Source organism: Acinetobacter lwoffii, from assembly GCF_029024105.1.
GTDB lineage: Bacteria > Pseudomonadota > Gammaproteobacteria > Pseudomonadales > Moraxellaceae > Acinetobacter > Acinetobacter lwoffii.
In genome coordinates this window covers 57,672-115,342 of the sequence record NZ_CP118963.1, presented here as the reverse complement: position 1 = coordinate 115,342, position 57,671 = coordinate 57,672, and the positions used below count along the sequence as shown (strand labels likewise).

The 57,671-nt window shown below is 39.4% G+C and carries 53 protein-coding genes and 2 pseudogenes (1 of these 55 only partly in view); 18 read left to right on the top strand and 37 right to left on the bottom strand.

Going from position 1 to position 57,671, the window contains the following annotated elements; all coding sequences use genetic code 11:
* The first annotated feature begins 85 nt into the window (after positions 1-85).
* Entirely contained in the window at positions 86-1,684 is a 1,599-nt protein-coding gene (locus tag PYW33_RS00500; RefSeq protein WP_004647626.1) for a Tn7-like element transposition protein TnsE, read from the top strand.
* A 361-nt stretch (positions 1,685-2,045) separates the two neighbouring features.
* Positions 2,046-3,416, top strand: coding sequence for a phosphohexomutase domain-containing protein (locus PYW33_RS00495; RefSeq protein ID WP_004647627.1), 1,371 nt, complete (start codon positions 2,046-2,048; stop codon positions 3,414-3,416).
* A 79-nt stretch (positions 3,417-3,495) separates the two neighbouring features.
* On the opposite strand, the gene PYW33_RS00490 is transcribed toward PYW33_RS00495, so the two are convergent.
* The 8 genes from PYW33_RS00490 to PYW33_RS00455 all read right to left on the bottom strand — a co-directional run bounded on the left by PYW33_RS00490 (position 3,496) and on the right by PYW33_RS00455 (position 12,525).
* A complete protein-coding gene (locus tag PYW33_RS00490) occupies positions 3,496-4,941 on the bottom strand; it encodes a capsule assembly Wzi family protein (protein ID WP_004647628.1) in 1,446 nt (481 codons plus the stop codon).
* 182 nt (positions 4,942-5,123) lie between these two features.
* Complete coding sequence (gene galE / locus PYW33_RS00485) at positions 5,124-6,146, bottom strand: UDP-glucose 4-epimerase GalE (RefSeq protein WP_004647630.1); 1,023 nt, start codon at positions 6,144-6,146, stop codon at positions 5,124-5,126.
* Positions 6,139-7,812 (bottom strand): glucose-6-phosphate isomerase, encoded by a 1,674-nt coding sequence (gene pgi, locus PYW33_RS00480; protein WP_004647631.1) that lies wholly within the window; start codon positions 7,810-7,812, stop codon positions 6,139-6,141. Before pgi ends, galE begins: the two co-directional genes overlap by 8 nt.
* Positions 7,812-9,065 carry a nucleotide sugar dehydrogenase gene (locus PYW33_RS00475; protein ID WP_004647632.1) on the bottom strand — a complete coding sequence of 418 codons (1,254 nt, stop codon included), beginning with the start codon at positions 9,063-9,065 and terminating at the stop codon, positions 7,812-7,814. The genes pgi and PYW33_RS00475 overlap by 1 nt, the downstream gene beginning before the upstream one ends.
* Positions 9,066-9,077: 12 nt before the next feature.
* Positions 9,078-9,953 carry a UTP--glucose-1-phosphate uridylyltransferase GalU gene (gene galU / locus PYW33_RS00470; protein WP_004647633.1) on the bottom strand — a complete coding sequence of 292 codons (876 nt, stop codon included), beginning with the start codon at positions 9,951-9,953 and terminating at the stop codon, positions 9,078-9,080.
* A gap of 24 nt (positions 9,954-9,977) precedes the next feature.
* The gene (locus PYW33_RS00465) at positions 9,978-10,598 is read right to left on the bottom strand and encodes a sugar transferase (protein WP_004647634.1); all 621 of its coding nucleotides are present in this window, start codon (positions 10,596-10,598) and stop codon (positions 9,978-9,980) included.
* A gap of 17 nt (positions 10,599-10,615) precedes the next feature.
* Positions 10,616-11,449 carry a glycosyltransferase gene (locus PYW33_RS00460; protein WP_115736962.1) on the bottom strand — a complete coding sequence of 278 codons (834 nt, stop codon included), beginning with the start codon at positions 11,447-11,449 and terminating at the stop codon, positions 10,616-10,618.
* Positions 11,446-12,525, bottom strand: coding sequence for a glycosyltransferase family 4 protein (locus tag PYW33_RS00455; RefSeq protein ID WP_004647636.1), 1,080 nt, complete (start codon positions 12,523-12,525; stop codon positions 11,446-11,448). The genes PYW33_RS00460 and PYW33_RS00455 overlap by 4 nt, the downstream gene beginning before the upstream one ends.
* 162 nt (positions 12,526-12,687) lie before the next feature.
* Between PYW33_RS00455 and PYW33_RS00450 the strand changes: the two genes are divergently transcribed.
* A complete protein-coding gene (locus PYW33_RS00450; RefSeq protein ID WP_130908669.1) occupies positions 12,688-13,515 on the top strand; it encodes a hypothetical protein in 828 nt (275 codons plus the stop codon).
* Positions 13,516-13,580: 65 nt separating this feature from the next.
* Here the strand turns inward: PYW33_RS00450 and PYW33_RS00445 are convergent, their stop codons facing one another.
* The 20 genes from PYW33_RS00445 to tviB all read right to left on the bottom strand — a co-directional run bounded on the left by PYW33_RS00445 (position 13,581) and on the right by tviB (position 33,857).
* Positions 13,581-15,149 (bottom strand): hypothetical protein, encoded by a 1,569-nt coding sequence (locus tag PYW33_RS00445; protein ID WP_004647639.1) that lies wholly within the window; start codon positions 15,147-15,149, stop codon positions 13,581-13,583.
* Positions 15,150-15,151: 2 nt separating this feature from the next.
* A complete protein-coding gene (locus tag PYW33_RS00440; RefSeq protein ID WP_228127485.1) occupies positions 15,152-15,520 on the bottom strand; it encodes an HAD family hydrolase in 369 nt (122 codons plus the stop codon).
* The gene (locus PYW33_RS00435) at positions 15,517-16,233 is read right to left on the bottom strand and encodes a glycosyltransferase family 2 protein (RefSeq protein WP_004647641.1); all 717 of its coding nucleotides are present in this window, start codon (positions 16,231-16,233) and stop codon (positions 15,517-15,519) included. Before PYW33_RS00435 ends, PYW33_RS00440 begins: the two co-directional genes overlap by 4 nt.
* A 14-nt stretch (positions 16,234-16,247) precedes the next feature.
* Entirely contained in the window at positions 16,248-17,297 is a 1,050-nt protein-coding gene (locus tag PYW33_RS00430) for an EpsG family protein (RefSeq protein WP_004647642.1), read from the bottom strand.
* On the bottom strand, positions 17,294-18,376 hold the full coding sequence (locus PYW33_RS00425; protein ID WP_004647643.1) for a glycosyltransferase family 4 protein: 1,083 nt from the start codon (positions 18,374-18,376) through the stop codon (positions 17,294-17,296). The genes PYW33_RS00430 and PYW33_RS00425 overlap by 4 nt, the downstream gene beginning before the upstream one ends.
* The gene (locus PYW33_RS00420) at positions 18,373-19,329 is read right to left on the bottom strand and encodes a glycosyltransferase (protein ID WP_004647644.1); all 957 of its coding nucleotides are present in this window, start codon (positions 19,327-19,329) and stop codon (positions 18,373-18,375) included. The genes PYW33_RS00425 and PYW33_RS00420 overlap by 4 nt, the downstream gene beginning before the upstream one ends.
* Positions 19,330-19,331: 2 nt before the next feature.
* Positions 19,332-20,600, bottom strand: a complete 1,269-nt coding sequence (locus tag PYW33_RS00415) for an oligosaccharide flippase family protein (protein ID WP_016806766.1) — start codon at positions 20,598-20,600, stop codon at positions 19,332-19,334.
* A gap of 49 nt (positions 20,601-20,649) precedes the next feature.
* Positions 20,650-22,494, bottom strand: coding sequence for a polysaccharide biosynthesis protein (locus tag PYW33_RS00410; RefSeq protein WP_004647646.1), 1,845 nt, complete (start codon positions 22,492-22,494; stop codon positions 20,650-20,652).
* Between the two features lie 62 nt (positions 22,495-22,556).
* Complete coding sequence (locus PYW33_RS00405) at positions 22,557-23,726, bottom strand: DegT/DnrJ/EryC1/StrS family aminotransferase (RefSeq protein WP_004647647.1); 1,170 nt, start codon at positions 23,724-23,726, stop codon at positions 22,557-22,559.
* 35 nt (positions 23,727-23,761) lie between these two features.
* Positions 23,762-24,418 (bottom strand): acetyltransferase, encoded by a 657-nt coding sequence (locus PYW33_RS00400; RefSeq protein WP_004647648.1) that lies wholly within the window; start codon positions 24,416-24,418, stop codon positions 23,762-23,764.
* Positions 24,411-25,019 carry a sugar transferase gene (locus PYW33_RS00395; protein ID WP_004647649.1) on the bottom strand — a complete coding sequence of 203 codons (609 nt, stop codon included), beginning with the start codon at positions 25,017-25,019 and terminating at the stop codon, positions 24,411-24,413. Before PYW33_RS00395 ends, PYW33_RS00400 begins: the two co-directional genes overlap by 8 nt.
* Before the next feature lie 154 nt (positions 25,020-25,173).
* Positions 25,174-25,713 carry a serine O-acetyltransferase gene (locus PYW33_RS00390; protein ID WP_004647650.1) on the bottom strand — a complete coding sequence of 180 codons (540 nt, stop codon included), beginning with the start codon at positions 25,711-25,713 and terminating at the stop codon, positions 25,174-25,176.
* A 32-nt stretch (positions 25,714-25,745) separates the two neighbouring features.
* Complete coding sequence (locus PYW33_RS00385) at positions 25,746-26,885, bottom strand: glycosyltransferase family 4 protein (protein WP_004647651.1); 1,140 nt, start codon at positions 26,883-26,885, stop codon at positions 25,746-25,748.
* Positions 26,882-27,976, bottom strand: a complete 1,095-nt coding sequence (locus PYW33_RS00380) for a glycosyltransferase (protein WP_004647652.1) — start codon at positions 27,974-27,976, stop codon at positions 26,882-26,884. The genes PYW33_RS00385 and PYW33_RS00380 overlap by 4 nt, the downstream gene beginning before the upstream one ends.
* Complete coding sequence (locus PYW33_RS00375; protein ID WP_004647653.1) at positions 27,973-29,091, bottom strand: glycosyltransferase; 1,119 nt, start codon at positions 29,089-29,091, stop codon at positions 27,973-27,975. Before PYW33_RS00375 ends, PYW33_RS00380 begins: the two co-directional genes overlap by 4 nt.
* A gap of 33 nt (positions 29,092-29,124) precedes the next feature.
* Entirely contained in the window at positions 29,125-29,673 is a 549-nt protein-coding gene (locus tag PYW33_RS00370; RefSeq protein ID WP_004647654.1) for an acyltransferase, read from the bottom strand.
* 94 nt (positions 29,674-29,767) lie between these two features.
* Entirely contained in the window at positions 29,768-30,337 is a 570-nt protein-coding gene (locus PYW33_RS00365; RefSeq protein WP_227554990.1) for an acyltransferase, read from the bottom strand.
* 23 nt (positions 30,338-30,360) lie between these two features.
* On the bottom strand, positions 30,361-31,461 hold the full coding sequence (locus PYW33_RS00360) for a lipopolysaccharide biosynthesis protein (protein ID WP_228127486.1): 1,101 nt from the start codon (positions 31,459-31,461) through the stop codon (positions 30,361-30,363).
* An 82-nt stretch (positions 31,462-31,543) separates the two neighbouring features.
* Positions 31,544-32,566, bottom strand: a complete 1,023-nt coding sequence (locus tag PYW33_RS00355) for an NAD-dependent epimerase/dehydratase family protein (RefSeq protein ID WP_004647657.1) — start codon at positions 32,564-32,566, stop codon at positions 31,544-31,546.
* Positions 32,567-32,579: 13 nt separating this feature from the next.
* On the bottom strand, positions 32,580-33,857 hold the full coding sequence (tviB, locus tag PYW33_RS00350; RefSeq protein ID WP_004647658.1) for a Vi polysaccharide biosynthesis UDP-N-acetylglucosamine C-6 dehydrogenase TviB: 1,278 nt from the start codon (positions 33,855-33,857) through the stop codon (positions 32,580-32,582).
* 200 nt (positions 33,858-34,057) lie between these two features.
* Between tviB and PYW33_RS00345 the strand changes: the two are divergent.
* The 14 genes and pseudogenes from PYW33_RS00345 to ahr all read left to right on the top strand — a co-directional run bounded on the left by PYW33_RS00345 (position 34,058) and on the right by ahr (position 47,635).
* A pseudogene (locus tag PYW33_RS00345) lies at positions 34,058-35,292 on the top strand (IS3 family transposase).
* 297 nt (positions 35,293-35,589) lie between these two features.
* Positions 35,590-36,669, top strand: a complete 1,080-nt coding sequence (locus PYW33_RS00340; protein WP_016806765.1) for a polysaccharide biosynthesis/export family protein — start codon at positions 35,590-35,592, stop codon at positions 36,667-36,669.
* Between the two features lie 3 nt (positions 36,670-36,672).
* Positions 36,673-37,101, top strand: a complete 429-nt coding sequence (locus PYW33_RS00335; RefSeq protein ID WP_004647663.1) for a low molecular weight protein-tyrosine-phosphatase — start codon at positions 36,673-36,675, stop codon at positions 37,099-37,101.
* Positions 37,102-37,121: 20 nt separating this feature from the next.
* The gene (locus PYW33_RS00330) at positions 37,122-39,320 is read left to right on the top strand and encodes a polysaccharide biosynthesis tyrosine autokinase (RefSeq protein WP_004647664.1); all 2,199 of its coding nucleotides are present in this window, start codon (positions 37,122-37,124) and stop codon (positions 39,318-39,320) included.
* 146 nt (positions 39,321-39,466) lie between these two features.
* Positions 39,467-40,905, top strand: a pseudogene (locus PYW33_RS00325) (capsule assembly Wzi family protein).
* 232 nt (positions 40,906-41,137) lie between these two features.
* Positions 41,138-41,842: a BamJ family beta-barrel-assembly machinery protein gene (locus PYW33_RS00320; RefSeq protein WP_004647668.1), complete on the top strand. Its 705-nt coding sequence runs from the start codon at positions 41,138-41,140 to the stop codon at positions 41,840-41,842.
* 48 nt (positions 41,843-41,890) lie between these two features.
* Complete coding sequence (locus PYW33_RS00315; protein WP_004647669.1) at positions 41,891-42,580, top strand: BamJ family beta-barrel-assembly machinery protein; 690 nt, start codon at positions 41,891-41,893, stop codon at positions 42,578-42,580.
* 163 nt (positions 42,581-42,743) lie between these two features.
* A complete protein-coding gene (locus PYW33_RS00310; RefSeq protein WP_004647670.1) occupies positions 42,744-43,478 on the top strand; it encodes a dienelactone hydrolase family protein in 735 nt (244 codons plus the stop codon).
* A gap of 94 nt (positions 43,479-43,572) precedes the next feature.
* The gene (locus tag PYW33_RS00305; protein WP_026055739.1) at positions 43,573-43,932 is read left to right on the top strand and encodes an HIT family protein; all 360 of its coding nucleotides are present in this window, start codon (positions 43,573-43,575) and stop codon (positions 43,930-43,932) included.
* A gap of 162 nt (positions 43,933-44,094) precedes the next feature.
* Complete coding sequence (gene mutY / locus PYW33_RS00300; RefSeq protein ID WP_004647672.1) at positions 44,095-45,123, top strand: A/G-specific adenine glycosylase; 1,029 nt, start codon at positions 44,095-44,097, stop codon at positions 45,121-45,123.
* A 69-nt stretch (positions 45,124-45,192) separates the two neighbouring features.
* The gene (locus tag PYW33_RS00295; protein ID WP_004647673.1) at positions 45,193-45,735 is read left to right on the top strand and encodes a M23 family metallopeptidase; all 543 of its coding nucleotides are present in this window, start codon (positions 45,193-45,195) and stop codon (positions 45,733-45,735) included.
* Between the two features lie 15 nt (positions 45,736-45,750).
* Positions 45,751-45,996, top strand: coding sequence for a hypothetical protein (locus tag PYW33_RS00290; RefSeq protein WP_004647674.1), 246 nt, complete (start codon positions 45,751-45,753; stop codon positions 45,994-45,996).
* A 24-nt stretch (positions 45,997-46,020) separates the two neighbouring features.
* A complete protein-coding gene (locus PYW33_RS00285) occupies positions 46,021-46,602 on the top strand; it encodes a DNA-3-methyladenine glycosylase I (RefSeq protein ID WP_004647675.1) in 582 nt (193 codons plus the stop codon).
* Between the two features lie 4 nt (positions 46,603-46,606).
* Positions 46,607-47,635: an NADPH-dependent aldehyde reductase Ahr gene (gene ahr / locus PYW33_RS00280; RefSeq protein WP_004647676.1), complete on the top strand. Its 1,029-nt coding sequence runs from the start codon at positions 46,607-46,609 to the stop codon at positions 47,633-47,635.
* Positions 47,636-47,683: 48 nt separating this feature from the next.
* Here the strand turns inward: ahr and PYW33_RS00275 are convergent, their stop codons facing one another.
* The 9 genes from PYW33_RS00275 to PYW33_RS00235 form a co-directional block, all read right to left on the bottom strand.
* Positions 47,684-48,328 carry an START domain-containing protein gene (locus PYW33_RS00275; RefSeq protein ID WP_004647677.1) on the bottom strand — a complete coding sequence of 215 codons (645 nt, stop codon included), beginning with the start codon at positions 48,326-48,328 and terminating at the stop codon, positions 47,684-47,686.
* Between the two features lie 57 nt (positions 48,329-48,385).
* A complete protein-coding gene (dapB, locus tag PYW33_RS00270) occupies positions 48,386-49,207 on the bottom strand; it encodes a 4-hydroxy-tetrahydrodipicolinate reductase (protein WP_004647678.1) in 822 nt (273 codons plus the stop codon).
* A 602-nt stretch (positions 49,208-49,809) separates the two neighbouring features.
* Positions 49,810-50,007, bottom strand: a complete 198-nt coding sequence (locus PYW33_RS00265) for a hypothetical protein (protein ID WP_004280859.1) — start codon at positions 50,005-50,007, stop codon at positions 49,810-49,812.
* A gap of 69 nt (positions 50,008-50,076) precedes the next feature.
* Positions 50,077-50,304, bottom strand: coding sequence for a hypothetical protein (locus PYW33_RS00260; protein WP_004647679.1), 228 nt, complete (start codon positions 50,302-50,304; stop codon positions 50,077-50,079).
* Positions 50,305-50,415: 111 nt separating this feature from the next.
* On the bottom strand, positions 50,416-50,631 hold the full coding sequence (locus PYW33_RS00255; RefSeq protein WP_004280856.1) for a cold-shock protein: 216 nt from the start codon (positions 50,629-50,631) through the stop codon (positions 50,416-50,418).
* A gap of 607 nt (positions 50,632-51,238) precedes the next feature.
* Positions 51,239-52,357 carry a molecular chaperone DnaJ gene (gene dnaJ / locus PYW33_RS00250; protein ID WP_004280855.1) on the bottom strand — a complete coding sequence of 373 codons (1,119 nt, stop codon included), beginning with the start codon at positions 52,355-52,357 and terminating at the stop codon, positions 51,239-51,241.
* 104 nt (positions 52,358-52,461) lie between these two features.
* Positions 52,462-52,839: a hypothetical protein gene (locus tag PYW33_RS00245; RefSeq protein ID WP_004280853.1), complete on the bottom strand. Its 378-nt coding sequence runs from the start codon at positions 52,837-52,839 to the stop codon at positions 52,462-52,464.
* A gap of 130 nt (positions 52,840-52,969) precedes the next feature.
* Positions 52,970-56,107: an efflux RND transporter permease subunit gene (locus tag PYW33_RS00240; RefSeq protein WP_004280852.1), complete on the bottom strand. Its 3,138-nt coding sequence runs from the start codon at positions 56,105-56,107 to the stop codon at positions 52,970-52,972.
* 2 nt (positions 56,108-56,109) lie between these two features.
* Positions 56,110-57,213: an efflux RND transporter periplasmic adaptor subunit gene (locus PYW33_RS00235; RefSeq protein ID WP_004280850.1), complete on the bottom strand. Its 1,104-nt coding sequence runs from the start codon at positions 57,211-57,213 to the stop codon at positions 56,110-56,112.
* Between the two features lie 148 nt (positions 57,214-57,361).
* Here PYW33_RS00235 and PYW33_RS00230 point away from each other — a divergent pair, with 148 nt between their 5' ends.
* A protein-coding gene (locus PYW33_RS00230; protein WP_004647680.1) for a TetR/AcrR family transcriptional regulator crosses the window boundary here: on the top strand, positions 57,362-57,671 show its beginning. It continues 314 nt past the right edge of the window; 310 of the gene's 624 nt are visible here — the first part of the coding sequence; it begins with the start codon at positions 57,362-57,364; its stop codon lies off the right edge, out of view.

Genomic DNA, 57,671 nt, shown 5'->3' with positions numbered 1-57,671 from the left:
AATTAAACTTTGAAATTTCAATAAAATAAGCTTTAATATATGCAGTATTTTTCAATCAACTAAAGATTCAAATGGTAAAGAATAGATGACAAAAATTAAAAATTTTCCTGAAAATGCTAGAATTACTTTTTTAGGTTCTATTTTTAAAGAAAGAAAAAATCCTGAATGCTATATAAATATTGGATTAGAAAATTATAAATATTCAATAGAAAATCAGAGATATATACTGAAATATGCTCGTTTTTCTAATATGCCATTATTAGCGCGCAACCGACGTTTCAATCAGACTGAAACCTTTACTCCTTTTAATGAATCTACTATCACCATTCAAATTGATAACTTTCAAAAATGGAATATTTTAATTAATGAGTCAGGACAATATAATTTCAGCAATATTGTTAGCGATATTAATGAAAAATATAAAGATATTGAAATTATTTTACCCCAGATAGAACTCGCTAGAGTATTATTCTTGCATAATGCCTATCTATCTCGTAGTGCACTGGATCAAACACGTCTTTCTGGTGAATTTGATATCATAAAGGGAGAGAATCAAACTGTGGTCAATATTCCTACATTCTGTAACTTCCCACCATCCCAATATGATAATGTCGGAATGCGCCGCTTGCTCGCATGGATATTACTCGATACAGAAGCACGAACATCTTTCGAAAGCATCTCCAAAAAATTTTTAAGTGAGAAGTTTCAGACCAAAGTCCGAGAATACTGGAACTTTAATTTTGTCCCACCCTCATTAAAAGGTGCTGAAATCACATTAAAAGTATATTTTAGTCCGAAGAAAAACAAATATTATGTAAATGAAATTCTAGCAATATCAAACTTACCCAGTGAAATTAATCATACTGTCATTTTCTGCAGTCCTAAATTTACGGTAAAAAATACTCAGGAAAGCTCTCAGGGCTCTTCCAGAGGTAGTAAGCATCTCCAAGATGAAGATCCTATAATTGATGATAAAAAAGAAGCAAATAGTGATAAAAAAATAGCAATTATTGATTCACCTAAAATCACACTAGCACTCTCATCTCCTTTTGAAACGAAAAAAGCAGTAATTAAACGTTCTGGTAAAAAGGGCAGCTTTAATAACGATGATATAACTACCTTACCTGAACCTGACGTCGGTACAGGGGAATCCACTATTTTTGGAGAAATTGGCCGGGGGGAATTTGAAAATTGTCAAGATGAGAGTGATGACCTTAAACTATTTATGAAAAGATTTGAATCATTTCAAGCTATGATTGAGGAATTCAGATCACAGAATAATATTCTATCAAAATTTAGATTTACCATTTCTAAGCTTCCCGCTGTCAATCGATCCAAGCTACATAAGACCGATGATGGCAACTTTCGAAGTATTGCGGAAGTACAGCTAGAATTTCAAGGTAAAAAATTTTCCATTCTAGAAATTGATACTAGCGACAATTACAAACCACTTTCAACATTAATTGTTAAAGTCGAAGATTTTGAAGCCTGGGATCAAAATTTTCCAATTTTTAAACAACAGATTATTAGACGTTCTTTGCGTTGGCCCACGGCAAAATCCTTAAAAGATATTGGCATTCCCAAAGGCATTAACCATCCAAAAAACAAATTTGAGATAAGTGAGTCTGATAAAGAGTTTGCAGATTGGTTAAAGCGGTTTACAGAAGCCTTAAAATCTGCTTAATAGTTTTCTCTATGCTCTATGGCATAAATATTTGGATCTTTGAATTTAACTCACCCACCTTTAAGATGATACTTTATTACTAGACATCCTATAAAATTAAGAATATATGATTATGTACGATGATACTTTATTTTTAATAAGTTATGATCATAAGTTATTAAAATCAAGCACTTAATAAAACTTAGGATGAAGCTTTATTACTAGCTTACAAGACGATGTAAATTATTACGCTGACTGGGCTCAACGGATCTTAGTAAAGATAAAATCGATATAAAATTAAACGGCAACTTGGATAATAGGACCTATTTTCCTTCTATAATCATACTTTCCTTACTTCGCAGGAATTATTTCGAGAATTTAGATGACACAACTTACTTGTTTTAAAGCATATGACATCCGCGGCAAACTCGGTACAGAACTCAATGAAGAAATTGCTTATAAAATCGGTCGTGCTTATGGGCAAATTTATCAACCAAAGAAGATTGTGGTGGGCAGCGACATCCGTCTCAGCAGTGAAGATTTAAAACAAGCCACTATCAAAGGTCTCAATGATGCGGGTGTTGATGTATTAGATTTAGGTATAACGGGGACTGAAGAAGTCTATTTCGGTGCCTTTCATCTAGATGTTCAAGGTGGGATCGAAATCACGGCAAGCCACAACCCGATAGACTATAACGGCATGAAATTGGTCCGCGAAAATGCACGTCCGATTGGAGCGGATTCAGGTTTAAAAGAAATTCGTTTATTGGCTGAATCAGGCAACTTTAATGAAGTTATCGCTAAAGGCAAAACTGAAAAATACAATATTCTGCCTGAATATATTGATCATTTAATGTCGTATATTGATCCTGCAAAAATTCGCCCACTCAAATTAGTCATGAATGCGGGCAATGGCGCTGCTGGTCATGTGGTTGATGCCATTGAAGCAAAGTTCAAACAACTTAACCTTCCAGTAGAATTGATTAAAATTCACAATGAAGCGGATGGTAACTTCCCAAATGGTATTCCGAATCCAATTCTGGTTGAGAACCGTAATAGCACCCGTGAGGCGGTCATTCAGCATGGTGCGGATATGGGTATCGCTTGGGATGGTGACTTTGACCGCTGCTTCTTATTTGATGAAAAAGGCCAATTTATTGAAGGTTATTACATCGTCGGTCTATTGGCGCAAGCATTCTTACTGAAACAATCTGGTGAGAAAATTGTGCATGACCCTCGTCTTGTTTGGAACACCTTTGATGTCATTGAACAGTACCAAGGTGAAGCTATTCAATCAAAATCAGGACATTCATACATCAAAGAAAAAATGCGTGAGCATAATGCTGTCTATGGTGGCGAGATGAGTGCGCATCATTATTTCCGTGATTTTGCTTACTGTGATAGCGGTATGATTCCATGGTTATTGGCAATTTCCGTGCTCTCAGAAACCCAGCAAACCCTGTCTTCACTGGTTGAAGGCATGATTGAAAAGTTCCCTTGCTCGGGTGAGATCAATTTTAAAGTTGCAGATACTCAAGCCACCATTCAAAAGATTTTTGCTCACTTTTCCGATCAAAATCCTGCGATTGATGAAAAAGATGGTATCAGCCTAAATTTTGGTGCATGGCGCTTCAATGTTCGAGCATCGAATACAGAGCCATTATTGCGCTTAAATATTGAGAGTCGAAAAGATCAAAATCCAAAAACAATGCAAGACTATGTGGATGAATTGACTCGACTGATTCAAGGTTAAATAATATTCATCCTAAAATAAAAAGCCATTCAATTGATTGAATGGCTTTTTAACAGATTTTTAAGACAGCTTTCTCAATTTAGTAAAATAATGAACGATCTAAAGGTATATCAATACCTAAAGACACTCCACTATCACCACCATGTACATCAGAATCACTGACCCATCCACTCAATTTAAGGGGTATATTTGGGCGGATATAATGTGTCCATGTTAAATCTAAAGCTTTCACTTCATCTTTTTGTGGAAATGCACGATTAATTTCTAGCGCAGCTTGATTTACTTTTGCCCATAAGACTCGACCATTTAGACGATTCATAGCATCAATGCGAATATCTCCGCCCATACTGTACATTTGACCATCTCCCCCCATAGCATGCGCTAAAGGAAAACCATGTTGGTAATAACCATCGGTATAAATATAGTGGCTATAAGAAATACCCCGAACTTCTCGATTGGTACGTGTATCCGCCCATTCAGTATAAAGCTGGAACGGCATATTTTTCACTTGTGAGGAATAGTCTAGCCCTGCCAAATACATTTTTTTCGCAGGCAATAGACCAGCCTCATCTTCCCCAACAAATTCTCCATAAATACTGACTGGGGTATCTAACCACTGGTGTAAATTTAAACGTGCATCCAGACCTGCGATTTGATTAGACTTATCTAGAGCACCATCATCAAAGTTGTCATTACCTTTAATCGCATTCCATAATGAATCAAAACTTTCTGACCGCCCTTCACCTCCCCATTGAAGAATTCGAGAAGCACCTAGCTCCAAGTACGGCAATGGCTGTGCAGTTAAACGAAATCCTAATAGTTTGGCATCTGGAATTGCATGGTAATCATCCAATTGTCCCGCAAAAGCTTGGTATTGCCAAGGCCCGATCCAAGACAGCCACTTTGTTTCAAATGCTTGTTGTTCAGCACGCTGCATGGTCAATCCATAGACTGGACGGCTTGCATCACCACGAATTAAGCTACCCTCATGTCCAGGACCCCAATAGGTAGGGATTTGACCAGCAATCAACCATTGATTCCACAAGTTTCCCGCAAGATATGAGCCTTCTACATTTACATCTTGCCCATGATCAATAATTGGATCTTTTTCAGCATTGACTCGCAGTCTTGCATCCCACTGCTTTCCACCTGCATTTATTTCAAACGTCGCTTGATATTGCGATTTTTGCTCATCAGCAAACTTTTGAGGTAGATTTTGAGGATCAGATTCAGCATATAAACTGACTTTGGCCGTTGTATTTTCCGCACTTAAAGCAGCTTGCACGGAGTCCAAAACTTGCTGCTGAACTTGATTATCAATCTTGGCATTAGACAAAGCACGTTGTATTTCATCGCCACTCAAAGGCCATGTTGAAGTACTAATTTGAATCACGCCTTGTTGGTTTAACCAATTTAAATCCGTGCGTAAATCTTCATTATTTAAGACAATCCCTTGAGCTGCTACAGGCAGTGCTAAAGCAGATAAAATGGCAAATGACAAAACCCTAATACTTTGATATTTCATAACTATTCTTCAATTTAGCTTGTTTTAACAACATCATAGCGAGTTTTATCTACAATTGCAGAATATGCATATGCTGGTTTGCATAATCACTACATTATTCACTCATCGTTTTAAACAGCGCTATCTTTATACTTCTCCAAATCAATGTCACATCCCAACCTAACTTATTGTTAAGTCAAGTGTTAATCTTTAGTAAAACCATTCGGATTTTGCTTTTGCCAGTTCCAGCTATCTTTCAACATATCTTCTAAACCATATTGAGGCTGCCAATCTAACTCTGCGACAGCACGGGCATTATCAGCAAATGAGGTTGCAACATCACCTTCTCGACGAGGTACATATTCAAAAGGTATATCAATACCATTTACCCTCTCAAAAGTATCTCGAATTTGTTTTACTGAAATCCCATTGCCTGTACCAATATTCCAAGCGCGGCATCCTTGCGTTTTTAAACGATGATTCAATGCGCATAAATGTGCATTCGCCAAATCGACCACATGAATATAATCACGAACACCTGTACCATCTACCGTCTCATAATCATTGCCAAAAATTGACAACTTATCACGACGGCCGACTGCCACCTGTGTGACATAAGGCATCAAATTATTGGGTATCCCTTGTGGGTCTTCACCAATTTGACCACTTTGATGTGCCCCTACAGGGTTAAAATAACGCAGCAAAGCGATTGACCAACGCTCATCTGCTAATGCCAATTTCTCAAGTAATTGCTCGACAATCAGTTTGGTATAGCCATAGTTATTACTTGGCATACCTGTAGGCATGGTTTCATTCAAGGGTGAAATATTGGCTTCATCATAGACTGTTGCAGATGAACTAAAGACCAACTTAAAGACTTGAGCACGCTCCATCGCTTTAACTAAGCTAATAGAACCCGAGATATTATTTTCAAAATATTTTAGTGGCTCTTTTTGGCTTTCACCCACAGCTTTTAAACCTGCAAAGTGAATCACTGCATCAATAGAATGATGCTGAAAAATTTGATCTAAAATTTGCTGATCGAGAATATCACCTTCAACAAAATCTAATGTTTTAGCTACCAACGCTTGAACACGTGCTAAAGATTCGACAGAACTGTTGGACAAATTATCCAGTACAACAACCTCATGCCCTGCGCTCAAAAGTTGAATACAAGTATGTGAACCAATATAACCAGCACCACCTGTTACTAAAATTTTAGCCATTTGTTTTTCCTAATAATATGTGTAGTAAGCCTTGCGTTGAACCATCTAAATCCGAAATATCCTTTCGATCACCATTTAATATTGGAAGTAGCTGATTGGCAATTTCTTTGCCTTTTTCTACCCCCCATTGATCAAACGGGTTAATATTCCAAAGCACCGACTGTACAAAAACTTTATGTTCATACATTGCGATCAACATGCCCAAACTATATGGATTTAGCTCTTGCAATAAAATGGTTGTATTTGGTTGATTACCTTCATATTGTTTATATTCCGGCAAATCTTGTACTTCATGTTGATTTAAAGCTTGATTACCAAATGCAAGTAAGCGCGATTGAGCCAAACAATTAGATAAGGCCAAATGATGCTGTTCCACCAGCGCCTCTGCATTATCGACATAGGTAAATTGTTGGGCCTGATAGCGCTGCACCGGCGCAATGAAATCACAACTCACTGCTTGGCTGCCTTGATGCAGCAATTGGTAAAAGGCATGCTGTGCATTCGGACCGACTTCCCCCCATATAATCGGGCAAGTATCCCAGTCCACTTTTTTACCATTACGCTGAATCGATTTACCATTCGACTCCATTTCCAACTGCTGCAAATAAGAGGCAAAATATTTCAAACGCCCATCATAGGGCAGTACTGCATGAGTTTGAATATCAAGGAAATTATTATTCCACGCACCCAATAAGCCCATTAATACAGGAATATTTTGTTCGAAAGGTGCCGTCTGAAAATGCAGGTCTACCGCATATGCACCAGCTAACAGTTGTTTAAAGCCATCAACTCCAATTGTCAGTGCAATCGGTAAACCGATACATGACCAAAGTGAATAGCGACCGCCGACCCAATCCCAGAGCAAAAATTGGTTTTCAGCTGCAATGCCCCATTCGGTCATTTTATCTGCTTTAGTAGATACGCCAATAAAATGATGCTTTAAAATTTGTGATTCTTGTCCAAGTGCTTTTTCAAGCCATAAACGCACTGTTTGCGCATTAGATAAGGTATCAATGGTCCCGAACGATTTTGAAGAAATAATAAACAGCGTGGTTTCGGGACGAAGTTGATGCAATAAATCTGAAAGCTGGCTACCATCAATGGTCGAAACAAAATGTACATTGAGTGGCTTATATGTGGATTTTTTGAAATCAGATAAGGCATGACTCACCATCAGTGGTCCTAAATCTGACCCTCCAACACCAATATTCACCACATCTTGAATGACTTCACCAGTTGCGCCGCGGCACTGACCCGCATGAATTTTTTCTACCAAAGCATACATACGCTCAAGTTGTGTATGGACTTGAGCAGCTATTTTAGAATGCTGCGAATCCTGTTTTGGCAACCGCAGCGCCCAATGCATGGCTGCACGCTGTTCGGTATAGTTAATTTCTTCAGTAGAAAATAAACGCTTTATCCACGACGTTAAATCTTGTGTCTGTGCCCACTGGACTAGGTTTTTGACAACGGGCTGATTGACTCTATGTTTACTAAAATCAAAAACCACCGGCTCTAAATTCACAGAGAATTTTTCGAATCGCTGAGGGTCCTCAGCAAAGAGTTCTGTTAAATGCTTATTTTCAAATTCAGCTTTTAAACCATGAAGTCCGCCTACAACTGAATCTACATGTTCGACCGTATAGGGTTGAGTTTTAATAGCCATTAGCGTCCTACCCCCATATATGCGAAACCTTGAGACTTCACATACGCTGGATCATAAATATTGCGCCCATCCAAAATAAGTGGGTGCTGCATGGTTTTAAGCAATTCGGTATAACTAGGACTCCAATATTGTTTCCATGCAGTCAATAAACACAAAGCATGCGCATCTTGCACTGCCTCATATTGCTCTGTGCAATATATAAGATCAGGTCGCTCACTATATATTTTTTTAATTTCATCCAAGGCTTGAGGATCGTGTAATTTAACTTTTACACCTTGGGCCCATAGTGCTGCCAACATGGCATGTATAGGAGATTGTCGCGTACTGGACGTTTTTTCTTTAAACGCAGCGCCCCATATCGCAACAGTTTTCCCTTTTAAATCACCATGATAATAATTCCATAATTTACGGAATAAAACTTCTTTTTGCTGCTCATTAATTTCCCAAACTTGTGCAAGGAGTTGGCTATTTGCACCCACACCTAACACCGTATGCGTTAGAGTCTGAATATCATGTGAAAAGTTTTCTCCACCAAAACCTGCCCCCGGATAGAGATAAGATCCTCCAATACGGTTATCTGCAGCCATTCCCTGACGAACTGACTCAATATCAATGCCTAATTTTTCAGCAACCATTGCCAAGTCATTGATATAACTAATTCGTGTCGCCAACATGCCGGAGATACTCAACTTGCTAAATTCGGCATCTAAAATGGGCATAAAAAGATACTGCTGCTGACGTGGAAATAAAGGGCGTAAGAGTTCCTTAATTTTAATTTGAGCAGCATCTGATGCGGACCCAACAATCAACTGCTTGGCTTGGGCAAAACTTTGTAAAGCGTTTCCTTCCTGAATCATGTCAGGTAAATAAACCCACTCATCTTCCTGCAAAATTTTTACAAATTTTTCTGTCCCATGCATTCCTAAAGTAGACGCATTGATCATCAGTTTAGGGTGAATAATGGGACGAGACTTTAATTGTTTTAATATCTCAATCGCTTGAGTTTCTTCAGCTGGGTTAAAACTGAAGAAATAGGCATCTGCATCTAATGGAATATCATTAAAATCGCAGTATTTTAAAAAACTACTTTGTTGTTTGTTGAGTAGATTTTTTACAGCTTCATCTTGGATATACATTTGTTCGCTTTCATACGTTTTCAGTGGTTCATACCAAAAAACGTGATGACCGCATTCTGCTAGCAAAGCAGCAAATACACCTGTAAAGAGTGTTTGTCCAAATACTGCAACCTTCATATCAATCTCTTTTTATAGTTTTAGTTCTTTGATCAGCGCTTTAAATTCTTCACCTAATTTTGGATGGTCTACGCCATAATGTAAAACTGCTTTGAGATAGCCCAATTTATTGCCGCAATCAAAGGTTTGCCCTTTCATGCGATAGGCTTCCACCGTATCGGTTGCTTGCAAAGCTGCAATTGCATCGGTCAACTGAATCTCATTACCTGCCCCTTTAGGCGTGTTCTCAAGTAATTGCATAATTTTGGCAGGTAAAATATACCGACCCACTACCGATAAATTTGATGGTGCAGTACCGAGGGCAGGTTTTTCCACGATACCTTGCATTTGAATACTATGCCCTTCGGCAGGTATAGAGGCAACATCCACAATACCGTATTGATCTACCAAATGATCAGGTACGGCCTCTACCATAATTTGTGATGCATGGCTTTCATCAAAACGTTGGATCATTAAACTCAAATCATTGGTTTCCGATGAGTCTTTTACAAGAACATCTGGTAATAGCACAGCAAAATCATCATCTCCCACAACATCTTTGGCACAGAGTACAGCATGCCCCAAACCCAGTGGCTGTGGTTGGCGCACGCTGATTACGCTCACATGTGGCGGTAAAATTTCGGTAATCTCTTTGAGTAAATCAAATTTCTTTTTATGTTCTAGAGTAGTTTCCAGCTCAAAATTTCGATCAAAGTAGTTTTCAATCGAAGCTTTGGAAGAATGGGTAACAAGAATAATCTGTTCAATGCCAGCAGCAACTGCTTCTTTCACGACATATTCAATCGCGGGTCGGTCAACTACTGTGACCATTTCTTTGGGAATAGACTTGCTCGCAGGTAAAAAACGTGTACCAAGGCCTGCGACTGGGAGAATGGCTTTTTTGATCATTACAAATAGTTCACTAATAAAAAATTATGACTTGATTTCATCTTTAATATTTTCAGGATCATTTCCTTGAAATAAAGAAGGGCCAACATGACCCGGTGCATTAATACCTTCTCGTTTGGTCATCACAGCGACTGTTTTGAACATGATTTTAAAGTCAACCAAAGTATTATGGTTATCTACATACCATACGTCGCATTTAAAACGTTCTTCATAATCAAGTTCATTTCGTCCACTTACCTGTGCTAGGCCAGTCATACCCGGTTTAACTTCCAGACGACGAGCTTGTTCTGGTGAATATAATGCTACAAAGTCTTTAAGCATAGGACGTGGACCAACAATACTCATATCTCCTTTTAAGACGTTTATGAGTTGTGGCATTTCATCTAAACTTGTAGAACGCAATTTTTGTCCAAAAGGTGTAATACGCTGTTCATCTGGTAATGGATTGCCTTCTTTATCCACTGCATCTTTCATCGACCGGAACTTAATCATTTTAAAAAGCTTGCCGTCCTTTCCTGGGCGTTCTTGCAGAAAAAAGATTGGAGAACCTAGATTTTTACGGACCTTAAAAGCAACCAAGCAAAAAATTGGTGATAAAAGGATGAGTGCTATTACTGAGATCAAAACATCAACTAAACGCTTCATAACTAAAATTACCACTCTTATTTATGAACTTTTTTTCGTAGAAAAGTATTATAAATTTTACCTAACAATGAACTAGGCATCAGCCTAAAAGCAGACCTTATTAGGAAGAGAATATTAGCATGTATTGGGTTTTGAATTTTGAGTTCTTTTTTTAAATTTAGTAATTGTTTTTCACTTTTAACATATTCGTAACCTTTACGACGAGCATGCATTCCATTACCAACACGTGCATACAATACAACATCCTCTAAATTAGCAACTTCATAACCAGCACCAATTATACGCAACCATAAGTTATAATCTTCCATAAATAAATGGTGTTGATATCCACCCAACTTCATAATCACACTTTTTTTGTAAGCCACTGTCATATGATTAAATGGACAACGGTTTTTAGCAAATTTTTTTATATCTTCGTGCGTTGTTGGTACAGTTTTGATAACTGCTGAATCATCAGGATTCTGATCAAACTCTAAAACTTGACCACCAAATAAAACTGTATCAGGATTTGACATTATAAAATCGACCTGTTTTTGGAATCGATCTGGTGTACAAATATCATCTGTATCCATACGAAAAACCCATTCATATGAACAATGTTTTAAACCTTCATTTAATGCTTTACCCAAACCAATATTTTTTTGAAGGGGAACAATTTTGAGTACTGATTCTATTTTATTTTGCCAAGTCGCTATACATTCTTGTAGCTCATAATCAACAGGACCATCTAAAACAATAACAATTTCATTAGGTTTTAAAATTTGGGTGCTCCAAATACTAACTAATGAACTGTCTAAAAAATCTTTTTTTTCCTTATAATATAAAGACATTAACACAGAAAAATTAATCATTTATTTCTCTTATAATTATATACATTGAAATATTGTTCAGCCATTTTCTCATCACTAATAAGATCAACTTGAGCACCATTTATCTCTGAAAATTTCATGCCACTCTCTAATATATTTTTTATAGGAGCCGTAGAATATGGAAATAAAGACATAATCTCTCTATGAGGCTCAATATCTGACAAATAAACAAAACAACCACAAGATATTGCTTCTAAAATAGCCAGAGGAAAACCTTCAGAGCTCGAATTGGATAGAGCAATATCAGCTAGTTGTAAGTAGAATTCTGGGTTAGGAACCTTTCCAACCATTTTGATATTATCTTCTCCTTCTATCTTTTGTTTACATAGCTTTTCATCTGGACCATCACCTAAAATTAGCAAAAACGAATTAGGATCTATTTGTAATTTTTCTTTAAAAATATCAATTAATTCAGGGACTTTTTTCATAGGCCATAAGGACCCACTATAAATATATACAATTTGATTATCTAAAAGATTTAACTCAACTCTTCTTCTTTTTTTCTCAAACTTAGATATCTTCAAAAACTTATTGATATTAATCCCATTATAAATTCGCAATGTACTCTCAGTGCCCAAATTATTATTTATTAAATTCTGATAAACACGATTTGAACAACCAACAACTTTATCAAAGAAATTTCTTAACAAAAAGTAGTGAAAATGAGAGAAAAAACTTCCTTTCCTTCCAAATGTAAAAAAATAATCTTCATGGATTATATTGTGGCTAGTAGATACTTTTAATAATCCTTTTATAGAGCTAAAAGCTAAAAATGAATCGGGGTAAAACCCATGAGAATGAACAACATCAATAGCATTTTCTCTTAAGATTTTTTGAAAATTAAAGTAACTTTTCAAATTTACACCTGAGAGTGAAATTACATTATCACCAATGACATTTTTAAAATTTTTTTTATATTCAGTTTCGTCGGATGCTCTAATTTCAACAACCCAAACACACATTTTCGATTTTTTAAAAAAATTGGACTCAACAAGGCTTAATACAACGTTAATTGGACCACAAGGCCTAATTTCAGGCACTAAAATTAACAAATTCATAAAAATTTAATAAAATATTAATTAGCATGCTATTCTAGTTGATTTCTTTGTTAAAAAAAAGTACTTTAAATTACATTATACCATTATTTGATCATTTAGTTGCAAAATATGACTTGTCTATTCAGCATAGCCGTACATGAAGAATATGATTGTGTTCTAGATATGATTCAGAATTTAAATTACTATGTTCCTGAATGCTACATAATATTACACATAAAACAAGATTTTGTTTTTGATGTAAAGAACTTTTCAAAATTTAGCAATGTATTTATTAATCCAGAAAAATTTATGACTGGTTATGTAGATGGCTCACTACTTTACGTTCATTTAAGTAATTTTTTACTCGCTGAAAAACTCTCTCTAAAATATCAATATTTTAGTATTTTTGGAAGTAACCAGCTATTTGTAAAAAAAGGTTATGAAAACTACATTAAACAGTACGATTGCTCTAAAGCCCAAATATGTACACAAAAAGATCTATATGGGAAAATGAATTACCAATACACTCGTTTCTTCTACGACTCTTCATTCCCTTACATCCCTAAAAACCATTCCTTCTGGTGTGCACCAGAAGGAACTTTTTATAAGTATAACTTATTATTAGAATTTATTGAAAAGTCCAATATCTTAGATTACTATAATATAAATAAAAAATTCTATTTGAAAAATAATTTTAAATATCGCGAATTCTTAAGAGATTTAAGTAAATTGTTTTCAAAACTTAAATTATTATTCCTCTTCCCTAAAGTATTATTAAAATATACATATGCAAATGAAGAAATTTTTTTTCCTAACATTAATCAGCTTTCAAAAAATTCTAATTTTGGTGATAACACTTGCTACATAAACTGGGAAAACAACCTTAATATTAGCATTACTGATATTAAAAATATTAGGGAGAATAATTCACATTTCTTTAGTGTCAAACGAGTTGACAGAAAATATAACGATCCTATAAGAAAATATATAAGAGAGACATCCACCTATTGATTGAATAAATATTTTGTCAACCTTTAAAATAAGTTTCCCAGACTTTGAGAAACTTATTCATTAAACTAATCTAAAACATAAAATTTATAGATTCTTATAGCATTTAAGAGCATTGCTTTTTGCCTATCTGCTCTATCAGAATGTAACGGCAACATTGAAAGAAATAATAGAACTACTAAAGGCATTATTTCCCTAACTGATACATGATCAATAAATACTCTATCCACGAAAAGTCTTTGAATATTCCTTAACCTTTCATCCAACTCGAACTCAATAACTTCATTATTTTTATTATTTCTTTTGATCTGATAACGCCCTGCTATAATAAAATCATACATCCCAAGGACTGAATGTGCTAATTTTGCTAAATCATATTTCTGATCACCATAAAATGTCATTTCATTTAATGAGTTGATACCTCTTGGATCAATTACTTTTATTCTTTGTGAACGTGAATCATATAAAATATTACTAAAACACAGGTCACCATGCATAATAGAATGAATTACAGGCAATTTATCTGTTCTATCTAAGCAATCCGAAACTATATCCTTTACCAAAAAAAAATCTTCATTAATTTCAAAACCATAGCTATTAAAATCTTCTCCAATACCATTTAAATATGTTGCTATTCGCTTAATACTTTTATCGAAATATAATCTTCTAGTTTCTTCTTCAATTTCAATAATATTTATTTTTTTTAATTCTTCTGCATTTAGCACTGAATCTTTAAAATAGTTATTCAACAAATCAAATTGCATGGACCAAAAAAAAATGGAATTTCTTCCATGCACATATATCTCATTTAAAGGGAGAAATGATAAATATTCCATTGCATAATATGGTGTATCTTTATCATTACGACCAGATTCAATTATTTGAGGAGTATACTTTTTTAATCTACTTGGTATATCACTCAACCAATGTGCTTCTGCAATTATTTTGATTGAGGGGTTTCCACTTTTATATAATATACCATCTTCAATTTTTATAGAGTTAAATGATCTTTGTGTAGTAATTTTGGATCTTGAAACAAAGTAAGTATTTATATGCCCTAAATCATACCACTCCTTACTCTCAAGATTGTTTGTAACAATAACTTCTCCATATAAATGAATTGCTTTAATAAAATCACCATTAGATAAAGATAAACTACGAAGGAGTATATTTTTATCAGAAAATGTAAAGAAACCAGCCCAAACCAAATTGCTACTCTTCTCTAAATCATGAATAACTGTTTCCCAATTATAATCCGTTGAAGCTCTGGCTACTGAAATTACATCTAATTGATTAGGAAGGTCATAAATTAAAGTATCGCCATGCAGGATTCTGATATTTTTTTCATATGATTCAAACATATTTATCGCATAAATTAAGGCATTTGCTAGAGAAAAATTATCTGGTATAAATACTGTATCTATATCTAACTCATTAATTAAAGACTTCTCACCTAATGTTAACTTATAACTTAATGGTAATGTTACTATAATACGCTCATTTTCAAATTTCCTTAATAGTTTAACTTGATGTTGGATTAGCTTTTGATTTCCTAAGGGTAACATACACGGAGGAATAGCCCCTAATTCACTTTGGAATTCAGGTATAACATAAGCAGCGGAATTAATAATAATCATTATTATAAACCTAATAGTTCATTTATTTCTTCATGGGATAATTTAACAAATTCATCTGGTCTTATTGCTTTATCATCTACATAAAAACCTTCAAATCCACACCACGGCTTACCCGTATATATTTCATCATATGGAATATGGTTTTTATTCAACCAATCAATGATAATTGGCAATGTATTTGCATTAATTTTCCCAATAGAACCCTCATAAGTTCTCATATTTCGACTTGTATTGATAACTATCTCAAAACCTTTATCTTTAAACTCAACCATCTTATTAATAACAGCTTTATCTGGAATAGAGTTTGAATAATCTCCACCAACAGTTGTGCAAATGGTATCATCTAAATCCATTATTAAACGCTTCATCATATCGTCCATTTTTTCTTTAACATTTCATATTCTGCAGGTGTCCCACAAAATTCTATTTGATTAAGCTGAATTTGATCATATTTGATTCTAAGGCCAGCTTGGATTAAATCATTATAAAGTGGAGCAATATAAAACTCTCCTTTCACTTGGTTATTATTTTGTACTGCAACTTCAAATAACTGACAGAATTGTTTTTGGCTTTTAAAATAATACAAACCATCGCTACATAAATCAGAAATTCGATCTTTTTCAGTTGTACGTAAAACACTAAAATTATTGCCTGGCTCTATAAATGACCAATGCTCACCTTCAGCTGAAAATACCTCTAAATACCCATCACATTCATTTATAAATAAGGGTTTTTTATAATTATAACGAATAGTATCAATATTAAAAATAGTAATTCCAAAATCATGACTGTAGTTTTTTAGTGCTAAATAAGCTGTTTCAGCTTGACCCCTAGTATCTTCTTCTAGCACTAAAATCGAATATCTCTTAATACCTAATTCATTAACTTTTTGTTCAACAAATGCTTTAGCTTCACTATCTGGACGTAAAATAAATAAAAAACTTTCATCATTAAAATAGTATTCAAATGAACAGACAGCATATTCAAAAATAGTTTTACCATTTATTTCTAACATGTATTTAGGAAGACTATACCCAGCCTTGGAAAAACGACTACTTAAACCAGCCATTGTAATTAAAATCATATATTCTCCAAATATTAATATAATGGTATCAAATATAGTTTAACAAAATCTTGAAAATCAATCTGAAAAAAGTAAGCAGGAATAAAAAGTCCCAAAATATATAATAAAATTAAAATATTTGAAAAACTCTTACTAAAGCTTTTAAAAACTAAATAAACAATTAAAAACAATTCAGCAATTGTGAATGGCGTTGTTAATCGCCCACTCAATATATCTATCTCTAACATACCAAATTTCATCCCTATGCCAGCCGTAAGTGATAAGAATAGGAATTTATATTTTATATTCACACCATTAAAATTTTTAAAAAATAAATAAAATATAAATATATAGCAAACTATCATTCGTATATTATTAAATCCAAAAATTGAAACCTGGTTCCCAAAATCAGAATTCAAGTATCCCTCAACAGCCTCAGAACTAGCAATTAGAAAATTTATAAGAAAATATTTTGAAAGAAAGAAAGCTACAATTAAACCAAGAAGTGAAATTATAAAGAAACCAACTTTATTTAAATTAACAAAAATCTTAAAACATATTAAAACCAATAGAAAAAAAGCTACGGGCAGGAAAGCTGTTTGATGAATAGACAGAGATAAAGCAAACAGAAATATTGATATAAAAAATTTTTTATCAAAAAAAATTAAAGCAGCATATAAATATAAAAAAGTGCTCAGCGCCTGCCTAATTTGCATAAACTGTTGAAAAATAAAAAACCCACTTAATATATAAATTAATACTAGTAGCAATGAGTTTAATTTTAAATTTATCGAAATTTTTATATATAAAAAAAATATTATAAATGAAACTATAGAAAATAAAAAAAATGATGAACTTGAAAAAAAATGTATTATTTTTAAAAAATACCCAAAACCAATTTCCATGCGGGTATCTTCATAAAAACTAGCCGCATCAAAAAAATCATAATATGGTATTAGCTTAAATACATTATAATATACTTGAGTATCATTTGTTTGTCCTCTACCGCCAATAATTAGCACTAGAAAAAAAACTAAAATCCAAGTGTATACATTTTCTTTTCTTGCAATAAATATGTTTTTCATTTATCACCTAAAACTTCAACCCATTGAGAAATCAAGCTATCCAATTCAAACCGTTTAATATTTAGAAAAGAATTATTGCAGACCTCCTGAAATTGATCTTTTTGTATCATAATCATCTCAATTAAAGCATCTGCCAGTTTTAGTGTATCATAACACTCGACTAAAATCCCATTATAGCCTTGTTTGATAACTTCTGCCGGGCCTGTGTCACAATTAAAAGAAACTATTGGTAAACCATAAGCCTGAGCTTCAAGTAAAACCATAGGCAGCCCTTCAAATCTGGAACTCATACAATAAAATGATGCTTTTCTATAAAAAGATTCAATCTCTTTTGTTGGTCCAAAAAAATTTATATTACTTTCCAAATTTAGCTCTTGAACCTTTTGCTTAAGTTGAAGCTCATCTTCGCCACTTCCAACTATAACCAATTGCCACTCTGGATGTTTTTCGCACACAAGTGCCCAAGCTTCAATTAAATAATCGAATCCCTTTTGATAAGTTAAACGACCTATTGAAAGAACTGTTTTGAAGCTTTGTTGTGGTTCATTTACAATACTCTCATATGGTGTAGGATTAGGTATTGCAATCATATTAGTATTGATTACTTTTAATTTTTCTTTCCATAGCTCTTTATCTCTTTCTGTCAGAGTTACAACTACATCTGCATACCTTGCAGCCAATATCCGCCCTATCCCTCTAAAAGCAACACCTAAATCTTCATTAAAATTAAAATGCTCCCAACAAATATGCCGTACTGGCAATCCTATTTTTGCAATAGTTGAAAAAACACATAAAATGCTATCAACATCTATAATTGTAGAAATGGAATTACTTTTAATATAATTTCTTAAACCACATATAATTTTAAAAAAATTTTTTTTTGTTGAATGTGGGGGCAAGTTTAATGTATAAATTTTTATTTCTTTATTTATTTCAAATTTTACTTTATTACCTCCGATTAGATTAAAAAAGCATACATCATATCCTAGTTCAGTTAACTTATTGGCAAGCATAATTGAAACACGTTCAGTTCCCCCAGTGCTTTCTATACAACTTGTTAAAAAACAAATTTTTTTCACAATGTATTTCCTTTTAAAACAACTAGAATAGCAATGTATAATATACCAAAATTATAAAATAATTTATTTCCTCTCATCAAAAGTTTTTTATTTACATGTGTCAAATCTACATTTGAATATTGTTTAAATAAATCACTAAAATTCTTTCTCTTCACCAAAAAAACAAGATACTTTACAACCATTGAAATATATGCAGCAGAATACAATTCATCATCTTGTAACCTATTCAAGTAAACTAAAACAATATTATGATAACTATTCTTAATTTTTTCTAAATTTTCTGCACTCTTCCCTTTTAAGCTTCCATTATTATTATCCCTGTAAAAGTATAGACGATTATCTATAAAATGTATTTTTTCTGCCTTAAAAAATATTTTTGGTATTAAATCAGCATCTTCAAAATAGAAACCTTCTGGAAATTTTTCATTTAGAAAGAGGCTTGTTCTATAAACATTCATCCATGGAAACCAAGCACACTTACTAAACAGTTCCAACATAAGTGATTTATTATTATAAAAACTCCCTACTGCTTCAATACCTACATTAAAATCATATTTATTATTAATGTTATTTTCAAACTTGAATGACTTAAATTGAATTATATCTACTTCTTCATCTAACAACACATTAAATATTGTGGAGAAATACTCCATCGAAATCAAATCATCTGAATCTAAAAAAGCAATATATTCTCCTTGCGCTATTTTAATTCCATTATTTCTAGCAACACTTTGCCCTTGATTTTCTTGATCAATGAATACGAACTGCTTACAAAAAATTGAATATTTCTCCAAAATATAATTTCGAGCTAAAAACATTGAATTATCAGGTGTTCCATCATTAACAAGTATGACTTCCACACCTTCAATTAATTGACAACAAATACTTTGCAAACAATCAACAATATAACTTTCTACTTTATATATTGGAATAATAACACTCAACTTAACCATTATTATTTCTCATTTCTATATGTTGATAATAAAAAAATACGCTTTTGAGTATCAAGTATCATTCCCTCGCGATAAAAATAGTTAAATACAGTATAAGACATGATTTCTGTAATCAAAATTGCAATAATCGCTCCTTTTAGCCCCCATAAATGAACAAATAGCGCTGTTAGAACAAGATTAAAAGCAACTAGATATAGTGTCTTTTTCTTTAAATAATCATATGCATTAAATTTCAATAAATACTTTTCTGCGACAGTAGATAAACCCGAAAATAGCGTAACCACGACAGTAAACAGTAAAATTTCATCAACACTTACATACTCAGCCCCATATAGCCACTGAACAATATAATGTCCTGTCACAGCAAAAAAAGCCATTACGGCTAAGCAAATAGCAACAATCATTACACTTAACTTTGCAACCATTTTTTGGCTTTGCTCGAAGTCTTTTTCTATATAAATTTGAGTAAAATAAGATGAAATAATAGCAACGAGCACAAAGTAAAAACTATTACCCAAAGTCATTGCTACAGTATAAATCCCAAGGTCATACTGAGATTTCAAACCAAGAAATAACTGTGATGTCTTTGTAAATACTGCAACTGACAAAGAATAAAAAATAAGTTTACGACCAATACCAAGCATAAATTTACGATATCTATTTACTCGCTCTTTTGTAACATAAACTTTTTCCAATTTAACTTTATTAAATAAATATTTTCGAATAAAAAAAGGTATTATAGTAATTAGAATAATCGGTACACTTAATAGTTCAACAGCGAGTTGAAATTTTGCAATAAAATAGCGTACAAGCAAAGAGATCATTAGAGCAAAAATATTACAATATGCATTAATCTTAGATTGCAAAATAGCATTAAAGTAAATAATGTATACATCATGAACTGCAAAATATATCGCAATACTCGTAGCGACAGAAAAGATAAACGTAAGCTGATCAGCAAAAAAATAAATATAAACTAAAGTAAGCAAAGATAAAGAAACATACATAAAATCACGAATAATTTTAGTTGAATCAATAATATATTCACCAAACCGTCGATCTTTGGCTGTTTTTTGAAAAATAATATTTTCTGAACCAAACATTGCAATCGTTTGAATAATTGCAAAAATCGAACTAGCGAAAGTTAACTTTCCAAAATTTTCTGGTCCAATATATTTAGCTACAAATGAAGTCACAAATATAAGACCAAATATCGAGACCAACTTTTCAGACATCATCCAAAGTGAGTTAGAAAATATTTTTTTTGACATTATTTATGTTCTGCATCTAATAAAGGGCTTTTTTTTCATAAAATTCATATTAATGTCTAAACCCATCAACATAGTGTTTCAATCGACCAAACAAGTCACTCAAATTTTCATGTTGAGAGTATTTTTCAAACTGAATAAAAGTGTCATGCATTTCAGCATAGGTAAAAAACTTCTCGAAAGACTTTAATATCCGTTCATGATCTGTTTTTTGTACATTTTCCGCATCAATCAACAACTCTTCATATAGTTTTTCACTCGGACGTAAACCTGTAAATTGTATCTCAATATCACCTATACCATTTTCATCTATTGCTCGAAAACCACTCAAACGAATCATTTGTTTAGCTAAGTCTACTATTTTAACTGGCTCACCCATATCCAATAAAAATACATCACCACCAGTCCCCATCGCACCCGCCTGAATTACCAATTGCGCAGCTTCAGGAATGGTCATAAAGTAACGAGTGACCTCTGGGTGCGTTACTGTAACAGGCCCGCCTTGAGCAATCTGCTTTTTAAACAAAGGGACGACAGAACCTGACGAACCAAGTACATTGCCAAAGCGCACAATACTAATTTGAGTTTTTGGATTCGTCGACGCTAGGCCCTGACAATACAATTCTGCCATACGTTTGGACGCACCCATAACATTGGTTGGACGTACCGCTTTATCTGTTGAAATTAAAACGAAGGTTTCAACATTTTGATTCACCGCTGCATCTACACTACGCTGTGTGCCAATGGACGTATTATAAATACCTTCAAATGGGTTTGCTTCAACAAGTGGCACATGTTTATAGGCTGCAGCGTGATAAACCGTTTGCACTTTGTACTCTTGAATAATACGTTCTAATTTTTGCTGATTGGTGACAGAACCCAGCACTGGAATAATTTGTATATCAGAAGCCTGCAATTCACGGTCGATTGAATACAAAGCAAATTCAGACATTTCAAACAGCACCAGCATTTTAGGCTGATGCTTCACAATCTGACGACATAACTCAGAACCAATTGAACCGCCCGCCCCTGTCACCATGACCACTTTATTTTTAATATTTTTTTCTAACAGTTCAGGTTTCGGCGGTACAGGATCACGGCCCAATAGGTCAATAATATCTACCTCACGGATATCTGAAACTTTAACTTGACCATCGACCAGTTGGGTTACCCCTGGCAGTTCCATAATTTTGACATCTGCCGTATCAAAAGACTCAATAATCTCTTTTTTACGCGCACGTCCAACAGAGGGCATGGCAAGTAATACTTCTTCAATGCCAAATTTACCCGACTTGGCAGCTGCACGATGTGGGGCGTAAATTTTTAAACCACTCAGTGACTGACCTTGTAAGGAGCGCTTATCGTCAATAAAACACACAGGTAAATAATCATCTGAACGGTTTAAAGCTGCGGCAATTTGCTGACCTGCCAGCCCTGCGCCATAAATCGCCACACGTTTACGGCTTTGCTTTTTAGCAAAAGTTTTAAGAGTAGCGTAGCGAATGACGGCACGGCTCCACCACATGTATGAAAACAGCATAAAGCCATACATCAGTGGAATACTCATGGGAATAAATGCAACATTCAATTTTTTAATCGTATATAAGGCCACGATTTGAATAAATGTTCCGATTAAAATCCGCAGTAAATAGTCTTCATTAAATGAACGTACAATCGCACGGTAAATACCGAGCAATGCAAAAATAGCAATTCCATAAATACCGACATAGATATACCAAGCATCCAGTCCTTGCATGACCTGAACATTGGGACGTGCCAAACGTATGGCATATGCCAGCCACATCATTAACGGTAAAACACAGATATCCATCAGCACCAAAACGATTTGTTTTTGGCGACGCGGTAATGATGCTATAGAACGGATAATGTCTTTCACAAGATGCTCAAATGGGGGTCAATAAAGCGGATGAGAGCGCATATTATACGCGATTTTCTAGTTTAGATTTTTGCGATCACTGCTTGAATCGCATCCACGGTTTTTTGCAGGCTGTGCTCAGACAATGTTGGGTGTACAAGGAACATTAAGCTTGTTGTACCGAGCTGTTTAGCGTGCGGTAAAGACTGCGCAGGACGCCAAGGTGTACCATCAAATGCTTTTTCTAAATACACTTCTGAACACGAGCCGCTAAAACAAGGCACATTCAATGCATTGATTTCTGCCATAATGCGATCACGCGACCAGTCTTCAGGCAAGGCTGAAGTATTCACTTGCACATAGCATTTATAGGCTGCATGCACATAATCGTTTGATGGTTTTGCTACAGTAAAATACGGACTATTTTCAAACGCCGCTTGGATACGCGCCATATTGGCATTACGTTTTGCAGTCCATTCTGGCATTTGTTTGAGCTGTAAACGGCCAATGACCGCCTGCATTTCCATCATGCGCCAGTTGGTGCCAAATGAGTCATGCAGCCAGCGGAATCCCGGCGGATGTTGCTTGTTATACACGCTATCAAAGTTTTTGCCGTGATCTTTGTACGACCACATTGTTTTCCAAAGATCTTCATCATTGGTGGTGACCATGCCGCCTTCACCACCTGTGGTCATGATCTTGTCCTGACAGAAGGACCATGCACCAATATGACCGATTGAACCTGCTGATTTGCCTTTGTACTTTGCACCATGTGCTTGAGCACAATCTTCAATCACGAAGATGCCTTTTTCCTCAGCCAACTGCATGATCGGATCCATATCACACATCCAGCCTGCCAAATGTACACAAATAATCGCTTTGGTATTCGGCGTAATCACTGCTTCAATGGTACAGCGTGAGATATTTTGTGAATCCAGCTCTACATCAGTAAAAATAGGATTGGCACCTGCAGTCACAATCGAGCTTGCCGAAGCTAAAAACGTACGTGAGGTAACAATCACATCATCGCCTGCGCCAATATCTAAGGCTTTGAGTGCTACATCCAGCGCAACTGTACCATTGGCCACGGCAACTGCATGCTTGGTTCCTGCAAACTGTGCAAATTCCTTTTCAAATTCACGGCATTCTTGACCAGTCCAATAATTCACCTTATTAGATAAAAGGACTTTTGATACCGCATCGGCTTCTGCTTGAGTAAAGCTTGGCCAAGGTTCAAATGCACTGTTTAACATGGAGTTTTCCTAGTCCCAAAATCGAGTTTAAAAATCTATTTTTTCGTCACAATACGGGCAGGATTTCCCACCACTGTTGCGCCTGCAGGCACACTTTTAGTGACAACAGCGCCCATACCCACAACCGCACCTGCGCCAATGATGAGTGGCTGATCGGGTGTACCCTGCTTAATCATCGCACCCGCGCCAATATAGGCATGCGCGTGTATATGAATATTGCCGTTGCATTTTACGCCTGGCGCGAAAGTAACGAAATCCCCAATCACACAATCATGTTCAACATAACTGTATAAATTGGCTTGAAAACACTTACCGATTCTGACATTTGAGCCAATGGTGACAAATGGACTTAAAGCAGAGCCTTCATCGAGCTCAAGCTGATCCATTAGAACTACATTGTCCGCGATGATCGACCAAAGCTGAATGCCATCCATCTTTAAACGCTGAGCGATCTTTTCTCGTACATGACTATTGGCAATGGCAATTTGTACGTATTTTTCTGAAGCCGTTTCATTTAAAAATGCGAGGTAATTCATGGCACGATGAGCGTTTACTTCTGCAACCGATTCCAAGGCATCATCAATAAATACGATTTCTGAAGCATCGCTTTCACGTGCTAATTGCTGACGTGCAACAGGCATTAAACTGCGCCCGCAGCCTGAAGCGCCATAAATTGCATAGAGCTTAGTCATCTTTAGGCTCCGAAGTACCCGTAAATTTACTTATGGTCGCTTCACCTTCGGCACTAATATCATCTTTAGACAATACTTTTTGTACCGTTTTCAGCATGATTTTAAAATCGAGCCATAATGAACGGTTTTCGACATACCATGTGTCTAGCTCAAATTTCTTTTCCCATGAAATGGCATTGCGGCCATTCACTTGAGCATACCCTGTGATGCCCGGACGCACGTTATGACGTTTGGCTTGTTGCTCATTATAGAGGGGTAAATATTCCATCAGCAGTGGTCGTGGTCCGACAATACTCATCTCGCCTTTAAGCACATTCCACAGTTCAGGCATTTCATCCAAACTGCTGGAACGCAGCATTTGACCAAAGGGTGTTAAACGCTCACTGTCAGGCAAGGAATGACCTTGTGCATCAACCGCATCTTTCATACTGCGGAATTTGATCATTTCAAAAGGTTTGCCATTGAGCCCCGGACGCACCTGACAGAACAACACGGGTGAACCCAAATTTTTTCGCACCTTATATGCCACAAAAGCATATACAGGAGACAGCAGCACCAGCGCAGATGATGCAATCACGATATCCAATAAGCGCTTTAACATGGTTCACTCTTGAGGTTAGATAAAATGGCGGAGTCAATATTCATTTCTAGCAATGATTATACCCTGTCCAAAGCCATCAGATTTGTAAAATATTTCAACGGTCAAAGGGACTCAAGTATTCCCCATTCTAAAAGCTGTCACACCATATATCCGTTTAGAAATCTGTCCAACGACGATTGACTGCCTGACCCGGATTATTCATGCTGATCACCTTCGCATAGTTTCCCACCGCAGTTGCATTTTCAGGAATATCTTTCGTCACAACGCTTCCTGCACCTATAGTGGCATTATTGCCAATTTTGACATGCTCAATGATGCAGACATTGGGCCCAATATAAACATTATCGCCAATTTCTGCGGCTTGACGGCCGCCATTTGCACCAATGGTGGTAAATTGCGATAAATTCACATTATTGCCAATCACAGTTGTCGGATTAACGACCAACGGCCCGCCATGCCCAATAAACAAGCCGTAGCCAATTTGAGTCGTGGTATGAATATCAATGCCGTACTGCTTTTTTTTATAATAATAAATAGGATAAGCCAACTTTGCCCATACAGTTTTTGAACTGGCTAAACGCAGCCAAAATGAAAAATTAAAACCGCGATTGAAAAAATAAGTTTTCAAAAAAGTTTTAAAACTGACATGACTGGTATAACGGTATAAATCACTTTTTATATATTTTAAGGTCATCTGGATCGCCTCTAAAATTGGGTAAATCGCCTTTAATGAATATCCATTTCAGCCAGCATGTGCTTATTCACTTGATGCACATCATATTTATTCAGCGCAATTTCTCGCGAACGCTGTCCCATATGCTCAATCAGTTTTGGATCCTCAATAAAGTATTGCATGCATTGCACCAAATCATCTACAGACTTCACTCCGACCAAATAACCATTCACACCGTGCGATACCGTTTCACGGCAGCCCGGTGCATCGGTGGTAATAATCGCCCGTCCCATAGCCATCGCCTCTAATACCGTACGTGGCGTGCCTTCACGGTAGGAGGGCAACACATACACTGAGCATGCTGCAATTGCAGGACGGACATCACTGAGCTTGCCCCAATATTTGAGGCGACCATCTGCAATCCAAGTATCGAGTTCGGCTTGCGAAATCGCAGATGGATTATCATCAATCCAACCGACCAAATGAAACTCAGCTTCAGGATATTGTGCTTTGATGATACGTGCCGATTCAGCATATTCACGCACACCTTTATCCCCCAAAAGCCGTGCAATGAGCAAGAATGAGGCTTTGACCACGCCTGCATCATCTTTCGGTAAAGGCATGACATCAAAGTCTTGTACATTTACCCCTGAACCATTCACTACTACAGTGGGTTTATTGGCATCAAGCAAATGCATGTCTTGGAAAAGCTTTAAATCATCAGGGTTTTGGAAAAAGACTTTGTCGCTACGTTTGAGCGCTTGCGCATATAAGCCATGCACCAGCTTTTGAAACAGACTACGCTTGCCAGATTCCACATTTTGAAAGGCATAACCTAGACCAGTAATTAAAGCAAAACGATGCGGTACTTTCGCCAGCCATGACGCGAGCGTGCCATAAATCACAGGTTTAATAGTATAGGACAGCACATACTCAGGCTGAATTTGACGAATTTGCCGATAGATATGTTTTAACAGTTTTAAATCCGCCAGCGGATTGGTGCCAGTGCGCTGCATGGGAATTTCATGCAGATGATAGCCAAGGGCTTGCAGTTTTTGCTGTTCTTCGGGGAATGATGCGAATTCAGGCACCATGATGTGAATTTCATAGCCGTGCGCAGAAATCGCTTCTAATAACTTGCCACGAAAATTGAGTACCGATGGCAAAAAACTGCTGATCATTAAAAATTTCATGCCTGTTGGCTCCACACCTGCATATATTGACTACTCACAGTGTCAATACTGAAATTCTGCTCTACCCGTTCACGCGTCGCCTGTTTTAAGCTTTGTTTTTCTGCTTCTGATTTTTGTGTATAGGCTAAAATGGCATCCGCCAAAGCTTGCGCATTACGTGGTGGAACGATACTTCCTAAATCCTGCACAATATATTTGGCATCGCCCACATCGGTGCTGATACAAGGCAAACCTGATGCCATGGCTTCGACCAACACATTCGGAAAACCTTCGGTAATCGAAGTCATCAGAAAAGCATCAATCGATTGATAAAAAGCAGGCATATCTGAGATTTGATCAAGCAAATGCACTTTTTCGGCATCTAACTGATACTGCTCGAATAAAGCTTTCACTTCAGGATTTTCTAGGCTTGCACCACCACCTGCAATTTTAAAAATGATGTTTTCATTTTTCAGCAAGCCAATGGTTTCAAACAAATAGGGATAGCCTTTGGCTATGTGATAGCGCCCTGCAAAACCAATCACGGTTGGTTCATGCAATTGAAGATTGGGCTGAAATTTATCTAAAAACACGCCATTGGCAATCACTTGACTATTGCCATTTTTAAAGCCAAAGGCCTGATGCTGCTGCATAGACGAATGCGCACAATAAATAATAGCACTGGCTTGTTGGGACAGTATTTTGCTTATGCCCAAGGCAATCTTGGTACTGATCGATTCATCTTTGGGAGAAGCAAGCGAATGATGAATACCCCAAACTACTTTTGGTTTTTGGGCTAAACCAATAATACTGAGACTGGTCAACACATTGGCATGGTACATCCAGCATTGCAACGTTGCAGGCTGTAGTTTTTTAAGCAATGTACGCAGTTTGCTTACCGTACCCAATGTGTTTATGCCATTCCAATCCAGTGCATAATGCGCCTGACAACGATCTAAAGTACTTTGATACACCTCTGATGTTTTCATTAAAGCAATGATCACGTGCTGATACTGATCTTCTGTAAATTGGATCAGGCGGGCCAACATCATCTCTGCACCCCCCACGCCCGCAAAGTTGGTAATCACATGCACCATCGACGGTTTGCTCATGCTGCAGACTCCATCATACGCAAATACTGCTTAAGTACGGTTTGCTTATGAAACTGCTGAATATGCGCTTCAAAATCAGCTTCTTGATATTGCACATAATCTGCAAAAATTGCCTGTTGCATGGCTTGCATCAAGCCAACTTGATCATTGCATTCGATTAATAAGCCAAATTTTGCATGGTCTAAAATTTCCATTGGTCCACTTGGGCAATCGGTACTGACCACCTTCACTTTAGAAGCCAGTGCCTGAATCAGTACCCCAGGTAAACCTTCCCAATTTGAACTTAAAACAAATAGCGATGCATATTTAAAATAAGCGTATGGATTAGCATCAAAGCCCGGTAAATCCACCACGTCTTTTAAACCCAAGTCCGCCACTAGCTCCTCAAACTCTGCACGCAGTTCACCCTCACCTAAAATCAATAATCGGGTTTCAGGATGCTGATCATGCAAGGCTTTAAAGGAGCGGATCAGAAAACCAAAGTTCTTTGCTTCAGTGAGACGCCCCACTGCCAAAATCACTTTATGGTCATTATTAAAAAAGCGATGTGTGACTGGCGCTTTGAGTTTTCCAAAATAGGCATCGTCCAATACAGGGTTATAAATGGTACTCAAATTATTATTTTTATAGCCATAATATTCACGAAAATCAGCTTCTACCCCTTTAGAAACACAGACCACTTGCTGTGCCATGGGGTAGGTCCAATTCACCAAAGTTTTCAGCACAAATTTAGCAATGCCTTGCAACTTTATATTTTTTGACGGCGTAGATACTTCACGGAAGATCAAACGTGTTGCAACACCTGAGAGTTTTTTCGCAACCCCTGCCACAATATGGGTATGGGTTTGCGTGGCCACTAAGCAATCATATTGCTCAGCTTTCATTTTTATTTTTAAAGGCGTGATGCTATTCATCACCCGACCGCAATTAAAATTGACCAATTCAATTTTAGAACTCACTTCGGGTAACAGCTTGGCTTTATCGCCATTCAGGTCACATACGCCTAAATGAATTTTAAGTCCTTGTTCAGCAAAACTGTTCGCCAGTTGAATGACCGTACGTTCTGCACCGCCACCGCCCAAGCTTGGCAAAAAGAACATGACTTTATTCAACATATGCAGACCTAAACTTTATGAAATGGGAGAATATTAAAGATGGTTTTTTGAGGCTTGAATCGACATGGCACGTTCCACACGGGCACGGTAATCGGTGATGCCAACCAAGTCGCTATCACTGGCACAGATGCTTTGAATTTTGGCTTGATAATCAGCAAAGTTCGACACCACTTTGGCAGGTACACCAATCACCACGCTATGGTCAGGAATATCTTTGGTCACCACCGAACCTGCACCAATCACGACATTTGAGCCAATGCTCACGCCCGGCATAATAATGCTATTCACACCAATAAAGACATGCGAACCCACTTGAATCGGGGCAAAGCGTTGATAGCGTTTCCCTTGCTCATCTTTGACTAAACAGGTACTGCCATCATGGGTAATAAATTTCACGCCTGAAGTCACCGTGACATGATCACCAATTGAGACTAAAAACGGTTCTGAGCCCCAATTTTTAATATAAATTCGGCAGTTTTCACCAATTTTCACCCCCTTTTTACGTGCATATGCCACACTGCCCTTTGCCATAAAATAAGCAAGATCAAACAGCTGTCGAAAAGCAGAAACCATAAATGCCATACGCATGACCTATGTCAGGATCAGAAAATCAAAAGGGAGAAAATTAAGCTGAATATTTTACGCTGAAAATATGTTTTACGATATGCATAGCACTTTACACAGATTTGATTTTTTTGGCTGGAATACCGACATACACCCCTGATTCAGGCAAAGGTTTAGACACCAAACTACAAGCACCAATCACGCTATCATCGGCAATAGTTACACCATCAAGTACCGTAACTCGTGCACCAAGCCAAATATTTTTCCCTAAACTCACGCCCTGCTTGGTAATCGCATCTTTCACCAACAGATCAGGCTCACCAAATTTATGATTGCTCGCAATAATAATGCTTTGCGTGCCAATACGGGTGTTATCACCAATGGTCACACCTCCACAACCATTGATATACGACTTGGAATTAATGCTGACATCTTTACCAATTGAAACCTTACCACCGAAGCATTTGATATAGCAGTTTTCACCAATAAAACTGTTGTCGGCAATCTCAAGCACCGCACCATTTTCAACAATTAAGCTGACATGATCACCAATATAGACATTGTTGCCAATCTGCATTTTTCCACGAATATCGACGGTACAACCTTTGCCGAAATAGCGAAACTTAGTGCCAAAGGCCATGTTGTACATCACTTTACGGCACTGTGAAGCAAACCAATTCATGTATTTTAAGATTTTAAAAAACATCAGTTTTTGTTTCTCCACACTACATATAAAATGGCAAAGTTATAGAAAATTAATGCCACAGGCACCGCAAGTAACATATACACTTTATCAGCAAAGACAGCATAGAAGCCTGCAAATAAAGCGAACTTAATGATGAGTTCTACGATTTGCAACTTAAATAACACTTGGCTGTTGCGCTTAGCAATCAGAAAAGCCGAGCTTGGTGGATTACAGAAAATCGCCCAATAGCCCAAAGCTAAAATTTGGAAATAGCTCGAAATACCCACCCATTCACTGCCAAAAACCCATAAATATAAAAATTCAGGCAGAATGAAGAAAATGGCAAATAAAGGTAGTGAAACCAGACTAAGCAGTACACTCGCCTTTAAGACATTTTGATTGGATTCGGTGTTTTTAAATTTGCGAATAAAGAACTGACGCAAGGTTTGCGAAATCAGATTGATCGGTACACGCAAAGTCCGTTCGACAATGGCATAGAAACCCATCGCCTGTACACCGACAAAATGCGACACAACATAGTAGGGCAAGTTATGCGAAAAACTATTCAGCAACGCATGTGGTGTATTGGCATAAATAAAATCTTTGTAATGTTTAAATACCTGCCAACTCACTTGATACAATTGATGTTTCAGTAAATAGATCAGCACCGCCACAATCATGATAATGGAGCTGACGTTGTAGCTATTGACCAAACTAATTTGCATCACTAGTGGTAAAGAGAGTTGAACCGCCACGACGATTGCACTTCTAAAAATATTTAAGCCTGCGCAGAAATATTCTTGATGTGCTGAAAAGTGATAATTATACAGACTTTGAATCAGCGTATTTGCAAGTATGCCTGTCGCCACTGCACCTGCCATTTCAATATTTAAAATAAAGCTGATAACGATGCCACTAACAACAGCAATAACAGTTGAGAACACCGACCCTTCAAAAATCAGGCTTTTTTTATCCTGTTCCTCAGCGACCAATAAAGCTTGATCTAGGCGTAAATTGGCAATAGTAGATAAAACACTGACAAGCGCCAAGACAATGCCATACGCACCAAAGTCCGCAACAGAATACAGGCGTGTTAAAACAGGAAGTGCGATAAATGTCATTATCGCACCTGCCAGTAAACTTAATGTGATCAGCCCAATCGACTGATACTTTGCGAAGAGTTTCGCAATCATCTGTTTAAGATCATTCTAAGTTGTTCACATACCAACGCATCGCCAGTTGAATGCCTTCGGCAATTTCAAACTTAGGTGCATAACCTAAGTGTTGCTGAATTTTAGCAATACTGGCTTGTGAATGACGCACATCCCCTGCACGGAAATCACGGTACACAGGATCACGCTCAAACTGCACATCATTTTCCGCAAGCGCAGATTGAATGGCACGATATAAGTCATTCAATGTGGTACGGTCACCGACTGCGACGTTATAGACCTGATTTTTAGCCTCGTCCGATGCCGTTGCCGCCAAAATATTGGCTTGCACGGTATTATCGATAAAGCAAAAATCACGACTGGTTTCACCATCACCATTGATGAAAACATCTTCGCCAGCAATCATGGAAGCCGTCCATTTTGGAATCACCGCTGCATAAGCACCATTTGGATCTTGGCGTTTGCCAAAGACATTAAAGTAACGCAGACCAATCGCCTTAAAACCGTAGCTACGTGCAAACACATCGGCATATAACTCATTGACATACTTAGTCACAGCATAGGGAGACAATGGATTGCCAATATTCTCTTCGATTTTTGGCAATGCAGGATGATCACCATAGGTCGAACTGCTGGCCGCATAGGTAAAGCTGGCAACACCTGCATCACGTGCCGCAGTCAGCATATTTAAAAAACCGCTGATATTGGTGTCATTGGTGGTGATGGGGTCGGCAATCGAGCGCGGTACTGAACCGAGTGCGGCTTGATGCAGTAAATAATCCACACCTGTACAGGCTTTTTGGCAATCTGCAAACTGACGAATATCACCTTCAATAAAGCGGAATTTCGACCATTGTTCAGCAGACACCAAGCTTTTTACTTCATCTAGGTTATGCTGATGACCAGTAGCGAAGTTATCTAAACCCACCACAGTTTGATCAAGCTTCAGTAAAGTTTCTAGAAGATTGGATCCGATAAAACCAGCAACACCTGTCACGAGCCAGGTTTTCGGCTGAGCTTGCAGTTGCTCACATACCTGTTGATATTGATGCATGGGGTATGTCCTATTATAAACGAAGGTCAGATTCAGACCGACTCAATACATATTTCAAGTCATATAATACGTGATTGGCTTTACCCAGTGCACGGATAGCTTCTGCACCCATCTCTTTAAATTGCTCATGTGCAACCGCCAAAATCACAGCATCGTATTGACCATTTTCCAGTGCCTCGACAGGGGTAATCCCATATTCATGCTCCGCATCTGATACATTCACCCATGGGTCATAGACATCAGCTTGAATATGATAATCCTGAAGCTCATGAACAATATCAATGATTTTGGTATTACGAATATCCGGGCAGTTTTCTTTAAAACTTAAACCAAGGACTAAAACTTTAGCACCTTCAACCTGAATCTTTTTCTTGATCATGGCTTTAACAAGCTGAGTCATCACATAAGCCCCCATATCATCATTAAGACGACGACCCGCCAAAATAATTTCAGGATGATAACCAATCGACTGCGCTTTATGGGTTAGGTAGTATGGATCGACGCCAATACAGTGTCCCCCCACAAGACCAGGACGGAATGGCAAGAAGTTCCATTTCGTCCCTGCCGCTTGAAGTACTGCTTCGGTGTCGATCTCCATTTTATTAAAGATCACAGCCAGTTCATTGATCAGGGCAATGTTAACGTCACGCTGGGTGTTTTCAATCACTTTTGCCGCTTCAGCGACTTTAATGGTTGGTGCCTTATGTGTGCCTGCTTCAATGATCAAGTTATAGACTTCATCGACAAAATCAGCAACTTCTGGAGTGGAGCCTGAAGTAATTTTAAGAATATTGGTCACACGGTGAAGTTTATCACCTGGGTTAATCCGCTCAGGGCTATAACCTGCAAAGAAGTCTTGGTTAAATGTCAAACCTGACACCTGCTCAAGCACAGGGATACAGACTTCTTCTGTTGCACCTGGGTAAACAGTTGATTCGTAAACTACGATATCACCTTTTTTCAATACATTACCAATACTTTGAGATGCTTTTACTAGTGGCATTAAATCAGGTTGTTTAAATTTATCAATTGGTGTTGGCACAGTCACAATAAAGAAATTACAATCTTTTAAATCTTCTAAATTTGAGCTGTAATCCAGCTGTGTCGATAGAGCGAGTTCTTCAAGAGAGACTTCCAATGTATGGTCTTTACCAGATTTGAGTTCATCAATACGTTTTTGATAAATATCAAAGCCCACAACCGGAACTTTTTTACCAAATTCAACAGCTAGCGGTAGACCGACATAGCCTAATCCAATAATGGCAACTTTCACTTCCGAGAGCTTTAGCATCAATCTAAACCTTGAATTTTGATGAATCTAACAATATAAACTAAAGTGATAAATGGAATCACTTTACTGAGTATTTTATTATACTTTTATTTAAGAAAGTGAATAACCACCAAAATTCTGAACACACATACCGTCTTTTTGGACTGCTCCCAGTATCCTAGACAAATTTCGTCTATTCTTTTTGCATAGGAGAGAACCTGATGAGTGGGCAAAGATATACCCCAGAATTTAAAGATGAAGCTGTTAAATGGATTACTGAACATGGATATTCTGTCACTAATGTAGCAGAGCGTTTAGGTGTATCACAGCACAGCATTTATAAATGGCTAAAGGCGGTACAGCCTTTACGTAACAACTCTGATGAACATGAACTACTCGAAGCAAAGAAAGAAATCCTACGTCTTAAAAGTCAGCTTAAACAGACTGAAGAGGAACGGGATATCTTAAAAAAGGCCGCAAGGTACTTTGCAAGCCTGCCCGAGTGAAGTATCAGTTTATCCTGGAATACAGCCATCAATTTAAGATTAAAACGATGTGTCGGGTCCTTAAGATCGCTCGTGCTGGTTACTATGCCTGGTTACATGGACTCGAATCAGGCAGGACTATTGAAGATAAGCGGTTATTACAGCTCATCCGTTCTTCTTATGAGGCCAGTTATGGCATCTATGGTTATCGTCGCATTACGCTGGATCTAAAAGAATTGGGTGAAAGCTGCGGGTCTAATCGTGTGCTGAAGATCATGAAGAACAATGGTATTGCCGCTGTTCGAGGATATAAGAAGCATAAAAGCTATGGTCGTGGTCGTCGTCATATTGTGCCACCCAATCACTTAAATCGAGAGTTTATTGTAAACACATCTGATACTTTACGAAACAGTGTTTCTCAGGTGACTGATATTACCTACATCCGTACTTGGCAAGGCTGGTTATATCTGGCTGTAGTTCTTGATTTATATTCAAGGAAAGTCATCGGTTGGTCAATGAAACCTACGCTTGCCAAGGATATTGTTTTGGATGCACTTCTTATGGAGGTATGGCGACGCAGAGCCAGTGATCCAGTGATCCAGTGATCCAGTGATCCAGTGATCCAGTGATCCAGTGATCCAGTGATCCAGTGATCCAGTGATCCAGTGATCCAGTGATCATACACTCAGACTAAGGTTCACAATACAACAGTGGAGACTGGCAGAAATTCTGTCAGAAGCATAACTTGGTTCCAAGTATGAGCCGGAGGGGCAACTGTTGGGATAATGCTGTTGCTGAATCCTTTTTTAGCAGCTTGAAGAAGGGAAAGAATTAAAAAGCGAATCTATAAAACACGAGAAATGGCCCGTGCAGATGTGTTTGATTATATCGAGATGTTTTACAATCGAATAAGGCGTCATTTGCATCTCGACGGGATGAGTCCAGAAGCCTTTGAGGCAGCTTCAAAATGAGGCTGTCTCATGTCTAAGATACTGAGAGCAGTCCATGCTTATTTAAGTGATGTGCTGAAAAGGCTGCCGACGCATAAAGCGACCCAAATAGAAGGATACTGCAACACCGCTGGAAACCCGATCAAAATTAAAAAATGGCTATGGGGTTCAGCGGATGCTTACTCCTTCACTACCTATTAGAATTAGCAACAAAGTCACAAATTGTTATATATTCACCTCATAAGTTGGGTAGAATAGCTTCAATCTAAAATGAATTTAACAAATTAACATGTAGGAAAACTTGTGCGACACTTTCAAATGGCTTTTTTATTGGTATGTGGCATCTCAACTACAGGCTGTGCTGTTACCTCTGGTTTACAAACCTATGACCTCCCTGCACAAGGTGCTTACCAAACAGACCAAGGGGCTCAACTCACCGTCGTTCAGCTAACCCAGAATAATTTACCTAGTCACTTGTTCAATCATATTCAGAATTCAAATTCTATTTATCATTTATTTAATAATAAGCAGCACATTTACCGTTTAGCTGCTGGTGATGTTCTCTCAATTCAACTTTGGGCCTACCCAGAAATCACCCCTCCTATTCAGGATATTTCAAATGTAAAAGCTGCAGGTTATCCCATAGACTCTAGTGGCAATATACAATTACCTTTAGTGGGGCAGGTACGGGTAGCCGGGAAAACACTGGCTGAAACCAATCGTTTTTTACGTAGTCAATTTGCGCGCTATTTGATACATCCTGATGTGGTGGTTCGAGTATTGTCTTATGAGGGTCGTCGCTATTTTGTCAATGGACAAGTTATGCGTAGTGGTCAATATACCCTTAATGATCAACCTATTAGTATCTATACAGCACTCGGACAGGCAGGTGGTATTAATACTGAAACGGGTGACAATACCAATATTCAATTGATTCGGGAGGGTCAAACTTTTGACCTAAATGTATTACAACTAGAGAAACAAGGCTTATCATTACATAATTTACTGATTCAACCGAATGATACTATTTTTGTGAATACCAAACAGAATCAAAAGCTTTATGTTATGGGTGAGTCGAGTAAAAGCCAAGCTCTGGCTTTACGTGACCAAGGTATGACCTTAAGTGATGTTTTGGGTGAAAGTGAAGGAATTAATCCTTACTCCGCAAGTGCGGCTAAAATCTATGTAATGCGCACCGATTTAGCCACCAAGCAATCCACTGTGTATCACTTAAATTTAAGCAGTTTTGGTAATCTGGGCTTAGCCAATCAATTCCAAATGAAAAAAAATGACATCGTTTATATTGATGCGACTGGATTAACGCGCTGGCAACGTATTGTCAACCAGATTATTCCGTTCTCTAGTGCACTCTATAGCTTTGACCAACTGGGTAAATAAAATATGCAAATTCGGAATATTTTGGTCGTCTGTGTAGGAAATATTTGTCGTAGTCCAATGGGTGAGTTTTTTCTCAAGAAAAATCATCCTAACTTACATATTGAATCTGCGGGTCTTTCTGCCATGGTAGGCCATAGTGCTGATGATAAGGCCATTGCAAGTATGGCAAGAAAATCAATTGATATGAGATCACATGTCGCAAAACAAATTGATGCCAACTTAGTCAAAACTGCAGATTTAATTTTAGTGATGAGTTCAAATCAACAAAAACATATAGAAAAGACTTGGCCATTTGCTAAAGGTAAAGTATTTCGTTTAGGACATTGGCAAGGTCATAATGTTCCCGATCCTTATAAGCTTGATCAAGCATTTTTTGAAGAAACATGTAATAACATCGAATCTTATGTTTCGGATTGGCAATCACATATTTAATTTTATCTAGTAGTTTATCCATGAATCAAAATTCAAGTACTAATGACGATACCATTGACTTAAAAGAATTATTTTTTTCGTTAATTGCACAATGGAAAGTGATCGCGCTTTGTATCGTATTGAGCTTAACCTTCGCATTACTTTATTTACGTGTTACTCCCTCAATTTATTCTGCTGATGCAATGGTTCTAGTAGAGGATAATAAAGGCGCTGGAGCTGCTGCCCTCTTGGGTGGGTTGAGTGATGCTATTCCAGGGGGAATGGGCGGAAAATCTCCCGCAGATGCTGAGATTGAAATATTAAACTCACGCATGATTTTGGGACAAACTATTCAAAATTTGCACCTTGATATCCAAATTAAAGATAATAGTAATACTTTATTTAATCGTTTGATTAAAAATGACAAAGCTGAAGTTCTTTATAAAAAGGATATGGTGGTTTTCCAAAAAGAAAATCAAGCCTTTTTAATCAAAACATTAAAAATTCCAAATTACTATCTAGATAAAAAATTAGAGTTAAAATTCACGGATAACAACCAGTTTACTTTCTCTTATAAAGATGAAGTGATATTTAAAGGTCAATTGAATTCCAGCAATCAAACCATAGACTCTAAGGGACTTTGGGAAGTTGTAATATTTAGCAAATCTCTATTTAAAGAAACATTTACTATCACTAAACTCGCACTACCTACAGCAGTCCAGTTCTTCAAAAGTAACTATAGCGTAGCTGAGAGAGGGAAAAACTCCGGTGTTATTGGTCTAAATTATAATGGCAATGATAAGGAACATATTACTCAAGTTCTGAATAATATTTTATCCGTCTATCAAATACAAAATATTCAACGCAAGTCTTTAGAATCTAAACAAACTTTAAATTTTTTAGACAAACAGCTGCCGGAACTTAAACAGCAACTTGAGGAATCAGAAATCAAGTTCAACCGTTTCCGTGAGCAATACAATACTATTGATGTAACTCAAGAAGCCGAGTTAATGTTAAAGCAAAATGTTGAACTGGAAAAGATGAAAATCCAATTACAACAACAGCAAGCGGAACTCTCTTCAAAATATACCCCTGACCACCCTCTTATGTCAGCAATCAATGCTCAACTTTCTGAAATTAATCAAAAAACTTCAGAAATGACACAATCTATTAAACGTTTACCAGAAACACAACGATTATATTTACAGCTATATCGAGATGTAAAAGTAAATACTGAGCTTTATACCGCATTATTAAATAGTTATCAGCAATTGAAAATTGCAGAGGCTGGTGAAATTGGTAATGTCAGAGTTATTGACCAAGCTGTTGAACCCGTTAAGCCAATTAAACCCAAGTCATTAATTACAATAATTTTATCAATTTTTGCTGGTGGTTTTATTGGAGTATTAATTGCACTATTACGAAATATGATGCGTTCAGGCATTAAAGACGCAGCGCAAATTGAAAATGAGCTTGATCTGCCAGTCTATGCCACTGTACCGCGCTCTGTTATTCAAGAAAGTCGTATTAAACTATTAAAGAAGAAAAAGAATATTCCTATTCTTGCGGTTAAAGATAGCAGTGATATCGCGATTGAAAGTCTCCGTAGCATGCGAACAGCAATTCATTTTGCCTTAATGAATGCGACCAATAATGTGATTGCCATTTCTGGTCCTGCACCTGAAGTTGGAAAATCATTCATTACCACTAACCTTGCTACTATTTTAGCGCAAGGAGGAAAACGGGTTCTGGTCATTAATGGTGATCTACGTCGTGGCTATTTACATAAGTACTTTAATGCCGAAGTGCAACCAGGTTTAGCAGAATTATTGAATCACCAAAATAGCTATGAAGAGGTGGTGCAAAATTCAACTGTAGATAACCTGTTTTTTGTGACACGTGGTAAGAGTCCGGTTAACCCGTCTGAACTATTAAGTACAGATCAATTCAAAACTTTCTTGAATCAAGCCTCTGCTCATTTCGATCATGTACTGATTGATACGCCACCTGTGCTTGCGGTGACCGATGGTATTATTATTGCGCAATATGCGGGTGTGAATTTATTGGTTGCCCGTCATGCCAAAACACAAATTAAAGAGCTGGAAATCACTGTGAATCGTTTTGAACAGGCCAATGTGAAAGTCAATGGTGTGATTATAAATGATGTACAACAAGGGGCAGCAGGTAGCTATGGTTATAATTATGCCTATGCTTATACCGCAAATAAAGACAATGACTAATTCATTGTAAACTTTGATATCACACCCTGTTCGAGGCAGGGTGTGATAGTTCTCTCTATCACATTTATTCCAAATGTTCATTGTTGAAAAAATCAACTAAAAACCCTATCTTGGTTATAGTTTAAAACTCCTGAGAATATACAAAAATGTTACCCAAAACACTGCTCGCCGGCTTGGCATTAAGCTCCTCACTGACCTTTGCCCAAGGTATCGTTTTAAATGACCAAAACCTGCGCACCGATTTAAACTGGTTAAATCAGCAAGGTGTGATTCAAGTTAGCACTTCGACCTGGCCAATGAGTGGTGATGAAATCCAACGTGCCCTTTCTCAGACAAAAATCAGCAATAGTAATCAATAAAAAGTCATTGATTCAGTCACGGCTCATTTGAATACCAATAACCAGTTACTCAAAGCATCACTATTTGCAGAGACAGATCAAAAAAATATTCCTCAAGCCTTTGGCGATCAGCAAAAAGCGCAATATCAGGCGGGTATAGAGTTGAATACAGGCAATCAGAATTGGGATGCCAGACTTCGTATCAATGCAGAAAAAGATCCCCAGATTGATAATGATCAAGATGTGAATATTGAAGGGTCTTACCTTGCAGGTAAATTATGGAATCAATGGCTGATTGCTGGACAAATTCCGACCTACTGGGGATCTGGCCATGATGGCAGCTTAATTCGGGGGTGATGCCTGTCGGTCCTGCGTATGGTGTGACCATGCAGCGTGCCGAACAGCATGCTTTTGCAAACAAATGGCTATCTTGGATTGAGCCTTGGCAATATCAAGCTTTTGTCGGACAACTGGATGATTACCATGCTATACCTGATGCCAAACTGATTGGCTTACGTGTCACCGCACAACCTTTACCCTATTTGGAGCTGGGTGCATCGCGTGCTATGCAATGGGGTGGTGGTGACCGTTCAGAAAGTTTATCTACACTCTGGAATGCTATAAAAGGCAATGATAACTTTGATAATAGTGATGATGATAAGTCTAACCAAATTGCCGGTTTTGATGCACGGTTAAGCTTACAACCACTGGTGCAAGTACCAATGGGTATCTATGCGCAATATGTCGGTGAAGACGAAGCAGGCGGCTTACCGGCCAAAAAAATGTACTTGGCTGGAGTCGATTATTCTTCTAGCTATCACAATATGCCTTTCCAGCTGTATACTGAATGGACAGATACCCGTAGTAATGGTAGTGCCGATGGTATTTCATATAACCACCATGTTTATACCGATGGTTTTTATCAGCATGGTTACCCATTAGCACATGCGATAGGTGGTGATGGTCAAATGATTTCAGTAGGTGGTGATATTCGTTTCGATCGCCTCAATCGTGTTAATGCTCGAGTGCTATTTGCCAAGCTGAATGAATCCCACCGAACTACTAATTTAGCTTTTCCAGCGCAGGATGAATTAAAAGCTGTTGATTTGAGCTGGACGCATTATTTACGCCCCGATATTCCACTAAAATTAAATGGCTGGATCAGCGATTCAGACCTACATGACAATGATATTGGTGCATCGATTGGAATTGAATTTCCTTTAGAAAAAAGCTTGTTTTCCTACTAAGCTCTTTGCAAAATATAATTTCGGTTGAGGCAGTCATTGATCCTAGACATTCTCCAACAATGATTAAGTTCTGAAAAATAAAAAACCAGCGATTGCTGGTTTTTTTATTTCTTTAAACTTCAACACAACTGCGATGTCCGCTTGCTAAAAAACCACCCATTCTGCAAGATTTCTCAAAATTTTCTGCTAAGATGGAATGAACCTCAACGATAACATTAGATTGGAATAATACATGAGTAAGGCCTTACCGATTGCTGTCGCTGTTCTTTTAGGCGGTGCCGCGCTAGTACCTGTTTACTATGCAACTCAAAACCCAGCTGCTCAAACCACAAAAGCATCTAAAGATGCCTCTGCTGTTTCTAAAATTAGCTATGCACTCGGTTATGAAGTCGCTCATCAAACTCCACCTGAGCTGGATATTAACAGCTTTGTGACAGGCGTTCGCGAAGGCCATGCCCGTACTGCTCCTGCTTATACTGAAGAAGAATTACAAGCAGCTTATGAGCAGTTCCAAAAAGAAATGCAGCAGAAGCAAGTGGATAGTGCCAAACAGGCTCAGGCATCAAGTGATACTTTCCTGACCGAAAATGCCAAAAAAGCTGGAATAAAAACCACAGCATCTGGTTTGCAATATTTAGTGACCAAAGAAGGTACGGGCAAGCAGCCTGCAGCAACTTCAAGTGTGAAAGTACATTACACAGGGAAATTAGTTGATGGTACCGTGTTTGACAGTTCGGTTGAACGTGGCGAGCCGATTGAGTTCCCACTCAATCAGGTCATTCCAGGCTGGACCGAAGGTCTGCAACTGATGAAAGAAGGCGGTAAAGCAACCCTGTATATCCCATCTAAACTCGGTTATGGTGAACAGGGCGTGCCAGGTACGATTCCTCCACACAGTACTTTGATTTTTGATGTGGAACTCATCGAAGTAAAATAATCCACGAAAAGGAGAGCAACGCGCTCTCCTTTATTTTGAGAATGAATCATGAAAATACAAATAAGTTTGATAGTTTTACTGCTGAGTTCTGGCAGTCTTTTTGCCAAAGAAGTCACCAATAAAAGCCCTGAGGCTGAACAGGTCGGCTACAGCTTTGGTTATCTGATGGGAAAAAGCAATGCCGATTCCTTACAAGGCATTGATCTGGATGCCTTCAGTGCCGGTTTAAAAGCGGCAGCCGCTGGGAAACAGGCGACTTTAAGTGAGGAAGACATGGCGCGAGTCTTGACCCAATTTAAGCGTCAGGCTGAAGCCAAGGAGCTGATTACCTTGAAAAAGCAGGCGGATGAAAATGCCAAAATTGGTCAGGCATTTCTGGCTGAAAATGCTAAAAAACCGGGGATCAAAACCACGAAATCAGGTTTGCAATATCAGATTCTTCAGGAAGGTAAAGGGAAATCGCCGAGCGCAAATAGTAATGTCCGGGTACATTATGAAGGCCGTTTGATCGATGGTACGGTTTTTGATAGCTCAATTGCCCGTAATCAGCCCGTAGTATTTCGTACCACACAGGTCATTACCGGCTGGACCGAAGGTTTACAGCTGATGAAAGAAGGTGCCAAATATCGTTTCTTCATTCCGGCCGAATTGGCCTATGGACAGATTGGTTCAGGGGATGTAGTTGAACCGAACAGTACTTTAATTTTTGATGTGGAATTACTGGAAATTATTAAATAATAAGTCCTATTTTTCCAGATCTAAAATCGGAGAGGTTCTATATTTGCCTCTCTTTTTTATGAGCTTAAGTATCCGTAAATCGCAGGTTTTCATGTCACATTCCGATCAGTTTTGCTATGTTATGTTTTAATCAAGCAATTCAACAACAATAGAGGATGTCAGCATGGCAGCAATCAAGACTCGCGAAATTTATTATACTGCGCAGGATGGCAGCCCATTAATTGGTTATTTTGCCGCCCCAGAAACAGATACCCCTGTTGCCGGTGTACTGGTCGCACCCGAATGGTGGGGTCGGAATGAATATACCGAACAGCGTGCCCGTGAACTTGCAGAACATGGCTATGCGGCCTTGGCCATGGACATGTATGGGGATAAAAAAGTCACGACCAATTCTGATCAGGCTCATCAGTGGATGATGCAAACTTTTGAAGATCCTGACACTATCGTCAACCGTGCAACAGCAGCCTTGAATGCTTTGGCAGCACAGGATGAAGTCAATGTTGAAAAGCTTGCAGCGATTGGTTTCTGTTACGGCGGCAAAGTCGTACTGGATCTGGCCCGTTCTAATGCACCGTTAAAAGCGGTGGCCACTTTCCATGCCATTCTGTCGCCAAAAGCACCTGCTCAGGAAGGTCAGGTACAGGCGGAAATCCTGGTGCTACATGGTGAACTGGACAGCATGGTGACTTTGGATGATGTGGCCAGTTTCCGTGAGGAAATGCATGCCGCCAAAGTCGAGCATGAAGTAATTGTTTTTGAAAATGCCAAACATGGCTTTAGCAACCCGCTTGCGGATGAACGGGCCAAAGCCAATGGTGTAGATCTTGGTTACAATGCAGAAGCGGAACGAAAAAGCTTGGCAGCAATGTATGCCTTGCTGGATCGTCATTTGGCATAAATAGAAACAACTATTTGGCTTGTTCACAGGCTAAATATTTCAGATACTTCATGAAGAAAAGAAAGATAAATCCTACCAGAGGAGAATGTGTATGATGGCTGAAACCAACTGCCCCTACTGCAATTTTGACGAATATGATGTCATTGCCAAAAATGATTATGGTGTGGTGTTGCCTGAACCAAATTCATTGTCCGAAGGTCATTGTGTGATCATTCCATTGCGGCATGTGGCCTCATTTTTTGAAGTGACTGACAAAGAACGTAAAAGTTTGATGTCTTTATTGGAACAGGCACGCAATGAACTGCAATTACGCTACCAGCCTGCCGGTTTTCATGTCGGTTTTATTGATGGTGAAGTATTTCAGGAAAAGGTTGAACATCTGCATATTCATATTATTCCGCGTTATGCAGGCAAGACCTTGAAGCTGGATGAGCGCTGGGGAATTAACGATTAACCGGATTTTTGATCAAAAATAAATGCTCTCCGGAGCATTTATTTTTATGAAAGCTAAGTTCTATCAAGCTCGATGAACATCTACGTTTTTATCTCACTTTTCACATTCCCACCCTGCTGATTCCGCTATACTAGCTGCTGCTTATTCGGTTGCTATGTGTTCATGTTCGTATTTTCAGATGCCCTGTTGGAATGGTTTGATGTGCATGGTCGTCATGACTTACCTTGGCAGGTGACAGATGACCCCTATAAAGTCTGGGTCTCTGAAATCATGTTGCAGCAAACCCAGGTCAAAACTGTACTGCAATATTTCGAACGATTCATCCAGCGTTTTCCGACTGTTCAGGATTTAGGTCAAGCCTCATGGGATGAGGTTGCACCTTACTGGGCAGGTCTCGGCTATTATGCGCGCGCCCGCAATCTGCATAAAGCTGCCGGCATCGTAACCGCACAGCAGCAGTTCCCTCAAACCCTGGAAGAATGGATGGCCTTGCCCGGCATTGGCCGTTCTACCGCTGGCGCGCTGATGTCACTCGGTTTACGTCAATATGGCGTAATCATGGATGGTAATGTCAAACGGGTATTGTCACGTTTCTTTGCGATTGAGGATGATCTGTCCAAACCCGTGTATGAGCGTGCCCTCTGGCAACTGGCGGAACAGCTCTGTCCTATCGAACGCAATCATGACTATACCCAAGCGATTATGGATCTGGGCGCGACCGTTTGTACGCCGAAAAAGCCTTTGTGTCTGTATTGTCCAATGCAGCAGCATTGCAAGGCACATCAGCAAGGACTAGAAAATGAATTGCCTTTCAAGAAGGCCAAAAAACCGGTTCCGGTACGCTCTGCTCAGGTCTTGCTGATCCAGTCCGGTACAGACTGGCTCTGGCAGCAACGTCCCAATAGCGGTCTCTGGGGCGGTCTCTGGTGTCTGCCGATTATTGAAAATGCACATGAATTGGAACAGCAATGCCAGCAACTTGGCCTGAAAAATATCGTCAAAAAAACCCAGATTAGCCACAGTTTTACCCATTTTACCTGGAACCTTGAAGCGATTGTTTTTACAGTAGATCAGGATCAGCAGGAACATCTGGCCATTGAACTGCAAGGCTGCTGGATGCATCCAGAGACAGCCATTGATTGCGGTCTGCCAACAGCGATGAAAAAATTGATCTCTGCGGTAAATGTATGACATAGTCTGGACAAAGCAAAAAACCGATCAGCTCAGAATGAGCATTGCCAATATTTAAGGATGAATAGCGTGCGCCAATATCTTGCTTTGATATGGATTGCTTTAATAGCTGTGCTGCTGGCAGCCTGTAGCAGTACACCGAAAAAATCCCCCTCTGTACAGCTCAATCCCATTCTGGTGCAAAAGCTGAAAAATATGCGGATGCCTTCTTCTTTGCCAATCCCGGTTGCACGTGTACAGGCACGTGAATTAACAGATACTTGGGGCGCTTCGCGCAGTCGCGGACGTCTGCATGAAGGTATTGATATCATGGCTCCACGTGGAACCAAGGTTTTTAGCGCGACTGAGGGCCTGATTGCGGATTTACGTAATAACAATTTGGGTGGTAAAGTAGTCTGGATTTTGGGTCCAGGCGGCTCCTGGCACTATTATGCGCATCTGGATGGCCATAAACGTGGCTTAAAAGTCGGCGACTATGTCAAAAAAGGCCAGCTGATTGCTTATGTCGGCAACAGCGGCAATGCCCGGCATACTGCTCCCCATCTGCATTATGGAATCTATTTACAGGGCAAGGGCCGCGGTGTGGTCAACCCTTATCCCTATTTACGTTAATTTTAGGATATTTACATGTCAGAAGCGTTGATCAATCGTCTGGTGGAATTTGCTGAATCAGGCAATCAACAAAAAATTGTATTGAATGGTCAAACTTACCAGGGCTGGGTGATGGAAATTACCGAGGATGCGCTTCTGATCAGTACCGGTTATGCCGACAAGGCCGGTAAAGATATGTGGATTCAATTTAGCGATCTGGATCAGGCTGAACTGTCGTATTGGGACAATCAGCAGGATCAATGGACTGTGTTTAAATTATAAAAGCATCAAAACAAGGAGCATCACATGACTGTGCAACGCTGTGGCTGGTGCTCCGATGATCCGCTGTATATCACCTACCATGACCAGGAATGGGGACAGGCCCTGCTGGATGAAAATCGCCTGTTTGAAATGCTGTGTCTGGAAGGACAGCAGGCCGGTCTGGCCTGGATTACCGTTCTCAGAAAACGTGAAGCTTATCGTAAACATTTTTTTCAATATTCGATCGAATCTATCGCCTCACTTACAGATCAACAACTCCAAATAAAACTTGAAGATGCTAGCCTGATACGGCATCGCGGCAAACTCAATGCCATTCGGGAAAATGCCCAAGCATGGCTTAAGCTACAGCAGCAAGGGATCAATCTGGTAGAATGGCTCTGGTCTTTTACCCAGCAACCGCGATTGAATAATGATGTTGTGGATTATCGTCAGGCGCCTGCTCAAACCATTGAGAGCCAGAAGATGTCTAAAGCACTCAAACAGGCTGGTTTTAAATTTGTCGGACCCACCATTTGCTATGCCTTTATGCAGGCCGTTGGTATGGTCGATGACCATGAAAATCATTGTGACTTTAAAACAATATCCTCGCATTTAAATAAGAGCTGAAATCATGTCGAATAATATTATTCAAGCTTATGCTGCCATGTCCGCAGGTGCGGAACTGGAACCTTATCAATTCGATGCCGGAGAACTGCAGCCGCATCAGGTCGAAGTCAAAGTGGAATACTGCGGTCTCTGTCATTCTGATATTTCAGTCATTAACAATGACTGGGGTTCTTCAGTGTATCCGGTCGTAGCAGGACATGAGATTATCGGCACCATTACCCATCTGGGTGCAGAAGCCAAAGGCCTGAAAGTTGGGCAACGGGTTGGCATCGGCTGGACAGCGGAAAGTTGTCAATATTGCGATCCTTGTATTTCGGGCCAGCAAGTGCTGTGTACTGGCGGTCAGGTGGCGACCATTGTCGGACATGCCGGTGGTTTTGCCGATAAAGTGCGTGCCGGCTGGCAATGGGTCATTCCCCTACCCGAAGATCTTGACCCTGAAAGTGCGGGTCCCCTGCTCTGTGGCGGAATTACCGTATTCGATCCGATTCTCAAACATCAGATTCAGGCCATTCATCATGTGGGCGTAATTGGCATTGGCGGTTTAGGACATATGGCCATCAAGCTGCTGAAAGCCTGGGGCTGTGAAATTACTGCCTTCACCTCGAACCTGGATAAAACTGATGAACTGAAAGCCATGGGCGCTGACCATGTAGTGAACAGTCGTGATGTCGCTGCATTAAAAGCCCAGCGTGGCAAGTTTGATTTATTACTGAGTACTGTCAATGTCACCTTGAACTGGCAGGCTTATCTGGCAACTTTGGCGCCGAATGGCACTGTGCATATGCTGGGTTTACCACTTGAGCCGATGCAGATTCCGGCTGGCATGTTGATTGGCGGAGCCAAGTCAGTTACCGGTTCACCGACAGGTTCGCCGGCGGCATTACGTCAGTTACTCCAATTTGCTGCACGTAAAAATATTGCTCCGCAAATTGAAGTCTTCCCGATGTCACAACTGAACCAAGCGATTGAACATCTGCATTCTGGCAAAGCCCGTTACCGGATTGTGCTTAAAGCAGATTTTACAGCTTAAATCCTGCTTATTTTCAGCTGTTAAAAAGACCCAGAAATTGGGTCTTTTTTATTGTAGAGCTTCAGGCAAGACCGCAATAGATGAAGGCTTGGCCAGCTCGGTCTTCATTTTCTGCAGCATCTGATAAGGTTGCTGTTGCACAAACATATTTACGAAGCTCAAAGGAATGGAACCTTCCGGATTGGCATAACCATAGGTAGAGACCTTGACTTTATTATTGGCCAGTTTCTGAAAAGTCCAGTCACCCTGATAATCGGTTAAACGCACATAATCCGGGTTTAAAGGATAACCACTTTGGATGGCTTTATTCTTAATGGTGATCTGACCATTGGCTTCCTTGATCATCTTGCCCTGCACAATCAGGTCACGGTCTTTTAAGGGAAATGGAAAATCCAGCACCATATACAGGATAAAGTCACCTTTTTTATCATTTCGGGACAGAACCTTGATGCTACCCATATAGGGAACCCACTGTACTGTATGCTCGACATTCAGAATCAGGGACACGGCATTTTCAATGGGGGTGGTATAGGTGGTTTCAGCTTTATAGAGAAACACTGGGTTTTGCTCATTCTGATAAGTCCAGACCTTGATATTATTTTTATAAATACTGAGTTTAGGCTTCTCGAGAGGCTTTGCCTGCGCAATGGCACCAAGTGCCACTGCACAGAGCAGGAAAATCATTTTTTGCATTATATTATTCGTCTTATTCTAGTTTTATACTTTTTTATAAATGATTTTAACTCGGTTTTAAACCTGAATATCGTTAAAACCAAGCACGTCTTTCATATCATATTTACGCGCTTCACGACCTACGACCCAAGCCGCAGCACGTACCGCACCAGAAGCAAAGTTCATGCGATTGGTCGCTTTATGAGTAATTTCCACACGTTCCCCATCGGCAATAAACATGGCGGTATGTTCACCGACAATATCGCCACCACGAATGGTCTGGAAGCCAATGCTCTTACGCTCACGCGGACCGGTATGACCTTCACGGCAATAGACCGCATCTTCTTTCAGGTCACGGCCTAAAGTTTCCGCAATCGCCTCACCCCACATCAAAGCTGTACCCGATGGCGCATCTACTTTGTGACGGTGATGTGCTTCAATCACTTCGATATCTACGGTATCACCAAAAACTTTAGAGGCCAGTTCAAGCAATTTGATCGATACATTCACACCCACTGAATAATTCGCTGCATACACTACAGGAGTTTCCGTCGCAGATTGATCCAGATAGGCTTTTTGCTCATCATTCATACCCGTCGTACCGATCACGATGGCGACACCAGCTTCACGGCAGATTTTCAGATGATTGACGGTCGCTGCGGGTGCGGTAAAATCAATCACGACATCACAGTCTTTGACTACATCGGTAAGGCTACCCACAATCTTGACACCTGTTGCGCCAATTCCGGCAAGTTCACCAGCATCTGCGCCTAATAGTGTACTTTCAGGGCGTTCTACCGCGGCCGCCAATTGATAACCTGCTTCATGCACCGCCTGAATAAGGATACGCCCCATACGACCGCCTGCACCTAAGATCCCAATGCGTGGTGTAGCTGACATAACATAGTCCTGATGTTGATCCAAAATTGCTCTTACTATAGCAAAACTGCAGAATAACACTAAGATGCATTGCATAAAAATCAATGAAAATACTCAAAGAGTGAAATCACTGATATTGATAAGAGTTTTAATCAAGCTTAAGAAGTTAGGCAATCACTTCCGTCAAAGCTATACGATATACATCAACTTGACTCGTCATATAGTTTTTAGCAATTACTCATATAACTGAAATAAGCTTATTCATAATTTTATCGCTCTGATTTTGCATTGATTTACTGAGATTACTGATTTGTGAAGTTAAACAGACGACTTGCCAATACAGTTTTTCCTGTTTAGTCTCGCCATTATTAATTGAGCTCAAAATCTTGATGATTTAAATCTCAGTTAGATTAACAGGATTCTTATGCAAGACTTTTTACTAAATTTTAATTATGAATATCTACTTTTGAATTGATGAGCAGATAAGATTTTAAGTCTTATTGAGATTAAAAGGACTCAATTTTGCTTTATACAAAAATCAGTCCTTAGATTGAGCAAATGAATTATCTAGCTCTTAGGGAACTTATTAAAAATAATAATACCTAAAGCAAAATTTGCATAGTCTATACAATTTTGAAAATTTTTCCACTTAAGGTACTTTGAAAGCACATTTCAAAACTGGGACGAATATCTTCACCATCTACAGTGATATGTTTTATATTGGAATGAGATTGTGTTTTAGAAAAATGATGATCGACTGTTGCTTGAATAGCGTGTTGAGCCCCAAACTGATCCTTCACACTGATACTTTGTTTAAGCATATCTATACCTTTAATAATAGTTAAAGTGGCAAAATATCCACTAAAAATTGATGTTTCTTAATTTTATCTTTAAATAACTTTATGATTTAGCTTAAATAATTGATTTAGAGAAGTATAGAATGTACGGCCATCTAAGTTTAAATCTACCTCAACTCCAGATGAAAGAAGAACTCTTTTACCCACTTCAATTCTTTTTAAACCCTGACGTGTATTTTGCATTTTATTGAGAGGAATTAACGAAACAATAATTTCAGTACCATTTTTAGATTTTGCAATTAAATCATTTATTTTTAACAACTTGAATCCTGTTTTTCTAAAGATTTTTCCAATTTGGAAAATAACTTAAAATTAAATTTGAACGATAAAAAAAGCACTTATTAAGTGCTTTTTTTTACTGTTTATTCTTACTTAGATAGCAACAATATTTACAGCATTCGGTCCTTTTTGACCTTGAGCTACACTGAATTCAACCAGTTGGCCTTCCATTAAGGTTTTAAAACCTGAACTGGCGATTTCGCTGAAATGAGCAAAAACATCTGGACCTGATTCTTGTTGAATAAAACCAAAACCTTTAGTTTCGTTGAACCACTTTACAGTACCTTTAACAACATTTGAGTTTGACATAATATATCCTACTAATTTTTTAATAATTTTTAGTCAATTTATTGACTGAATATAACTTTGAAATAATAAAGAATGAGACTTAAAATCTGAAAAAAACGAAGGATTATGACTAAAACTGCGATACTTAAAGAAGATTTACCGAAACAAGACTTTTTTCTAGTTAAGTTAACTATACACGAAAAATTTAATTAATCAAGTTTTCTTATATATATATTTATTTTATTTATTAAAAAATGAAATTTTAAAAATTTATAGTGATTTCAATAAGATTAAGCTTCCATTGTCATGAGAACAAAATAAGAGTAATCTGCTGTACTGGTAAATTTGATAAGTAATGAATGCGATTATATAGCTCTGTAATAACAATATTGGTCTTTTTAATTTCGGGAATGATGCTTTTTTCTCACTTACAAAATATCTATCACCCTCCAAATTTGGACTCATACTTTCTATTTAGATAATGAAATATAAAAATAGAAACCGCTTTTTAGGCGGTTTCTGTTTTTAAGCGATACCTATCAACTAATAAATAGCATCTTCTAATCTAGAGTATCTTATCTACATAATAAAAAAGGACGCCTCAGCGTCCTCTTTTACTTTCACTCAATTAATCAAACAAGCGATCAAAGAATGATTTTTTCTTTGGTGAGGACTTGCTGTCTTCCCCATCCATGGTTTCTTGCAGTTCTTTTAACAGTTCACGTTGACGTGCACTTAAATTCACTGGAGTTTCCACCACAATACGGCACAGCAAGTCACCTTGCATGCTGGTACGTACCGGTTTAACACCCTTACCACGTAAGCGGAACAATTTACCCGTTTGCGTACCTTCAGGAATTTTCAAGCTAACACGACCATCCAGCGTAGGAATCTGAACTTCCTTACCTAAGGCTGCATCAGCAATCGATACCGGCACATCCATATACAGATCAGCGCCATCACGCTGGAAGATTTCGTGCTCACGCACCACCACTTCTACGTACAAGTCACCTGACTGACCATCACGGATTGCTTCACCCTTACCGGTCAAGCGTACGCGGTCGCCATTGTCCACGCCCGCAGGAATAGTGACTTCCAAGGTTTGCTGACGATCTGACACCCCTGAACCATGACATTTATTACATGGGTTCTTGATGATCTTGCCCTGACCGCGACAGGTACTACAGGTTTGCTGTACCGAGAAGAAACCTTGCTGCATACGCACTTGACCCGCACCATGACAGGTACGGCAGGTTTCCACATCGTTTGGATTTTTTGAACCTTTACCATCACAGGCATCACACGGTGCCGGTGCAGTAAAGGTAATGGTTTTCTTGACGCCTTTGACCGCTTCTTCCAGAGTCAGTTCCATCACATAGCGTAAGTCCGAACCACGGCGTGCACGTTGCTGGCCACGACCACCGCCGCCACCAAAAGCACCACCGAAAATATCACCGAACTGGTTGAAAATGTCTTCTGCGCTGAAACCACCGCCGAAGCCGCCACCGCCGCCCATACCACCCTCAAAGGCCTGGTGGCCCATACGGTCGTACATGCTGCGCTTTTCACCATCAGAGAGCACTTCATAGGCCTCTGCTGCTTCTTTGAATTTCTCTTCAGCTTCAGCATTGTCCGGGTTACGGTCTGGATGATATTTCATCGCCAACTTACGGTAGGCTTTTTTGATTTCATCATCACTAGCGGTTTTAGCGACGCCCAAAACCTCATAATAATCACGTTTAGCCATGTCTGGCGATGCTCCTCACGGAATTTTGTTTAATATTCAACTGAGGTCTGAAATTGGGGTCAAACCTGATTTTACAAGGGGAAATATGAAAAAAATTATATGCTTTAGAACACAGCTTTATTTTGAGAGAATTTATGCAGGCCTTTAAACCAGGCATTGAGCAGGAAAATAAAGGCAATAAAGCTGAAAATCACCCCGGTCACGACACAGGCCTTGACCCATAACTGGCTGTCCCAGGCAAAGAAAAACAGCGGAATAAACCACAGCGCAGCAAAGAGCGCCAAAATGGTATAAATCACGATATTTCGCATGATCCACAAGGCCTGCGCCTGTAACCAGACTTCGGCATAATCGACTTGTGTCACTTTACGGGCCAACCAGTAGGCAAAAAGTCCACTAAACAGGGTAAATAAGGCCAAAAACATGAAGACATAAGCCATCGCTACGGAACGTCGCATCTTGGTTAATGTAGTTTGAGTCATGTTGGTTTAACCTCATTACCGGATTGGCAGTTCGGCCAATGCAGTAGTTACTTATTTTTTTAAATTATAAAAATCTCAGCTGCTACTATATTGAAAATTTCAATATTTCGCACCTGAAATTATGACAATTTTAAACAGAATTTAAACTTTTTTTCACTTTAAACCATTGTGCATATAAGGCAGGCAGGAAAAACAGGGTCAGAAGTGTCGCCACAATTAAACCACCCATAATGGCCACTGCCATCGGCCCGAAAAAAATACTGCGGGACAAGGGAATCATGGCTAAAACAGCGGCCAATGCGGTCAAGACAATCGGGCGACAACGGCGGACTGTGGCATTGATAATGGCATCCCATGGGGATTCTCCGGCCTGAATATCCTGCTCGATCTGGTCAATCAGAATCAGGGAATTTCGCATGATCATTCCAGAAAGCGCAATCGTCCCGAGCATGGCCACAAAACCAAAAGGTTTATTGAAAAGTAACAGGAATAACACCACCCCGATAATGCCTAAAGGTGCGGTCAGGAATACAATAAAGGCCCGTGAGATGCTCTTGAGCTGAATCATTAACAGGGTCATCACCACCGCCAGGAATAAAGGCATGCCGGCATTGACCGAGTTCTGGCCACGTGCGGATTCTTCGACCGTGCCGCCGACTTCCAGCAGATAGCCATTCGGCAACTCAGCTCGAAGTTGGTGCAGTGAATCGTGTAATTCATTCACCACAGTGGCCGGCTGTAAGGCCGTGCGAATATCGGCACGCACCGTGATGGTCGGTAAACGATTCCGATGCCAGATCAAGCCTTCTTCAAAGCTATATTCAATGTTGGCAAGCTGTGCCAACGGTACCGAAGTACCACGTGACGTCGGTATCGCCAGACTGCTTAAAGAAGCGACATCAACGCGTTCAGCCTGCGCACCACGTAAACGGATTTCAATCAGTTCACGCTTTTCCCGATACTGATCAATGCCGGCCCCCAAAATCGAGCTGTTCAGCACATTGGCCAGTTCGCTGCTAGTCACGCCCAACTGACGGGCACGATCCTGATCGATCTCCAGTTTGATGACTTTGCTCGGCTCACCCCAGTCTAGATGTACATTGGTGGTATTCGGATTTTCGCCCACGGTTGCGGCGACTTTCTGCGCCCATTCACGAACCAGTCCCAGATCTTCACCAGAGACCCGGAACTGCAATGGATAACCGACTGGAGGGCCATTTTCCAGCAGGGACACCCGGGTACGGACTTCCGGTAATAACAGCCGAATCTGGTCACTCAAGGATTGACGGATTTCGTTACGATCTTCCAAAGAGGATGCCAGCACCACAAACTGGGCAAAACTGGTTTGCGGCAGCTGCTGATCCAGCGGTAAATAGAAACGCGGCGATCCCATCCCAACATAAGCCACATAGTTATCAATGCCCTCTTGTTTTGATAAAAAGGCTTCGACTTTTTTTACTGCAGCTTCAGTGGCCTTCAGTGATGCACCTTCTTCAAGTTTGAGATCCACCAGAATTTCAGCCCGGTTCGAGGGCGGGAAAAACTGCTGCGGCACCAGCTTAAACATTAAAATAGACAGAATAAAAATTCCGACCGTGGCAGCAATGACAGTTTTACGATAGGTCACACAGGCATCGACCCAACGGCGAAAACCCCGATAAAACCGGGTTTGATAGGGGTCATAATGTTTACCGGCGTGATGCACAATCGGCTGAGGTTCTGGCTGTTTGCGCAGACGTGCCCAGAGACGCTGGTACCACGGCGCTTTTTGAATTAAATCTTTGTTGAAATCCGGTAGAAGTTTATCGCCTAAATATGGCACAAACAGTACCGCGGCCAGCCAAGATACCAGCAATGCAATGGTCACTACCTGGAAAATCGAACGGGTATATTCCCCGGTACTCGAAGCTGCAGTGGCGATCGGCAGAAAACCGGCAGCGGTAATCAGGGTCCCGGTCAGCATAGGAAAAGCCGTGGTGCGCCAGGCATGCCCGGCCGCCTGTAAACGGCTATAACCCTGCTCCATCTTAATCGCCATCATTTCAATCGCGATAATGGCATCATCAACCAAAAGACCGAGGGCCAGAATCAGGGCCCCCAGGGAAATTTTATGCAGTCCGACATCAAACAGCTGCATACCGGCAAAGGTCATGGCCAGCACCAGCGGAATCGAGAAAGCTACCACCAGACCGGTTCGGAAACCGAGCGAGAAAAAACTGACCAGCAATACGATAATCACCGCTTCTGCCAGCACTTTCATAAATTCGTTAATGCTGCGTTTGACCGCCACCGGCTGGTCCGAGACTTTTTGCAGCTCCATGCCAAGTGGCAGGGCTTTTTGCAGGCGGGCGAATTCCTGTTCTAGATTTTTACCCAAGGCAATGATGTCCCCACCCTTACGCATCGATACAGCAATACCAATGCCGTTTTCGCCCATAAAGCGCATCCGGGGCTGTGCCGGATCACTAAAGCCTCGATAGACTTCTGCGACATCTCCCAGCTGAATGGTCTTGCCATTTACCAGAAGTGGCAGTTGCTGTAATTGTTCGACACTGCTTAAAGCACCGCTGACCCGAACCTGAATCCGGTCTGAACCGGTTTCAAAAAATCCGGCATTGCTCATGGCATTTTGCTGCTGTAAGGCCTGCTGAATGGCGCTGACTGGAACACCCAGCTGAATGGCTTTGGTGTTGGAAATCTCAATCCAGATTTTCTGGTCTTGCAGGCCAATCAGCTCAACTTTGGCAACATCTTTGACCCGTTGCAGTTGCAGCTGTAAGCGGTCGGCGTATTCCTTGAGGGTCGCATAGTCAAAATCTTTACCCTTGAGCACATAAATATTGCCAAAGGTATCGCCAAATTCATCATTAAAGAATGGACCTTGTACCCCTTGTGGCAATTCATGCCGGATATCGCCCACCTTCTTGCGCACGTTATACCAGACATCCGCGACATCTTTCGAAGCCAGGGAATCCTTGGCAACAAAAGTCACCATGGATTCGCCCGGACGCGAATAGGCCATGATACGGTCATACTGTCCCGTGGTCATCAGTTCCTTTTCAATCCGGTCAGTAACCTGTAGGGATACTTCTTTGGCACTGGCACCGGGCCAGTAGGTCTGGATTACCATGACTTTAAAGGTAAAAGGCGGATCTTCACTTTGTGACAGTTTGGAATAAGAGACGATGCCGATCAGACCCAGCAGGATCATAAAATACAGCACCAGACCTTTATTTTTTAACGCCCATTCCGACAGGTTAAAGTTCATGCTTAACCCCCTGCCTGAATGGTCACACGACGGTTTTCACGATCAATCGGATTGATTTTTTGCTGGTTACGCAGCAGATGTACGCCGCCAATCACCACATAGTCTTCCGGCTTGAGGCCACTGAGTACAGGAACACTGTCCCGGCCATAGGCACCGAGCTGGACCGGGACTTTACGTAAGGTATGATCCGGCTGGACCACCATGACATAAGCCTGCTGATCCGTTGCCGAGACACTGGATAACGGCACACTAAGCATATTATCGCGGCTATGCTGAAAAAATACCCGGGCACTTTGTCCCAACTGGATCTGGCCATTGCCTTCACGTAAGGAAACTTTAACCCTGAAGGTACGCGACTGGTCCGCTGCCGGTGAAATCTCGCGAACAAAAGCGGCAAATTTTTCTTCAGGTTTGGACCATAATGTCACTGTGGCTGTCTGTCCCACCTTGATCTCCGAAATAGCCTGTTCCGGCACCCCAATCACCACTTCACGCTCGCCGGCAATTGCCAGTTCATACACCACCTGCCCGGCAGCAACCACCTGACCTGTTTCAATATTGCGCGCAGTGATCACGCCGTTTCTAGTGGCAATCAGCTGGTTATAAGCAGTTTGGTTTTTAGCGGTATCATAGTTGGATTGTGCCTGCTTCAGATTTGACATGGCGGTCTTGTACTGGTTTTCGATCGCGTCATATTGTGAGCGGCTCACGGCATTGGATGGCAATAACTGCTTGAAACGTTGTAGTTCGTCTTGAGCAATCTTACTGGCAGACTGTGCACTTTCCAGCTGGGCACGTGCTGCATTCAGCTGCAGCTGGGCATCTTTGACATCCAGAGTTGCCAGGACTTGCCCGACTTTGACCTGGTCACCCACATCGACGAAACGCTGGGTCACCTGACCCGCTACCCGAAATGCCAGTGCCGTTTGCTGTCGTGCCTGCACATCACCGGCATAACTTTTTAGTTCATGCTGTGAAGTGGTGGGTGTGGCCACCATGACAAAGGGAACTTCCTGCCCTGCGGCAGCAGTATCTTTGCTGCACCCGGTTAAGGTCACGCTGCAAAGCACCACCATGCCAGCCAATATGCTGTAAATCCTGCTCATCTTATCCGCTCTTATCTGATCGTCTTTTTTAGGGCAAACTATGCTGATATATTGAATTGCTTGTTTTTTAATTAATATACCACCCGGTACACTAATTACAACTGAATCATCAAAGCAATGACCGTGTTGACTTTTTTTGGAAGAGATTGTGCAAATACCTGTAGGACGACCCAAGGATCTGGAAAAGCGTCAGCGCATACTCAGCGCGGCCAAAAGCTTATTTTTAGCACATGGCTATCATGCTTCCAGCATGAACCAGATTGCACGTGAGGCAAGAGTCACCAAGCTGACGGTGTATAACCATTTTCAGGACAAGGCCACCCTGTTTAGCTGTGCGATTGAGGATACCTGTGAAGCCATTCTGCATGAACATCCTCAGCTCTTGCAGCCGAGCAGTGACTTTGCGCAGGAGTTTTATCAGGCCTGTCAGCGCGCTTTAAATATTCTTCATTTACCTG

Excerpts from the sequence above, each read along its gene's own strand:
- PYW33_RS00500 (WP_004647626.1), top strand. The coding sequence starts at position 86 with ATGACAAAAATTAAAAATTTTCCTGAAAATGCTAGAATTACTTTTTTA.
- PYW33_RS00495 (WP_004647627.1), top strand. The coding sequence starts at position 2,046 with ATGACACAACTTACTTGTTTTAAAGCATATGACATCCGCGGCAAACTC.
- PYW33_RS00490 (WP_004647628.1), bottom strand. The coding sequence starts at position 4,941 with ATGAAATATCAAAGTATTAGGGTTTTGTCATTTGCCATTTTATCTGCT.
- galE (WP_004647630.1), bottom strand. The coding sequence starts at position 6,146 with ATGGCTAAAATTTTAGTAACAGGTGGTGCTGGTTATATTGGTTCACAT.
- pgi (WP_004647631.1), bottom strand. The coding sequence starts at position 7,812 with ATGGCTATTAAAACTCAACCCTATACGGTCGAACATGTAGATTCAGTT.
- PYW33_RS00475 (WP_004647632.1), bottom strand. The coding sequence starts at position 9,065 with ATGAAGGTTGCAGTATTTGGACAAACACTCTTTACAGGTGTATTTGCT.
- galU (WP_004647633.1), bottom strand. The coding sequence starts at position 9,953 with ATGATCAAAAAAGCCATTCTCCCAGTCGCAGGCCTTGGTACACGTTTT.
- PYW33_RS00465 (WP_004647634.1), bottom strand. The coding sequence starts at position 10,598 with ATGAAGCGTTTAGTTGATGTTTTGATCTCAGTAATAGCACTCATCCTT.
- PYW33_RS00460 (WP_115736962.1), bottom strand. The coding sequence starts at position 11,449 with ATGATTAATTTTTCTGTGTTAATGTCTTTATATTATAAGGAAAAAAAA.
- PYW33_RS00455 (WP_004647636.1), bottom strand. The coding sequence starts at position 12,525 with ATGAATTTGTTAATTTTAGTGCCTGAAATTAGGCCTTGTGGTCCAATT.
- PYW33_RS00450 (WP_130908669.1), top strand. The coding sequence starts at position 12,688 with ATGATTCAGAATTTAAATTACTATGTTCCTGAATGCTACATAATATTA.
- PYW33_RS00445 (WP_004647639.1), bottom strand. The coding sequence starts at position 15,149 with ATGATTATTATTAATTCCGCTGCTTATGTTATACCTGAATTCCAAAGT.
- PYW33_RS00440 (WP_228127485.1), bottom strand. The coding sequence starts at position 15,520 with ATGATGAAGCGTTTAATAATGGATTTAGATGATACCATTTGCACAACT.
- PYW33_RS00435 (WP_004647641.1), bottom strand. The coding sequence starts at position 16,233 with ATGATTTTAATTACAATGGCTGGTTTAAGTAGTCGTTTTTCCAAGGCT.
- PYW33_RS00430 (WP_004647642.1), bottom strand. The coding sequence starts at position 17,297 with ATGAAAAACATATTTATTGCAAGAAAAGAAAATGTATACACTTGGATT.
- PYW33_RS00420 (WP_004647644.1), bottom strand. The coding sequence starts at position 19,329 with ATGGTTAAGTTGAGTGTTATTATTCCAATATATAAAGTAGAAAGTTAT.
- PYW33_RS00415 (WP_016806766.1), bottom strand. The coding sequence starts at position 20,600 with ATGTCAAAAAAAATATTTTCTAACTCACTTTGGATGATGTCTGAAAAG.
- PYW33_RS00405 (WP_004647647.1), bottom strand. The coding sequence starts at position 23,726 with ATGTTAAACAGTGCATTTGAACCTTGGCCAAGCTTTACTCAAGCAGAA.
- PYW33_RS00400 (WP_004647648.1), bottom strand. The coding sequence starts at position 24,418 with ATGACTAAGCTCTATGCAATTTATGGCGCTTCAGGCTGCGGGCGCAGT.
- PYW33_RS00395 (WP_004647649.1), bottom strand. The coding sequence starts at position 25,019 with ATGTTAAAGCGCTTATTGGATATCGTGATTGCATCATCTGCGCTGGTG.
- PYW33_RS00390 (WP_004647650.1), bottom strand. The coding sequence starts at position 25,713 with ATGACCTTAAAATATATAAAAAGTGATTTATACCGTTATACCAGTCAT.
- PYW33_RS00385 (WP_004647651.1), bottom strand. The coding sequence starts at position 26,885 with ATGAAATTTTTAATGATCAGCAGTTTTTTGCCATCGGTACTCAATTTT.
- PYW33_RS00380 (WP_004647652.1), bottom strand. The coding sequence starts at position 27,976 with ATGAGCAAACCGTCGATGGTGCATGTGATTACCAACTTTGCGGGCGTG.
- PYW33_RS00375 (WP_004647653.1), bottom strand. The coding sequence starts at position 29,091 with ATGTTGAATAAAGTCATGTTCTTTTTGCCAAGCTTGGGCGGTGGCGGT.
- PYW33_RS00370 (WP_004647654.1), bottom strand. The coding sequence starts at position 29,673 with ATGGCATTTATGGTTTCTGCTTTTCGACAGCTGTTTGATCTTGCTTAT.
- PYW33_RS00365 (WP_227554990.1), bottom strand. The coding sequence starts at position 30,337 with ATGAATTGGTTTGCTTCACAGTGCCGTAAAGTGATGTACAACATGGCC.
- PYW33_RS00360 (WP_228127486.1), bottom strand. The coding sequence starts at position 31,461 with ATGACATTTATCGCACTTCCTGTTTTAACACGCCTGTATTCTGTTGCG.
- PYW33_RS00355 (WP_004647657.1), bottom strand. The coding sequence starts at position 32,566 with ATGCATCAATATCAACAGGTATGTGAGCAACTGCAAGCTCAGCCGAAA.
- tviB (WP_004647658.1), bottom strand. The coding sequence starts at position 33,857 with ATGCTAAAGCTCTCGGAAGTGAAAGTTGCCATTATTGGATTAGGCTAT.
- PYW33_RS00340 (WP_016806765.1), top strand. The coding sequence starts at position 35,590 with ATGGCTTTTTTATTGGTATGTGGCATCTCAACTACAGGCTGTGCTGTT.
- PYW33_RS00335 (WP_004647663.1), top strand. The coding sequence starts at position 36,673 with ATGCAAATTCGGAATATTTTGGTCGTCTGTGTAGGAAATATTTGTCGT.
- PYW33_RS00330 (WP_004647664.1), top strand. The coding sequence starts at position 37,122 with ATGAATCAAAATTCAAGTACTAATGACGATACCATTGACTTAAAAGAA.
- PYW33_RS00320 (WP_004647668.1), top strand. The coding sequence starts at position 41,138 with ATGAGTAAGGCCTTACCGATTGCTGTCGCTGTTCTTTTAGGCGGTGCC.
- PYW33_RS00315 (WP_004647669.1), top strand. The coding sequence starts at position 41,891 with ATGAAAATACAAATAAGTTTGATAGTTTTACTGCTGAGTTCTGGCAGT.
- PYW33_RS00310 (WP_004647670.1), top strand. The coding sequence starts at position 42,744 with ATGGCAGCAATCAAGACTCGCGAAATTTATTATACTGCGCAGGATGGC.
- PYW33_RS00305 (WP_026055739.1), top strand. The coding sequence starts at position 43,573 with ATGGCTGAAACCAACTGCCCCTACTGCAATTTTGACGAATATGATGTC.
- mutY (WP_004647672.1), top strand. The coding sequence starts at position 44,095 with ATGTTCGTATTTTCAGATGCCCTGTTGGAATGGTTTGATGTGCATGGT.
- PYW33_RS00290 (WP_004647674.1), top strand. The coding sequence starts at position 45,751 with ATGTCAGAAGCGTTGATCAATCGTCTGGTGGAATTTGCTGAATCAGGC.
- PYW33_RS00285 (WP_004647675.1), top strand. The coding sequence starts at position 46,021 with ATGACTGTGCAACGCTGTGGCTGGTGCTCCGATGATCCGCTGTATATC.
- ahr (WP_004647676.1), top strand. The coding sequence starts at position 46,607 with ATGTCGAATAATATTATTCAAGCTTATGCTGCCATGTCCGCAGGTGCG.
- PYW33_RS00275 (WP_004647677.1), bottom strand. The coding sequence starts at position 48,328 with ATGCAAAAAATGATTTTCCTGCTCTGTGCAGTGGCACTTGGTGCCATT.
- dapB (WP_004647678.1), bottom strand. The coding sequence starts at position 49,207 with ATGTCAGCTACACCACGCATTGGGATCTTAGGTGCAGGCGGTCGTATG.
- PYW33_RS00265 (WP_004280859.1), bottom strand. The coding sequence starts at position 50,007 with ATGCTTAAACAAAGTATCAGTGTGAAGGATCAGTTTGGGGCTCAACAC.
- PYW33_RS00255 (WP_004280856.1), bottom strand. The coding sequence starts at position 50,631 with ATGTCAAACTCAAATGTTGTTAAAGGTACTGTAAAGTGGTTCAACGAA.
- dnaJ (WP_004280855.1), bottom strand. The coding sequence starts at position 52,357 with ATGGCTAAACGTGATTATTATGAGGTTTTGGGCGTCGCTAAAACCGCT.
- PYW33_RS00245 (WP_004280853.1), bottom strand. The coding sequence starts at position 52,839 with ATGACTCAAACTACATTAACCAAGATGCGACGTTCCGTAGCGATGGCT.
- PYW33_RS00240 (WP_004280852.1), bottom strand. The coding sequence starts at position 56,107 with ATGAACTTTAACCTGTCGGAATGGGCGTTAAAAAATAAAGGTCTGGTG.
- PYW33_RS00235 (WP_004280850.1), bottom strand. The coding sequence starts at position 57,213 with ATGAGCAGGATTTACAGCATATTGGCTGGCATGGTGGTGCTTTGCAGC.